This window comes from Mesorhizobium sp. NPDC059054 (assembly GCF_042739215.1).
Lineage (GTDB): Bacteria > Pseudomonadota > Alphaproteobacteria > Rhizobiales > Rhizobiaceae > Mesorhizobium.
In genome coordinates this window covers 223,307-277,723 of record NZ_JBHYHV010000004.1, presented here as the reverse complement: position 1 = coordinate 277,723, position 54,417 = coordinate 223,307, and the positions used below count along the sequence as shown (strand labels likewise).

Sequence of the window (54,417 nt, the reverse complement as noted above, 5' to 3'; positions counted from 1 at the left end):
CGACACCAACCTGTCCGGCGTCTTCAACATGTCGCATCCGCTGTGGAGCGGCATGCGCGACCGCAAGTTCGGCCGCATCATCACCATTTCCTCCATCAACGGGCAGAAGGGCCAGGCCGGCCAGGCCAACTATTCGGCTTCCAAAGCCGGCGACATCGGCTTCACGAAGGCGCTCGCCCAGGAGGGAGCGCGCGCAGGCATCACAGTCAACGTGATCTGCCCCGGCTATATCGCCACCGAGATGGTGAAGGCGATCGATGAAAAGGTGCTCAACGAGCGCATCATCCCGCAGATCCCGGTCGGCCGCCTCGGCGAGCCGGAAGAGATCGCGCGCTGTGTGGTATTCCTGGCTTCGGAGGAAGCGGGCTTCATCACCGGCTCCACCATCACGGCCAATGGCGGGCAGTATTTCGCGTGAGCGATCTTGCCTTACCGCAAAACGGGCCGCTCGCGGCCCGTTTTTATTTTTGCGAAGGCTACAGCCGCCCTCCTTCTGCCTGACGAAGAGGTCTCCTGACGGGGGGGCGGATGGCCGCCAACGCTCCGGCTGGTTGTGCCGATACGGCACGCAAAGGTTAACGGCTGATCGATACGAGACGAACAAACACTCCGCGAGGCAGTGGATCGTCGGTGGACAAGCTGTGGACAACACAAGATGTTGGGGTGAACAAACCGGGAAACTTCCGCGATCGCCGATTCGTCGCCGATTCGTTCCGGCTTTGGTCGGATCGTTAACGGAAATCGCCGCTCAAGCCATGAAAGTGGTTAATTCATGTTAAGAAAGCACAATGATTTCAGCAGGTTGAGGAGTGATCGCCGTTAGCCGGCAATCAATGGAGTGTCGATTGCCGGCAAACGTTAACGGTGGTTTCGTTCCATGGGTGGTCGAGGCAGTTAGTCGATTCAGCATGTGGTGCGACTCGGGGATGTCTTGTCCATATATAGCCGTGAACGAACCGTGAATCGCGAAGAGTCAGCGATTCGTCGCTGATTCGTTCCAGACTCGTTCCGAGCGTTAATTCGACGGTGCAAAAGGCTGATCGGGGTGATCGCGTGCGACGCTTCCATGAACATTATCCTTTCGCTCCGGCGCCTGAATGCCTATGTGTGCGCTGTCGCCGGGCAGGGCGGCGCCGATGACGGGAAAAGGTCTTCTTTCCGGGCCGATGAATATCCATCCCAAACCAACCGAACCGCTGATCCTCTCAGGCCGCGACGTCACGGCCGTGCTTGGCCCGACCAACACCGGCAAGACGCATCTCGCCATCGAAAGAATGATCGCGCATGAGAGCGGCGTCATCGGCTTGCCGCTGCGCCTTCTGGCGCGCGAGGTCTACGCCCGGTTGTGCGAAAAGGTCGGCGCCCACAAGGTCGCGCTGGTCACCGGCGAGGAGAAGATCCAACCCGCCGGCGCAAGATACTCCGTCCATACCGTCGAGGCACTGCCGCGCGAAACCGATGCCGCGTTCGTTGCCATCGACGAAGTGCAGTTGGCCGGCGATCTCGAGCGCGGCCATATCTTCACCGACCGCATCCTCAACCTGCGCGGCAGACAGGAGACGCTGCTTCTGGGGGCCGCCACCATGCAGGGCATCCTGCAGAAGCTCCTGAAGGGCGTGTCGGTGGTGACCAGGCCTCGCCTGTCGCATCTTGCCTATGCCGGTTCCAAGAAGCTCACCCGTTTGCCGCGGCGCTCTGCCATTGTCGCCTTCTCGGCAGATGAGGTCTACGGGATCGCCGAACTGATCCGCCGCCAGCAGGGCGGCGCTGCCGTCGTGCTCGGTGCGCTGTCGCCCCGCACCCGCAATGCACAGGTGGCACTCTATCAATCCGGCGATGTCGATTATCTGATTGCGACCGACGCCATCGGCATGGGTTTGAATCTCGACGTCGACCACGTCGCCTTTGCCCAGAACAGGAAGTTCGACGGCTACCAATATCGCAATTTGACCGCCGCCGAGCTCGGCCAGATCGCCGGCCGCGCCGGCCGGCACCTGCGCGACGGCACTTTCGGCGTTACCGGTCAGGTCGATCCACTCGACGACGATCTCGTCCAGAAGATCGAAAGCCATGACTTCGAGCCGGTGAAGGTTCTGCAATGGCGCACTGCCACCTTTGATTTCTCCAACCTCGACGCGTTGAAGCGTTCGATCGAGACCAACGCGCCGGTGGAAGGATTGACCCGGGCATTGCCGGCCGTCGATGCGCAGGCGCTGGAGTTCCTTTCGAAGGATGGCGAAATCCGCACGCTTGCCGCCAACCGCGAGCGGGTGGCCCTGCTTTGGGAAGCCTGTGCCTTGCCGGATTATCGCAAGATCGCACCCGCCCAGCACGCTGACCTCATCGCCTCCATCTATATGGACCTTGCCAGGCGCGGCCATGTCGACGAGACCTACATGGCCGAACAGGTGCGTCGCGCCGACACGACCGAGGGCGATATCGACACGCTTTCGCATCGCATCGCACAGATCCGCACGTGGACTTTTGTATCCAATCGTCCAGGTTGGCTTGCCGATCCGACACACTGGCAAGAAAAGACACGGGAAATCGAAGACAGATTGTCGGACGCGTTACATGAGCGGTTGACGAAACGCTTCGTTGATCGCAGGACTTCCGTCCTCATGCGGCGCCTTAGAGAAAATACCATGCCTGAAGCCGAAATCAGTCCTACCGGAACCGTCCTCGTCGAGGGCCATCATGTCGGCGAATTGCAAGGGTTCCGCTTCACGGCAGACCAGGGCGCCGGCGGAGAAGACGCCAAGGCCGTGCGCTCGGCCGCCCAGAAGGCGCTGGCCTCGGAGTTCGAAGCCCGTGCCGAGCGCTTCGCTGCGTCCGGCAACAACGACATCGCCTTGGGCTCCGATGGCGTGCTGCGTTGGATCGGCGCGCCGATCGGCACGCTGGTCGCCGGCGAAGACACGCTGAAGCCGCGGCTGGTGCTGCTTGCCGACGAACAGCTGACCGGCCCGGCGCGTGACAAAGTGGCGGCGCGCGCCGAACGTTTTGTCAATTTCCAGGTCGAGCTGCTTTTGAAGCCACTGGTCGACATGAAGAATGCCGAACAGTTGACGGGCATCGCCCGTGGCATCGCTTTCCAGCTTGTCGAGCATTTCGGCCTCATCAACAGGCGCGATATCGCAGAAGAGATGCGCAGCCTCGACCAGGAAGGTCGTGCGGCGCTGCGGCGTCTGGGTGTGCGTTTCGGCGCCTACCATGTCTTCGTGCCATCGCTGATCAAGCCGGCGCCGGCTGGCCTGGTGACGCTTTTGTGGGCGCTGAAGAACGATGGCAAGGACAAACCGGGCTTCGGCGACGTGGTTCATGCGCTGGCCTCAGGCCGCACCTCGATCGTGATCGATCCGACCTACGACAAGGCGTTCTACCGGCTGGCCGGCTATCGCAATCTTGGTCGCCGCGCGGTGCGCGTCGACATCCTGGAGCGACTGGCCGACCTCATTCGTCCGGCGACCAACTGGAAGCCTGGCCTGGGCATTCGTCCGGATGGTGCCTATGACGGTCAGGCCTTCATGGTGACGCCGCCGATGATGTCGATCCTCGGCGCCACAGCCGACGACATGGAAGAGATCCTGAAAGGCCTCGGCTACCGCGCCGAGCCGAAGCCGGCGGCGGACGTCAAGGCCAAGCTGGAGCAACTCGATCAAGTCGCCCGCGAGGTCGCGAAAGCGAAGGCCGCAGCTGATGCCGCTGCAAAGGTGACCGAGCAGACGGTCGAAGCCGCTGCCGCAGAGGCCGTTGACGAGCCTGTCACGGCCGACGCCGCGCCGGTTTCCGAGCCGAGAGCCGAAACGTCGGAAGTCGAAGCTGTCGCCGTGGAAGCCGCCGAGGCTGATAGTGTCGAAGATGCTGAGACGGCTGAGGCCGTTGAAGTGGCCGACGCTACCGACGAGACTGAAGAAGCTGCAGCAACTGCGGATGCTGCCGGCGAAGCCGAGGCGATCGAGCCGGCTGCCGTCGAAACCGAGCAGGCCGAAGCTGTCGCAAGCGAAAGTACTGAACCGAGCGGCGAGGCGGCCAAGGCAGAGGCGGAAGAGCCGAAACCGATCCTGCTGTGGCGGCAGGCACGTTTCGACCATCGCCGCGACAATCGTCACCATCGTGGCGGCCGCAATGCTCAGGCGTCTGGCGAAAACAATCGCCAACGTTCCGATCGCGAAGGCGCCGATCAAGGCAACAACCGGGAGCGCTTTTCGCGCGATCGCTTCAAGGGTCGCGCCAACGGCGAAGGCGGGCGGCAGGACCGTCCCGGCGACAAGCCGCATGGCGAGCGTCAGGACCGCCGCGACGGCCGTCCGGACTGGAAGGCAAAGCAAGACGGCCGCAGGCCGGAAGGCAAGGGTGGCAAGCCCTCCTTCCAAGGAAAGCCGCGCGAGGAACGGCCGGCACGCTTCGATCCAGACTCGCCTTTTGCCAAGCTGGCCGCACTGCGCGACCAGTTGAAGAAGTAGATGGCCCGCTTGCGTCTTTCGGCGCGCCGCATTGGCTGTTGAGCCAATGGCCGCCGAAGGTCGCCAGCGCATCGACAAGTGGCTGTTCTTCGCGCGTGCGGTGAAATCGCGGTCCCTGGCTGCGAAACTGGCGATTGCCGGGCGGGTGCGCATCAACCGCGACAAAGCAGCGCAGGCATCCGATCTGGTCAAGATCGGAGATGTTCTGACCATCACGCTCGATGGACGAATCCTCGTCTGGAAAGTGCTGGCGCCAGGTATCAGGCGTGGCCCTTCTGAAGAAGCGCGCGCGCTCTATGAGGATATGTCGCCGGTGCCGACGACCAGGCAGGAAACGCTGCCGGATGCGATCGTGCCACTGCGCGACACCGGCAGCGGCCGCCCGACCAAGAAGGAGAGGCGGCAAACGGATCGCCTGCGCGACGAGGATTGAGGGCATAAAAGCCCATTGCGGCGTAGCCGTTGGAATGCAAAACCCGCCTGGGCCAATTCCTTGGAATGAGCCGGTCTTGCAAGCGTTGGCCAAAGACGTTACCTGACCGGCAACAATAGCAATTCCAGGAAAAGTGCGTAGCGGTTTTCCGTCCGGAATTGTGTCAAAGAGTGAGAGCGTTTCCGCGTTTCCGTGAAAAACGGAAATGCTCTAGACAAAACGGGACTTTCCCGGAGCAGGCCATGACCTACCTCGTCACCGACAATTGCATCAAATGCAAGTACATGGACTGCGTCGAGGTCTGTCCGGTCGACTGTTTCTACGAAGGCGAGAACATGCTCGTCATTCATCCGGACGAGTGCATCGACTGCGGTGTATGCGAGCCGGAATGTCCTGCGGACGCGATCAAGCCGGACACCGAGCCTGGCCTCGACAAATGGCTGCAGGTCAATACCGAGTACGCCGAGAAATGGCCTAACATCACCACCAAGAAGGACGCGCCGGCCGACGCCAAGCAGTTCGATGGTGAGACGGAGAAGTTCGAAAAGTACTTCTCGGCGGAGCCGGGCGGCGGCGACTGACGGTTCAAGACAGGCCAACTGTAACAGCAGGATTGTGCTAACCGTCTTGACAGGCAGGGTAGTGCTTGTCCTTCGCGTATGCAGCAAAATCTTGATTCTTGCGAGTTTTTGTGTTACACGGAAAAAACATGCCGGTGACACAACGTCGATTTATGGCGCATACGCCCCTAATCATCGAAAGGTGAATTCCAATTTCCGGACCAGAGCATTCTGGGCCAGGCGAACGCTTTTTGCGATTGGCCGGCACGGGCTTTTTTCCGGAGGATTTCGCTTGTTGTGTGGCATTCCAAGCTGGACCTGATCCGGCAGCCCCAGTTCTGTCGGCAGAGGCCTGCCGGCGTCACAACAAGGAGTTCAGGGCGTAATGGCAACGACAACCCCGCAGAAGAAGTCCGCATCCGCAGCCCGTCACGGTTTCAAGACCGGTGAGTTCATCGTGTACCCGGCGCATGGCGTCGGCCAGATTGTCTCGATCGACGAGCAAGAGGTGGCGGGTCACAAGCTGGAGCTGTTCGTCATCGATTTCCAGAAGGACAAGATGCGCCTGAAGGTGCCGGTCGCCAAGGCAACCTCGATCGGTATGCGCAAGCTCTCAGAGACCGACTATGTCGATCGTGCGCTGAAGGTCGTGCAGGGCCGTGCTCGCGTGAAGCGCACCATGTGGTCGCGCCGCGCCCAGGAATACGATGCAAAGATCAATTCCGGCGACCTGATCTCGATCTCGGAAGTCGTGCGCGATCTCTACCGCGCTGAGAACCAGCCAGAGCAGTCTTATTCCGAGCGCCAGCTTTATGAAGCAGCGCTCGACCGCATGGCCCGCGAGATCGCTGCGGTGAACCGTATGTCGGAAACCGAAGCAGTGCGCCTGATCGAGGTCAACCTCAACAAGGGTCCCAAGCGTGGCGCCAAGGCCGACAATGAAGAAACCGAGCAGGAAGAAGCTGCCTGATTGGTCTTCTTCTCTGAGTTACAAAAACCCGGTCGCTTTGGCCGGGTTTTTTGTTGGACGAGAGCCCTTTCTAAGGAGAGAAGGCGCTTTCAGTGCTTTCGCGACAGCTGCTTTGTCGCGGTTTCCAGGCCGTTCAATGTCAGCGGGTACATGCGGCCGGCAAAGATGTCGTGGATCATGCCGATGGAATGTGTGTAGCCCCAGTGCGGCTCGCGGGTCGGGTTAAGCCAGACCGCGTTCGGCCACTGGTTGAGCACGCGCTGCAGCCAGGTGACGCCGGCCTCCTTGTTCCAGTGTTCGACCGCGCCGCCTGGGGAGACGATTTCATAGGGGCTCATCGAGGCGTCGCCGACAAAGATCACCTTGTAGTCGTGACCGTATTTATGCAGTACGTCGAAGGTCGGGATCTTCTCGGTGTAGCGGCGGCGGTTGTCCTTCCAGACGTCTTCATAGAGGCAGTTGTGGAAGTAGAAATATTCCAGCTGGCGGAATTCCGCCCGGGCCGCCGAGAACAGTTCTTCCACCACTTTGATGTGGTCGTCCATCGAGCCGCCGACATCGAAGAACATCAGAAGCTTCACGGCATTGCGCCGCTCGGGTCGGGTCTGCACATCGAGATAGCCATGCTCGGCTGTGGCGTGGATGGTGCCGGGGAGGTCCAGTTCCTCGTCCGCGCCCTCGCGCACCCAGCGGCGCAGGCGCTTCAGCGCCACCTTGATGTTGCGCGTACCAAGCTCAACGGAATCGTCGAAATTCCTGAACTCGCGCTTGTCCCAGACTTTGACGGCGCGGCGGTTACGGCTTTCCGCCTGGCCGATGCGCACACCTTCGGGATTATAGCCATAGGCCCCGAAAGGCGAGGTGCCGGCCGTGCCGATCCATTTCGAACCACCCTGGTGGCGGCCCTTCTGCTCCTCCAGCCGCTCCCTCAACGTCTCCATCAGCTTCTCGAAGCCGCCCAACGCCTCGACCAGCTTCTTTTCCTCTTCCGTCAGCGTCTTCTCGGCCAGACGGCGCAGCCATTCCTCCGGCAGCGCCGCAACATCGACGCCGCCTTCACCCGAGACCGCCTCCACACCCTTGAAATAATGGGAGAAGACCTGGTCGAAACGGTCGATGTGGCGCTCGTCCTTCACCAGAGTAGCGCGGGCGAGATAATAGAAACCCTCGACGTCGTAGCTGACGAGATCAGCTTCCAGGCTTTCGAGCAAAGTCAGGTATTCCCGAAGCGAGACGGGAACCTTGGCGGCCTTCAGTTCGAGGAAAAACGGGATGAACATCGCGCCAATGTGCGTCGGCCAGGGCGGAGTGGCAAGGGCGGGTAGATACTGCCGCCTTGCCACACTCATGGTAAAAATAAGATTCAGCCTTTTTTGGTAATTTCCCGTTAGCAATTCCCTTGGCGGGAGTTTTGGTATCGGTGCCCGTCTCCGGTTCTTGTTTTTGCGTACGGGTTCACATGCGTTTCACCACGGTGTCGGCAATTCTGCTTGCCTGCGCGGCGCTCGCCGGCTGCGCTTCCAGCTCCGGCATGGATGAAGTCCTGTCGCCGGGGCCGTCTTCCGAGACGACCAGTTCGATCGCCCGGCCGAACAGCCCGGTGCCGACCGCCGATATCAGGTCCGAACTGCGCGAAGCGCCGGCTCCACAAATGGCGATGGCGGCGCCTGTTCCGGAAGCATCCATTCCCGAGGTTGAATCTTTCGCGGGGTCCCAGCCCAACATGCCGGCCATGCCCTTGCCCGCAGCGAAGCCGGCGATATTGGCTCCAGCGGAAAAGCCGACGATCCGCAAGGCGGCGATCGTGCGCGGCGACGTCTATGCCCGTCGCTTCCGTGATGCCAAGCCGATCAATTTCGGCCGCGCCACCTCGCCGAGGCAGCTTGCCGTGCACGGCGTCGACGTCTCGCGCTGGCAGGGCGATATCGACTGGGCAAGGCTGCGCACGCAAGGTGCCAACTTCGCCTATATCAAGGCTACCGACGGCGGCGATCATCTCGATCCGATGTTCAGGAAGAACTGGCGCGAAGCTGGCCAGGCGGGCCTGCGGCGTGGCGCCTATCATTTCTTCTACTGGTGCCGCACCGCCGGTGAACAGGCCGACTGGTTCATCCGCAACGTGCCGAAGGTCGCCGGTGCGTTGCCGCCGGTCATCGATGTGGAATGGAACGGCGAATCCAGCTGCAAGCGGCGTCCTTCACGGGAGAGGGTGCTGGAGAAGATGCAGGTGTTCATGGACAGACTGGAGCGGCACTATGGCCAGCGTCCGATCATTTACACCGCTCCCGATTTCTACCGCGACAATCTGAGGGGCGAGTTCCAGAACTACCCGTTCTGGCTGCGCGCGGTGGCACAGCACCCTTCGAAGGTCTATCCCGGCCGCAAATGGGTGTTCTGGCAGTATTCCGGTTCCGGCCTGTCGCATGGCGTCGCCGGCAAGATCGACCTCAATGCCTTCCACGGCTCGGAAGACGACTGGCACGATTGGGTCGCCGACAAGTCGAGCTGACGGGCCGGCGGGACACAAGCGATCCCGCCGACTGTCCTTGATTACATCAGGTCGTATTCGATGAAACCGGTACGGCGCGCCACGCGGTCGTAGAGCTTGCGCGCGGTGGCGTTGGTTTCGTGCGTCATCCAGTAGACGTTGACAACGCCGACCGCCTTTGCAGCCTGCCTGACGGCGTCGATCAAGGCGCTGCCGACCCCCTTGCCGCGGATTTCGGGATCGGCGAACAGGTCCTGCAGATAACAGTTGTTGGCCTCGGCCCAGCAGGAGCGATGGTACATGTAGTGGGTGAGGCCGACCGGCTTGCCATCGACGAGGGCGATGAAGCCGCGCGGCTCATATTCGCCCGGCGTGAACAGCCGCTTCCAGGTGAGCTGATACGTCTCTTCCGGCAGAACGGTGTTGTAGAATTTGAGATAGGCGGTCCACAGCCGATGCCATTCGGTGTGATCTGACTGTTCAAGCGGGCGGACGGTGACGGTCATGGTTCTCCCCTTCGGTGTCCAACCGTTGTATCCGCCCTTCTGTGCTGATGCGATGGCACAGCCTGTGCCTTTCCGTTGTTCGGGCTGACAGGTCAAACCACCCGGTCAGGTTCTCGCGACTGGCTTTTCGTCTACTTGGGCGGACCGCTTTTACCCCTGGCGTCTGGCCATGAAAGCCAGGCGCTCGAACAGGTGCACGTCCTGCTCGTTCTTGAGCAGCGCGCCGTGCAGCTTTGGCAGGGCGTTCTTCGGATCGGCGCGCAGATCTTCCGGCGAGACGTCGTCGGCAACCAGCAGGCGAATCCAGTCGAGCGCCTCGGAGGTCGACGGCTTCTTCTTCAGGCCCGGCACTTCGCGGATTTCGTAGAACTGGGTCAGCGCCGCGCGCACCAGGTTCTGCTTGATGCCGGGGTAGTGCACATCGACGATGCGGTGCAACGTGTCGACATCCGGGAAGCGGATGTAATGGAAGAAGCAGCGGCGCAGGAAGGCGTCCGGCAGTTCCTTCTCGTTGTTGGAGGTGATGATGACGATCGGCCGCACGGCCGCGCGGATCGTCTCGCCGGTTTCGTAGACGAAGAATTCCATACGGTCGAGTTCCTGCAACAGGTCGTTGGGAAACTCGATGTCCGCCTTGTCGATCTCATCGATCAGAAGCACGATCTTCTTGCCTGCCGCGAAGGCATCCCACAGCTTGCCGCGCTTGATGTAGTTGTGGATGTCGTTGAAGCGGGTATCGCCCAACTGGCTGTCGCGCAGGCGCGAAACGGCATCATATTCGTAAAGGCCTTGCTGCGCCTTGGTTGTGGACTTCACGTTCCATTCGATGAGATCGAGGCCAAGGCCGGCGGCCACCTGGCGGGCCAGTTCGGTCTTGCCGGTTCCTGGTTCGCCTTTGACCAGCAGCGGTCGCTCCAGCGCGATCGCGGCGTTAACCGCCACCATCAGGTCCCTGTCGGCGACATAGGCCGATGTTCCTTCAAAACGCATCGAAAACTCCAGTTCCGTCGCCGCGACCCTAACGCATCGACCCGAAAATCGGAATCGATTTTCGGAAAGTACGATGCGCAGAATCAAAGTGTTAGATCGTCCTTTGCGCGTCCGAATGGACGCGCGGCGCTCTCATGCGGGAGGCGGCAGGGGCAAGTCGCTGGAATGGTTTGGCTAAAAGACGGGTAATGCAGCGATGCCCACTGGCAAGCCGGCCGGTGCCACTCTATATTTGCCGGCGACGGTCTGCGTCTCGCGGCAGGAGAGACATTTCCCCGGGGCCTTATTGATCTCGAAGGGAGCTGTCCCTGACCGGACCCGTGGGTTCGGACATATGGCGCCCACCTACTTTGTAGGTTCCCGGGATCAACTTCTCCACCGGTTGCGTGGATCGTCACTTTTCTCCTTCTCTCACCTGTTGAGGCCACGTTGTCCGAAGGTCGCCGTTGCGACAGCGCGATGTGCCGTGCCATGGCATAGCCACGCCGATTGACGGGAGTGCGCGCCACCATGCACAAGGAACGCAAGAAACAACTGCGCAAGGAAGCGCTGGCACGCCGCGACGCGCTCGATCCATTCTGGCGCATCGAGGCTTCGCTGGAGATGGCAGAGACCGCGCGTGACAATGTTTCATTCGAGCCGCGGGCGATTGTTTCCGGTTTCTGGCCAATGCGCTCGGAAGTCGATGTGCGACCAATGATGTTTGCGCTGCGCGAACACGGTGCGCGTCTGTGCCTGCCCGCAATCCTAGACAAGACCACGATCGTCTTTCGCGAGCTGGTGCGTGGCGCGCCGCTGGTCGAGATGGGTTACGGCACGCATGGCCCCGCCGAGGAAGCCGAAGTTCTGGACCCGGACATCATGCTGATCCCGCTTGCCGCTTTCGATCCTCGCGGCCACCGGATCGGCTATGGCGCCGGCTACTACGACCGAGCCATCGCCAGGCTGCAGGACGCCGGCAGGCAACCGCGCCTGATCGGGATCGCGTTCGATTGCCAGGAGGTGCCCGAAGTGCCCGACGAGCCGCACGACGTGGTCATCCCCGAAATCCTGACAGAGAGCGGGTTGCGGCGGTTTACCCAGCAGCTATAGATGACTGCATGAGGCTGCTTTTTCTGGGCGACATGGTGGGTAAGACGGGCCGCACGGCAGTGTGGGAACAATTGCCCGGCTTGATCTCCGATTTCAGGCTGGATTTCGTCATCGTCAACGGCGAGAACGCAGCCGGCGGATTCGGCATCACCGAGGAGATTTTCCGCGACACCATTTCGGCCGGAGCGGATGTGGTGACCACCGGCAATCATGTCTGGGACCAGCGCGACGCCCTCAATTTCGCACCACGTGAGGAACGGTTTCTCAGGCCGGCCAATTTTCCAAAGGGCACGCCGGGACGTGGCTCCGGCGTCTACATCGCACGCAACGGCGCACGCGTTCTGGTTGCAAACATCATGGGCCGGGTGTTCATGCATCCCGAGCTCGACGACCCGTTCCAGGCGGGCGAGCGCGAGCTTGCCGCATGTCCGCTCGGCGAGCAGGCGGATGCCGTGGTGATCGATTTCCACGCCGAAGCGACCAGCGAGAAGATGTGCTTCGCGCATTTCGTCGACGGTCGCGCCTCGCTGGTGGTCGGAACGCACACACATCAGCCGACAGCCGACCACCAGATTCTCAATGGCGGAACTGCCTATCTCACCGATGCCGGCATGTGCGGCGACTATGATTCGTCGCTCGGCATGGACAAGGAAGAGCCGCTCAACCGTTTCCTCTCGAAAGTGCCGAAAGGCCGCTTCGAAGCCGCCAACGGACCTGCTACGATCTGCGGCGTCGGTGTCGACATTTCCGACCGCACGGGTCTGGCGGAACGCATTGCGCCGTTTCGCCGCGGACCAAGACTGGAAGAAACTGTCCCATCCTTCTGGTTGTGACATTGAAGACGGGAACCGTCGTACCTAACTGCCGCCGAAACCTAGTTTGCCTGCTTCAGATCGTTCAAGGGGAAGACGACCTCCATGCAGATCATCGAGTTTCTCGCGCCGCACTTCGCCTTCGTCAACGATCCAACCGCCTGGGCAGCACTGCTGACCCTGATCGCGCTTGAGATCGTTCTTGGCATCGACAATCTTATCTTCATTTCCATCCTGACCAACAAGCTGCCGGAAGCCCAGCGGGCGCGAGCACGGCGGCTTGGCATCGGCGCGGCGCTGATCATGCGGTTGCTGCTGCTGGCCACGATCTCGATCATTGTCGGGCTGACAGCGCCTGTCTTCACAGCTTTCGGGCATGGTTTCTCGTGGCGAGATCTGATCCTGATCGCCGGTGGCCTGTTCCTGGTGTGGAAAGCGACCAAGGAAATCCATCACACCGTCGATCCCGAGGATCATAAGGATTCGATGATCGGCGAGACGCTGCAGATCAGCCTCGGCGGCGCCATCTTCCAGATCCTGCTGCTCGACCTTGTGTTCTCGATCGACTCCATCATCACCGCCGTCGGCATGACCGACGAGATCGCCATCATGTATATCGCGGTGATCGTCACCGTCGCGGTTATGCTGCTGGCGGCCGCTCCGCTCGCCAATTTCATTGCCAAGAACCCGACCATTGTGATGCTGGCTCTGGGCTTCCTGCTGATGATCGGCATGACGCTGATTGCCGACGGCATGGGCTATCACGTGCCGAAGGGCTACATCTATGCGGCGATGGGCTTCTCGGCACTGGTCGAGGCACTCAACATGCTAGCGCGGCGTAAGAAGGTGAAGAAAAGCGACGGACATTGAGCGCTGCCTTGCCCGTCTCCCACGGAGGTGGGCAGGTCTTCAGGCCGTGCCGAACATGACCTTGCGGCCGTCGGGATCCTCGACGGTGACGACGACATCGTCTGTCGCGGAGGGTTCGATGCCGAGCTCCTTCAAGCGCGTGAGAAAGGCTTGCCGGTCATCGATCTTGAAATAGAGATGCGTCAGGTTCGAACCGGATAAAGGCGGGTGCGTGTGGGCGCCAAAGGCCTCAGCCTCGTGGATCGCCAGCTGAACACCGTCACGATCAAGACGCCAGTAGACATAGCTGCCGTGCGCACCGACCTGTTCGAGCGGCAGGCCGGCGACGCGGCGGTAGAAGTCGGCGGTCTCGGCGGGGCGCGCTGACGTCAGGAAAATTCCCCGAAAAGTCGTCTGCATGATCGCGCCTTGCACTATGCGGAAGGCACGCCGGTTGGATGCCGGTCGCCGATCAGTCCGAGAACAATGCCCTGTTCCAGCCAGGCCTTGGCGCCCGAGAGAGCCAGCGCAAATCCATCCGTCGAGTCCACCGCCGTCTTGACCTGCAGGTCCGCATCGCCCTGGAAGCCGAAATTGCGGATGGCTACGAAGGTGGCGGTGTCATCAAGCATCGGCGTGAAGGTCCATTCCACCGTGGTGGCAGGTTCGCCCCAGCCGACGACGATCTTCCTGCCCTTCACCAGCTCCCTGACCTCAACCGGGGATTTGAAATCGTACATGCGCCATTCCCATTCGACTTGCCGTCCGGCATCGAGCCGCGCGCTGCCATGGGTGAACCAGAATTTCGAGGTGACGGCTGGGTCGATGAAGGCTTCATAGACTTCGGCCGCTGGTTTGCGGATCAGCATACCGACTTCGGCAACAGGTGCTTTGTGCAGTTCCATCGTGTTCCTCCGTCTGTTCGAACTTCCTGGAAGCGTCATCACCACGCGTCGGGTTCGCGCACCATATGAACGACGTTGGCGGGGTTCATGATCCAGCCGCCGCGGAAGCCGTCGCCGAGCGGTTCGATCGGATCGCAGCGGACCACGCCGGCATCGGCCAGCTGTTTCAATGTGCCCGAGGAATCGGGCGTGAACAGCTCCAGCCATATCTCGGCCTGGCTCATCGTGGCATCCTCGTCGATCCAGAGCTGGTTCGGGCCGAGCTTGAAACCGACCGCCGGCGCTTTTTCGGTGATCGGCGTGAGGCCAACCGTATTACGGTAGAAAGCGATGGTCGGCTCGTATTGATGGCTCGGCACTTTCATGGCGATGTTGATACCGCCTTCGATTTTCGTGGTCATCGTCGGGTCCTTGGAACAGGGTTCAGGTCGGTCGGGATTGCGGTCACGGCAGATTGATCTGCCAGGAAACGCCAAAGCGATCGTTCAGCCAGGCAAAGCGCCGGCTGAAGCCGTAATTGTCGAGTGGCATCAGCACGCCGCCGCCCTCGCCAAGCGCCTCGACGATTTGCGACTGTTCGTCCTCGCTGGTGCAGGTGACGAACAGTGAGACCGAGGGCGTAAAGGTGAAGGCGTGCTTGACGTAGCTGTCGCTGGCCAACACCTCGAGACCGGCGATTTCGGCGCGCGCCAGCTTGATCGAACCTTCAGGGCCAGGCTGGCCGGCGCCGTAGCGGTCCACCTCGACGATGCGGCTTCCAGGAATGGTCTTGCAGTAAAAGGTCAGTGCTTCCTCGGCCCTGCCTTCGAACATCAGAAACGGCGCTGCTGTCGCCATGGCATGTCCTCCTGTGGATCAGATGTTGTCCGGATTGGCCGGCACGCCCTTCATTTCGGAACGGTAGTAGCCGTCACGCAGGTTGATGCCGTATTCGACATAGGCCTTCATGCAGGCGAGCATCTGCGACCAGCCTTCGCAGTTGATGTAGGAGCGCTTTCGGCCTGCCTCGTCCTCGCGCCAGCCCTCCTCGGCAATGGTGACGAAGGTGCCGCCGTCGTCGAGCTGTTCGAAATTCATCTCGATGCGGGTCTTGTAAGCCGGCTTGTCGTCCGGGCCACTGCCATCCCAGCGGAGCACGATCCGCTGTTGCGGTAGGATCTCGTCGACATCGACCGGGATTTCGCCCCACCAGGTCACGGTGGTGCCGACGACCAGCGGCGCGGAGGCACCGCGCACGGTGGTGAAATAGCCACTGAGCTTGGTCGGGTTGACTACGGCGTCGAAGACCTCGGCGACAGGCTTGCCGATGCGGCCCGAAACCCTGATTGCGATGGACATGTCCACAGCCTCCTGCTTGAAATTTCCCCTATCATGTTATAAAAACATAACATGTCAAGTGAAGCGAAAGACGATCATGTTTTCAAGGCGTTGGCGCACCCGCGCCGGCGCCTTTTGCTCGACGAACTCAAGGATGGGCCGAAAACGACGGGCACCTTGTGCGAGATCTTTGCCGACATGGACCGTTGCACGGTGATGATGCATCTGAAGGTGCTGGAGGATGCGGGGCTGGTCGTTGCCCGCCGCGAAGGCCGTGAGCGCTGGAACCATCTCGATGCGCTGCCGATCAAGCGCATCCATGACCGCTGGATCAGCGAATACGCGACCCACGCAGTCTCCATCCTCGACCGGCTGAAAGCAGATCTGGGGTGATGATGGTCTTCTAATCCGCCATCGCCACCAGAGCGTCGCGATCGTAACCAAGGCGGATCGGAGCGCCAACCGGGATATCGTCTGCGCCAAAGTCGTTGGTTTCGGTCACCGACAACGGCTTTTCCAGGCCCGGTATCTCGACGATGAGATGGGTGATCTCGCCGAAATAGTGCCGCTCGACTACCGTGCCGGCCACCTCATATTTGGCGGTGGCGTTGTCCCACAACACGCGCAATCGCTCCGGCCGGATGCCGAGCGTGGCGCCGGCGCCGTTGCGGATGAAAGCCCTCGGCTTTTCGGTGGTGACGCGGCCGAAACCCAGCGTGTCGACGGTGATGGAGGAGCCGTTTTCCTCGACGACCTCTGCTTTCACGAAATTCATGCCGCCAAGGAAGTCGGCGACCTGGCGGTTCACGGGCCGCTGATACATTTCCTTCGGCGAAGCGACCTGGGCGATGCGGCCGCCGAACATCACGGCGATGCGATCCGACATGGCGAGCGCCTCGTACTGGTCGTGCGTGACCAGGATGAAGGTGATGCCGACGGCCTGCTGCAGGCGGCGCAATTCCACCTGCATCTGTTCACGCAGTTTCTTGTCCAGTGCCGACAGCGGTTCGTCCAGCAGCAGCACCTTCGGCCGCATCACCAGCGCGCGCGCCAACGCCACGCGCTGGCGTTGGCCGCCGGACAGCTCATGCGCACCGCGTTTGCCAAGTCCGTTCAGCGAGACCATAGCGAGTACTTCGTCGACACGGCGCTTCTCCTCGGCTGGGTCGAGCTTCAGCCGCTTCAATCCATAGGCGACGTTCTGCTCGACATTGAGGTGCGGGAAGATGGCGTAGCTTTGGAACACCATGTTGGTGGGGCGCCGGTTGGCGGGCACGCCGACCATCTCCTGCCCGTCGACGGCGATCGTGCCGCTGGTCGGATTGTCGAAGCCTGCGATCATCCTGAGCAGCGTGGTCTTGCCGCAGCCGGAAGGGCCGAGCAGGGAGAAGAATTCGCCCTCGCGAATGGTGAGGCTGCAATCGTAGAGTGCCTTGAACGCGCCGTAGCTACGGGTGACATCTCGGATCTCTATCATTGGCCGGTCGGGAACACGGCGGTCTGGCGTTGGCAGATCAAGCATGCAGCGGTCCCTCGGATTGAGTGCGCCGTGCGGCGCGGCGCCGCAGAATTTCCGCGATGGACAAAAGCACGAAGGAGCCGATCAGCAGCAACGTGCCGAGCGCCAATACACCCGGCAGCTTGGCAGCGAACCGCAACTGGCCCCAGATGTAGATCGGCAACGTCGCCTCGGTTCCGGTGAGGAAAAAGGCGATGATGAAATCGTCGAGCGAGATGGTGAAGGAAACCAGCAGGCTGGAAATGATGGCCGGCGTGACCATCGGCAGGGTCACGCGCCTGAAGGTGCCGAATGCGGTCTCGCCGAGGTCGGCTGAGGCCTCCTCCAGACTGCGGTCGAACCCTTCGAAACCGGAAGTCAGCACCGACATCGAATAGGGGATGCAGATCAGCACGTGACCGAGCACGACAGTAAACAGCGACAGGCTCAAGCCCAATTGCAGCATCACCAGAAGCATGGAGATGGCGACAATGACTTCCGGCAGCACCAGCGGCGCCATGATCAGGCCGTGGATCGGTCGCCGGCCGGGAAAACGATACCGCGTGATCGCGCGGGCCGCGAGGATGCCCAAGGTTGTGGAGAGCACGGCGGCGGAGACGCCGACGATCAGGCTGTTCCAGGCGGCGTCGATCAGCGCCGGCGTTTTCGGCAGGTCGCGGTACCATTGCAGCGTGGTGCCAGCGAGTGGAAATTTCGGCGAAGCCGAGGTGTTGATCGAGAAGATCGGGAGGAACACCACAGGCAGGTAGAGGAAGCCGATATAAAGGAAAGCGTAGGCTGTGAGCCAGGAATTGCCGCTGGGCAGGAGACGCCTGAGAGTCGTCATCGCGCCAGCCTCGCGGCGGCACGGATAAAGAAAACGGCGCCACCCGCCATCAGGCTGACCACGACCATGGTTGTCACGGAAAGTGCTGCGCCCAATGGCCAGTTTGATGCCTTGCCGAACTGTGCCTGGATGGCGTTGGCGATCATGACGCCGTCCTTGCCGCCGACCAGCTTGGGCGTGACATAGTCGCCGACCGTCGGGATCATGACGATGAGCAGCGCCGAGATGACGCCGGGCGCCGAAAGCGGCAGCGTGACACGCAGGAATGAACGCAACGGCCCGTCGCCCAGATCCTTGGCCGCCTCGATCAGCGTGCGGTCAACCTTTTCGAGCGACACGAAGATCGGCAGGATGGCGAAGGCTGCCCAGGCGTGGGTCAGCGTTATGATGACGGCGCTGGTGTTGTAGAGCAGGGCGGTGGAGGGCTCGCTGATCAGGCCAAGTCCCATCAGGCCGGAATTGAGCACGCCGTTGTAGCCGAGAATGACCTTCCACGACATCACGCGCAGCAAATAGCTTGTCCAGAACGGGATGGTGATGAGGAACAGCCACAGGCCCTTGTGGCTGCCGCCGTGGAAGGAAATGAAATAGGCGATCGGGTAAGCCAGCACCACGGTGAACAGCGACACCAGAAGCGACACGAAAAGCGAGCGCCACAACAGGTCGAGATAGATTGGCTCGGTCAGCGCGGTGCGGTAGTTCTGAAGCGTGAAGGTGTGGTCGATGGTGAGGTAGTTCTGCGTCCAGAAGGAATGGGCGAACACCACCAGGATCGGCAGCAACAGCAGGATGAGGGCGTAAAGGAGGGTCGGGCTGATCAGGGCAAGGCCCTGGAAGGATTCGGATTGCAGAAGCGGTGGTCTTCGCCTGATGCCGTCCGCGGTCAGCGGCGGCGACCCTTCTGCTGCTGCCGTCATTGGAGCACTCCGGGCAGTGCTCCGGGTGTGTTGCAGTCGGTCGCCGGCCTGGATCGTCCCGCCATGCTGCCTTCCCATCAAGCGCCGGTGGTTCCCGTATTCTGTTGTCGAGTTTCAGCCGCCTTGTGCTCGTGCATCGATGCGAAGTGCCGGCGGCTGTCCTCTTGCCGGCTTCCTTCATCATGAGCGTATCCGCTGGTTGAAATCAAGCGATATTTCTGCAATGTTGATTGAATGGCCATTCAAAACAAGATGACGAAACCCGCGTTTTCCAACGGTTTGAGCGGCTTATCGGATTCGGTGTTAGTGCAAGGGCTGGAAGCGAGGCGATGATGGCTGCGATACGCGAAGCAAGAGGCAACCGGCAGGATGCAAAGGCGCAGGAGAATGCCGTCGCGACTGCGCGTAGCCATCTCGTGCAGCCCTGGCCGGTGGCAGGCTCGGTCGGCGCCGAGGCACGCGCGCTGATCGGCGCCGGCGACGGTATCTACATCGTCGATGGTGACGGCAAGCGGCTGATCGATGGGCCGGCCGGCATGTGGTGCACCAATGTCGGCCATCGCCGCGAGGAGCTTGCGCGCGTGATGTACGAGCAGGCGATGCAGCTCTCCTACAATACGCCCTGGTACACCATGAACGCGCCTTCGGCGGAACTGGCGCGGCGCATCGCTGCGGCAGCGCCCGGCGACTTGAGCCATGTCTTCTTCACCACCGGTGGCTCGTCCGCGGTGGAGACGGCGCTGCGCTTCATGCAGTTCTACAACAATGTGCGCGGCCGCCCTGAGAAGAAGCTGATCCTGTCGCGCGGCGGCGCGTATCACGGCTCGACCTATCTGGCGGCCTCGCTGAATGGCCGCCCGCGCGACCGCGACTGGATGGACGGTGCCGACGATCTGGTGGTGAAGCTTTCTTCGCCCGATCCGTTCCGCCGGCCGAAGGGCATGGATGTCGGCGCCTTTGCCGACCTGTTGGTCGAGGAATTCCGCGACAGGATAACGACGGTCGGTGCGGACAGAATCGGTGCCTTCGTCGGCGAACCCATACAAGCCTCGGGCGGCGTCATCGTACCGCCTGACGGGTATCTGAAGCGTATCCGTGAAATCTGTCGCGAGAACGATATCCTCTATATTTCCGACGAGGTGGTGACGGCCTTCGGCCGGCTTGGCCATGTCTTTGCCTCCGGTGACGTGTTCGGGCTCGACCCGGACATGATCACCTTTGCCAAGGGTGTCACCTCCGGCTATTTCCCGCTTGGCGGCGTCGTGATTTCCGAACAGCTTCTGCAGGAATTGCGCCGCTCCAACCATCCCGATGCGATGTTCGCGCATGGGCTGACCTATACCAGCCATCCGACCGGCTGTGCGGTGGCATTGAAGAACCTCGATATCCTGGAAGATGAAGTATTGGCGCACGCACGTGCCGTTGCGCCCTATTTCCAGGCGCAGCTGAAGACGCTGGAAGACTTGCCGCTGGTCGGCGAGGTGCGTGGCCTCGGGCTGATGGCTTGCGTGGAATGTGTGGCAGACCGTGAAAGCAGGAACCCACTGCAGCTGGACAAGGCGGTCGGCGCGCGTATCGATGCGCATTGCCATGATCTCGGACTGCTGGTGCGGCCGCTGATCAATATGTGTGTGATGTCGCCGCCGTTGATCATCACGCGCGAGCAGATCGACGCGATGGTGGCGATCCTGCGTGAAGGCATTTCGCGCACGATGGAGGACCTGCGCCGGGAGGGACTGTGGCAGGGCTGACGTTGGAGCGTTTCCGCGTTTGTCGGCAGAGACGCTCTAACTTTTTTGCTTTACGCAATTCCGGACGCAAAACCGCTGCGCACTTTTGCTGGGATTGCTCTAGCCGTCGCCGCCACCACCGCTGTCGCCACCACCATGACTGCCACCGGAATGGTGGTCGCCGCCGAAATGCGCTCCGCCATCACCGGGCACCAGGGAGCCGCCGACGAGCGGCACCATGAACCGGCGACTTGAATTGCGGTATCTGATGCCGAGGAAGATCGCGACGACAATTGCGAAGGGGATCAGCAGGTAAAACCATGCGTTCATGGCGCCGTCGTCTCCTTGCGAGGTGCCCGACTATGGCATGGCAGGCAGCGTTTGTGGATCCCTTCGCCGGCGGGTATTTGGACCCGGTTATTCCTAGGCGGCCGGCTCTTCGACGCTGACGGTCTTGCTCTGCCAGAGCAGGATCAGGCCGGCCAGGACGATGAGGCCCGCGCCGGCGATGGTGGCTGGGCCAGGAACCTCGTTGAAGGCGACATAGCCGATGATGGCGGCACCCACGAGTTCCAGATAGACGAGCGGCGCAAGCACCGACGTTTCGGCAAGCCGGAAGGCAATGATCAGCATGAAATGGCCGATCAGCGAAAAGATGCCGACCCCGGCGAAAAAGACGAAGTCGCTCCAGGCCGGTGCCGACCATGTGAACGCTGCCTGCGGCAGCAGGATCAGCGCGCCGAAGGCGCATTGGAAAGCGAGCGTCTTGAGCGGATCGCTTTCCAATGCGGCCTTGCGGGTGACAATCATGTAGAAGGCGAAGGACAGGCCTGAAGCAAGCGCCAGGAGAATGCCAGGGTCGATCGCGCTGCCCGGCTGCAGGATCACGATGGCGCCGGCGAAACCGAGCACCAGGCTGATGCCCTTCACCGGCGTCATGCGTTCCTTGAGGATGATGACCGACAGCACCATTCCGATGATCGGTGCGATGAAATAGGCACTGATGGCGGTCGCCAGCGGAATGAAGGTGATGGCGACAAAATACAGCGACATCGCTGTCACCAGAAGGATTGTGCGCAGCATGTGCGCGCCGAGCCGTTCAGAAGGAAACAAGTGCCGGCCATGGCGCGCGAAGGCATAGGGCAGCACGATGATCGACGCCACCGCGTAACGCGCCCAGCCGATGAAAAGCGGCGAATAGTCGGCACTCAGATATTTTGCCAATCCGTCGACGATCTGGATGGCAAAGGCCACCGCGGCCATCAGGAGGATGCCTCTGGTCTGCGGAGATAGGCCTGCCGGTGCGGTCATGTTCGCTTCTAGCGCGAAGCCTCATGCCGTTACGGCCAAACACATTGAGCCAGAAATTCTGGATAGCCCCCTTCTGGGGAGAGGAGAAGGGGGCCTATCAAAAACCTACCACCGCACCTGACCGAGCAGCTTCTCGCCAAGCGGGGTCAGGGTTGCAGTCGCGGCATTGTGCTTTTCCCATTCGCGCGGGTCGCCCGGGAAGGCGTCGCGCTGTGGATGGTCGAGTTCACGCCACAGCCGGATGCGTTCCTGGCGTTCCGCCTGATTGTCCCACTCGGCAGGGTGCATGGAAATGTACTGGGCCATGCGCACGCGGTTATCGGAATGGTTCGGGCGCACGCCATGCGCAAGCAGCGAGTTGAAGATCATCAGGTCGCCGGCCTCCATCTCGATGTTGACCGTTGCCTGGCCGGTCATGTCGGGATGCATCGGGTCGCGATCGGCGGGCTGGGTCTTCTCCCAGTCCTCGAAATCGGAGAAGAGCTTCGGCACGCATTGGAAGCCGCCGACGTCGCCGTCCTGCTTCTGCAGGCTGAGCACGCCCTGCACGCCGATCGGCAGCGGGCGGATCGAGGTGTCGACATCCCAATGAATGAAGCCGTTGGGATTGCCCTTGACCTTCTTCGGCGGGTTCAGGTTGGCGCGGTCGATCGTCACCCACAGGTCCTCGCGGTCCCAGATGTCGACGAAGGCATCGTAGATGCGCCGCTCCATGCGATTGTCCCAGAGATACTGGTGATTGTAGATCTCCAGCATGCCGGTGTTGTTGAGTTCCTTCATCTTGTGCTCGCGCCGCTGCGGCGCATACCAGGTGGAAGGATCGGTCGGGTTCTTCTCGTCGAAACGCCACAGAAGATCCACCAGCCGCTTGACGTTCTCGGCCGGCACGGCCTGACGCACAATGACGTAGCCGTTGGTGATCCAGTGCTGCCAGTCATCCCGCGAAAGCACGCGTAGCGGCAACGTCTTCTCGATGTCCTTCAACTGCGTCGTCATCGAGGTGGTCGGGTGGTGGTCTTTCACGGCGGCTGCTTGCATGGCGTTCTCTCCCTGGCTGGCGCCCGATGAAGGGCTTGAGCGGAAGAATAAGGAAGCTGGCCGGGCGGTGTTGTACTGCACCAGCAATTTCCGATACTATTCTGGCGTTTTGGAAACAGTCAGCGCCGTATGAAGCCCTATCTCGAACGCGTTCCAGCCAGCCCGGACGCTTCCTGGAGTATGTTGAACCGCCGGCTCGACGACGGCATTCCGTTCCAGTGGCATCATCATCCCGAGTTCGAACTGACCCTGACGTTGAACTCGCGCGGTCATCGTTTCATCGGCGATCATGTCGGAACCTTCGACGGCATCGATCTGGTCCTGGTCGGCTCCAACCTGCCGCATACATGGTCGTCTTCGGAGAAGCTGGATCCGGCCTTGCCGCATGTCGCACTGGTGGTGTGGTTCCGCCAGGAATGGATCGAAGCAATCACCAGTGCATCGGTGGAACTTGGCGCAGTCGCCGCACTTGTCGCCAGGGCTGGCACCGGCCTGCGCTTCTCGACCACATCGGCGATCGCGCTTGCCGACGATTTCAAGCGGCTGTTCGAATTGCCCGCGCCGCAGCGGCTGCTCGCCATGCTCGCCATCCTCAGCAGCCTGGCGGACGATGCCGAAGCAGAGCCGCTTTCCAGCGAGGCCCTGGTGCCGATGGAACGGGACGCCGGCGCCGAGCGTATCGACCGGGTACTGACCCACATCCATCAATCCTACGCGCAGGAAATCCGGCTGGAGGAACTTGCCGGCATTGCCGCGCTCAGCGTTTCGGGAACGCACAGACTGTTTCGCCGGTACATGCGTGCAACGATTTCCGACTACATCATCCGCCTGCGCATCGGCGATGCCTGCGCGCGCCTGTCAGGGACAAGCCAGCCGATCCAGCACATCGCGGGCGGCGTCGGCTACGGTTCACTGGCGAACTTCAACAGGCACTTCCGCCGCCTGCGTGGCATGTCGCCTCGTGACTACCGCGCGCGATTCAGGTTGCGCCCGTAAGTCGAGGTCTGGATTTTATGACTTTACCTCCGGAAGATCGGAGGGTGTCAGGCTCCTATCATACGCGGCTGAGCAGCGCGGCGTTGAGCGCTTCCATGTCTTTCTCGGCTGGCTGAGTTTCCAGCGACAGCACCGGCAGTCGCTGGCGCAGATGGTCGTGGTGTGTGCGCACGCCATATTCGAGGTCGGACAGGTAGAAGCCGGCGAAAGCCTCCGACAGCATGGATTCGTTCGACCAGACCGAAAGCTGCACGTCCTCGGCCATGGTGTCGCGGTCGATGCGGAAGGCGAGATAACGGGCCGCGGCCTGTTCCCGGCTCTCATCGGCGTAGCGGTAGATGGCGCCACGCAGCAGCGTTTCACCGGTCGACAGCGGGAACTCCTGGTAGAACTGCACCGATTCCGGCGTTACCGAGATCACCGAGTTGGGGAACAGGCTGTAATAGATCCAGGCCTTCTTCTGCGCATCGGGCAGGTGCTGAGGTTCCGGGGCGATACGCACATAGTTCTTGACGCTCCAGCGACGGCCGGCATGCGGATTGTAAGTGGCGAAGGAGCGCGAAAGGCCATTGACGAAGGGCTCGTCGTAATAGGTCGAACCATAAAGATCCTGCAGGGCCGGATGCGCCATGGCGACGTGGTAGCCTTCATTGTCGACGTCGCGCACCGATTTCCAGTTGACCGGGCTTTTCTGAGTCCAGATGCCCCAGGAAGGCACCATCTCTGCGGCGCGGTAGGGCGCGAACTCTGCCTCGATGGGTTTCAGCAATTCGGTGACGGCCGGTTGCGGTCCACCGTCGCGGAAACGGATGAAGATGAAGCCCATCCAGATCTCCAGGTCGAGCGGCTTCAGGCCGAACTCGGTCTTGTCCAGATCGGGGAATGAGCGGGGGCGGGCGGCCCCGCGTAGCGTGCCGTCGAGGTTGTAGACCCAGCCATGGAAAGGGCAGACCAACGCGTTGGCGCAATGGCCCTGGTTGTCGGCCACAACGCGGCTGCCGCGATGGCGACACAGATTGTGGAACCCGCGCACGATGCCGTCCTTGCCGCGCACGATGAGTGCGCGCTCGCCGACCACGTCCATGGTCAGATAGTCGCCGGGATTGGGCACGTCGGAGATGTGGCCGGCGATCTGCCAATGGGTGCGGAACAGGTGTTCCTTCTCCAGTTCCAGCAGCGCGTCGGAATGGTAGGCCCAACCTGGCAAGCCGCTGCGGTCCCAATCGTTGGGGATCGCCACATCGCGAAAATGTGGGTTCATAATACGTGCTTTCTTATTGAATAAGCATTCAATATAAGCATATTTATTATTGAAATGCAATGGCTTGTGGATTTCAGGCCTTCGCATGTGCGAAGGTCGCGCGGCGTTTGGACGGGAATTTCTCCGTTTTTCCCGGCACTTAATGCCGGTCTGACGCAGGCCGATTTGCGGGCAAGAATGTGAGCGAACGATCCGTCCATGTCATCAGTTCAGATGGCATGGCCCACAACGGCCGATTCAGCAAAAACGTCATGACAGCAGTATGTCCCGAAGGCCTTGCCGGGCCCTCGAAGCGCGTTCTTGCAAGCAGCAATGATGGCGCTGGCTTATCCGGCCTTGGCGGGCGTTTTTGGTTTGGCTGCCTTCTTGGCGGCCGACTTGGACTCGGCGACCTTCGCTGCCGGTTTCGCGGTCTTGGCCGTAGTGCTACCCTTCGCCGTGGCAACTGCCCTGGCGGCAGGTTTCGCTGCCGCCTTTGGCTTGGATGCCTTGCCGGGAGCTACGGTCTTGGCAGGTTTGGCGCCGGCTGTGCGTGCCGGCTGCTTGCCCTTGCTCTCCTCAGCTTCGATCTCGCCCGCGGCCTGATGCCAGTGGCGTTCATGGGAGCCGTGCGGCCTGCCTTCGCGCTCCCAGATTTCGTGTGCACGCTGCCGGATGCGTTCCTGCCTGTCGTCTGCCATGGACATCTCTCCTGATGTTCGACGCATACCCGCGCGACGCAGTGAACCATGCGCAGCCGCAGGTTGAACATTTGCATATTTCCGCAAGGCGGCGACGGTGGCAAGTGCATGGATCGGACGTGTTTCCTTGGATCGAAAGCGCCGATGTCTTCAATCCTGCAGTGCCGGCCAGTTCAAAACGAAAACCCCGGCTGGAGCCGGGGTTCTGTGCAGTCCGAGCAAGAATGCTCTAGCTGTTTTTCTTCGTGATCAGCGTCAAGGTGCCATCCTGGCCCATGCTCGTGGCAACGACCTGCGCGGAGGTCGAGCCCTTGGCCTTGAGGGCTGCCTTGGCCTCGGGAACGGCGTCGATATTGCTGCGCAATTGCTTGAGGCTGTCATCCGTGCCTTGCGCAACCACCTGCTCGACCTGTTTCTGCGTTGCCTGTGGCAATTCGCTGACATCCACCACGTTGATGCGCTGGATCTTCGGGGCGGCGCTCGGTGCCGCTGCCGGGGGATTGGATGGTGTCTGTGGCGTCGACGATGATTGAGCATTCGCCGCCACGACGCCGATGAAAGAAATGCTTGCCGCAAGCAACAAAGCCTTGTGCATGGGTTTCCCTTTCCGGTTAGCCCCCGCTAGCCGGCCAACAGAATACGACAATGAGTCCAGAGGCCGCCGCTTACCGGGTCATTTCGTGACCAATTGGTGTTCGCAATGTGGGCGGTCTCCAGGATAGCGATGAGAACATGAATATAATTCACGAGATAAATATATCTGCGCCATCAAAAAGCGCCTGGGCCGTTTTATTCCGGTTTACCAATCGGCTTCACCAAACGGCAGGCGACTGTCGCTAAAACGCCTACCAAGACAGGTCCACTTCCAGACGTTCCCTCGATGACAAACATTGGTTCTCAGCAGACGCAGGCGACGACCCCCGGTGCCGCGACGGCGGCATTTGGCCCTCGGAATCGTACTGGCCGGACATGGCCTTTCGGCGCGATACAGCTGCGTGTCGCGAACCGGGATCAAAGCCTCTACCCAAAGCTTTCGCTGAGCATCGGCGTGGCCATTCTGTGTGCCGCCGTGCTGGCCGCCATGATCTTGTCGCGTGCCTGGAACGATTTCGCCGAGGCCAGACAGAACCATCACGATATCCAGAATTTCCGCCAGATTCTCGATACCGCGAACTTCATTTCGGCTGAACGCGGTCCGGCCAATGATGTGATGTCGGATCCCAGCGGCACTGCTTTGAAACGGCTCGCTGATTTTCGCGCCCGCAGCGACACCGCGCTGGCCAGCCTCGCCGCAAAGCCGGAGGTGCCGATCCTGCTCCACGACCATTCAATTCCGCCCGGACTCCTAGATGCCGTCGCCGAAAGCCTGGCCGCAGCCAGGGCCAAAGTCGATCGTGCGGCAACTGTCCAGGGCGGCCCGGCCAAGCTTCGCGCGATGCAGGACGCCATCGAAGCGATGTTCGCCGCCTCGGACCGTTTTCGCGCTGTGGTGACATGGCATGCGAATGAGCTGACCGGCCATGACAGTGGATTGTCGGAGCCCGTGCTCGTTGGCCAGATGCTGGCGGATCTGCGCGAATATGGCGGCCGCATAGCTTCTGAAGTGATCGCGCCACTTGCGACGCGCCAGCGCATCCCGCTGGAAAACATCATCGATGCACGCCGGGATCAGGGGCGTATCAACCAGATCTGGCACATGCTGCGCGGCCAGACGGCTCCCAACGCCATGCCCGACCTCGCCGGGAACCAGGCGGTCATCGATACACTCTTCTTCGGGATCGGCATGGACATGGTCGATGCGATCATCAAGCAGGGCAAGGATTCCAGCGATTATCCCATCACCGCGGTCGAATTGACCAAAGCCTTTGTGCCGACCATGAAGTCGGTCGAGGATTATCGGACAGCCTTTCTTGATAAAACCGTATCCAGGGTCGCCGCCGAGCGCGATGCCGCGCTGCGACTTCTCGCCACCGTCTCGCTGGCGACCGCGATCGTGCTTGGCGTACTGGTTGGAGTGCTTTTATCGGTACGGCGCGACGTTTTTCGCCCGTTGCTGCAGGCACGCGAGGAGGTTATCGGTCTGGCGAAGGATCGCCCGCTTGCCGCCAGACCAGATCCCGGCGGTGCGGGCGAAATGGCGCGTTTGTTCGATGCGATCGACGTGCTTCAGGACCGCATGCGTGAGCGCGCATCGCTGACCAGCGAGCTGCGACTGCAGGCGGAAACGGATGGTCTGACCGGCGTTCTGAACCGGCGCACGCTGGACTACATCGCCCAGAATGGCGACGACGGATTGCCGGCAGAGGATGCGCTCGGTCTGGTCATGATCGACATAGACCACTTCAAGGGCATCAACGATACGCATGGCCATCTCGCGGGTGACCGCGTGCTGGTCGAGACGGCCAGGCTTCTGAAGCGGGAAGTACCGATCGATTGTGTCGTAGCCCGTTTCGGCGGTGAAGAATTCGCCCTGCTGTTTTCCTGTTCGGACATCGACCAGGCCGGGCACCTCGCTGAAACCATTCGCGGCAAATTGCAGGACCATCGGTTCACCCTCTCCGACGGTCGTCAGATTGCCATCACTGCCAGCTTCGGCGTCGCCTGTGGCAAGCGGGGGCCGCGCGACTGGCGCCATCTGGTGGAGCGCGCGGACAAGGCGCTCTACCGGGCGAAGTCGGCCGGCCGCAACCGTGTCTCAATTGCGCCCGCCACCATGGCCGGTCGAGCCAGCGGCAGGGATGGCGAACGCATGCGAGCCTAGAGCGTTTCCGTTTTTCACGGAAACGCGGAAACGCTCTAACTTTTGTTTTTTCGCAATTCCGGACGGAAAACCGTTACACACTTTTCCTGGGATCGCTTGAGAGCCGCACGTCGAGCAAGCTCAGTGCATCGCTTTCTGGGCGTCATGTGTAGCACGGCGTCGGCTTGCCAACCGATTCTCCCAAAGACTTGCGGCCAGCATGACGATGGTGGTCAGCCACCCCATGGTCAGAAGATCCACGCCGAATGCGACGGGAAACAGCGCCGCGAGCGCTGCGATAGCGGCTATGTGGGAAACCGGCACGGTGCCATACACCACCTTCTTGTAGATGGCGCTGCCCAGAAGATAGATCGCCGGCCCGCCGCACAGTGTCAGCGCATAGGCCGTCTTCAATCCGTCATGCGGGTGGGCGAGCACCAGGTCGTTGCCGACGGCCGTGGCGATGATCCCGCCGATCAGGACGGCATGGATATAGTGGAAATAGGCGCCGAGCCGGCCAGGATCGTCGGAATGGGTGATGGTTTCGGTGGCGTCCTTGCTCGACGTACCGAAATACAGCCACCACATCGCCAGCGTGCCGAGGAAGGTGGCGAGCAGGGCCGAAAGCACGGCGGGTTCCCATACCTCCGCACGCCCCAGCGTTGCGCCCGTTGCAAGCAAGGTTTCGCCGAGCGCCACGATGACGAACAGCTGGCAGCGTTCCGCCAGGTGCCCGCCCTCAATGGTCCAGTCGCTTGTCCTCGAACGGCCCAATCCGGGCAGGGCAAAGCCGAACATCGGCGACAGATACTCACAGGCGATCGCTATTGCCCATAGCCCCGCGCGGGTCCAGTGTTCGGCAAAGGCGCCAGCGATCCAGAACACCGCCGCGATCGAAAGCCAGCCGAGCATGCGCCGGTAGTTGGCGGAAAGCGGATGGTTCGCGCCCAGTTCCCAGACGACATAGGCCGTGCGGCCAACCTGTATCGCGACATAGGCGAGCGCAAAGACCAGGCCGCGATCACCGAAGGCCCCCGGTATGGCCGAGGCCATGACCAGCGCCGCCAGCATCACCGCGAACAGCGCACCGCGGATGCGCGGTGTCTCGGGGTTGAACCAGTTGGTGAACCAGCACGTATATTGCCAGCCGAGCCAGACCGCGAACCACAGGATCAGGGTTTCGATGACCCCGGTCGGCGTCAGGTTCGTCAACAGCTCATGGCTGAGCTGAGTGACGGCGAACACATAGACGAGATCGAAGAATAGCTCCTCGAAGGTGACGCGCGCATGGTGGCCGTCACGGCGCCGCAGCAGAGCATGGTTCCCGGTCATCTCACTCCCCTCGAAAAAGACAACGCCAAATTGAACACCGACCCGCCCTGACCGCAATCGTTGCAAGCGGGGTTCTTCACAGGCTTTGCGAAGAACTCCGCTTGTGATGGAACAAGGGCTTATTTGGTGGTGTAGCCGCCGTTGACGAGGATGGTTTGGCCTGTCATCCACCAGCCTTCCGAGACCAGCATGCGGATCCATGGCACGATATCCTGGATGTCGGTCAGGCCGGTTTTGGAGAAATTCGAAAGGGCCGCAGCCGTCTTGTGATAGGCGACCGCATCCGCGCCCTCTGCCGGGTAGAAGAAAGGCGTGTCCATCGGCCCGGGTCCGATCGCTGTCACCGAGATGCCGCGCTCGCCGAACTCCTTGGAAGCCGCGCGGGTGAAATGCTCGACCGGTGCCTTGGTGCCGGCATAGCTGGAATAGAAGGGCGTGAAGGCGCCGAGCAACGAGGTCACCAGCGTGCAGATCTTGCCGTTGTCGCTGACGTGCCGGCCCGCCTCCTTGAGGAAGAAGAAGGCCGTCTTGGCGTTCACCGCACTCATCGCGTCATATTCGGCTTCCGAGATCTCGACCATCGGCTTCTTCAGCACCTTGCCGACGGTGTTGATGGCGATGTCGGGCCTGCCGACCGCTGCAACCACGTCCGCAAACAGTTTTTCAATAGCGCCCGCCGTGGTGAGATCCGCCTGGAAAGCCACTGCCTTGGCACCTGTAGCCTTCACAGCGGCAAGGGTGGCATCGGCGTCGGCTTTGGTTGCTGCGCTGTTGTAGTGGATGGCAACGGCTTTCGCGCCATGCGCGGCGAGGTCGCGGGCGATCAGTCCGCCCAGGTTCTTTGCGCCTCCGGCGATGAGAACGGTTTTGCCCTTGATGCTGTGATCGGTCATTGAGTGGCCTCCTTTGCCTCGTGCGGCGCCGCTTGGCGTCGCCTTGGCAAAATCTATCGTCTGGAATTTCATGATAAAGTGGACGAAACTGACAGCACTTGTCAGAACTGGATACCAATTGAAGGAAGCAGGCGGTGGACCGCATAGACCTGTTCCGTATCTTCACACGAGTCGTGGAATGCTCAAGCTTCACGCGTGCGGCGGCCACTCTGGGCATGCCGCGTTCGTCCGTCTCAGCGGCAGTCATCGAGCTGGAGGACCGTCTCGGTGCGCGCCTGCTGCACCGTACGACACGGCAGGTGTCGCCGACCCAGGACGGCACCGCTTTCTACGAGCGTTGTCTCAGCCTGATAGCCGATGTCGAGGAGACGGAGGGCCTGTTCAGGCACGCGGCATCGAAACCCTCCGGCCGGCTGAAGATCGATGTGCCGGGGCGCATCGGGCGGCTCATCGTCATTCCCTCCCTGCCGGCTTTCCTCGAGCAGTATCCTGAGATCACTGTCGAGCTCGGCGTCACCGATCGCGCCGTCAACCTGATCGAGGACAGCGTCGATTGCGTCCTGCGGGTTGGCGAGCTCGCCGATTCCGGCCTGATCGCCCGTTCGATCGGGCAGTTGCCGCTCATCAATGTCGCCAGCCCCACCTATCTCGAACGCCACGGCAGGCCGGTAACGCCGGATGACCTAGGCGATCATTGGGCGGTCAACTATGCCTCTCCCTCGACCGGCCGGGTCGAAGAATGGGAGTGGTTGGAGAAGGGCGTCCTGATGGCGCGGCCGATGCGCAGCCGGGTCACGGCCAACAGCGCCGAGGCCTACATCGCCTGCTGCCTCGCCGGGCTGGGGCTGATTCAGATCCCCGCCTACGATGTCCGTCCGCAGCTCGAGGCGGGCGAGCTGGTGGAGGTGATGCCCGGCTACAGGGCCGAACCGATGGCCATGACCATCCTCTATCCCACCCGGCAGCACCTTTCCCGCCGCCTCCACGTCTTCGCCGATTGGCTGGAGGGACTGTTGCGGGATGCGGTCGGGTGAGCGATCGCGCCGCCTGAGCCATGATGGCGCATTCGCGTAAGGTGCCTGACGACGGGTTCGAACTCTTATTCGGCTCTCTGAAGGGCGAGCCCATCGAGCTTGAGCTCCTGCGCTGCTTCCCAGGCATCGGATGCCTTATGGCTGGAGACAAGCAGGATGCGGTGCTGAAGGCGGGCGATCAAGCGCTCGACAATGCGACGAGCCTGCTCCCTGTCCAGATGTTCGCCGGGTTCGTCGAGCAGGATCATGGGAAGCGGGCTCAGCAGGGCGCGTGCAAGATTGAGCCGATGCGCCTCCCCCAATGAAAGCGTATCCTGGGTGATCCATCCATCAAGCCCGCCAGCGAGCCGAACGCGCTCGCCAAGTTCGACGACATCGAGTGCCGCCCAGCATTCGGCGTCGGTTGCATCTGGTGCGAACAAATTCTCACGAACCGAATCCGAAAGCACGGCCGCGTCGTGCAATCCAAGATAAGTAAGCTTCCTGCGCGAGGAAGCCATAAGCTCTATGCCATCGCCAATCAGCTTTCCACCGCCGTCGGCCTCCAGCCATCCGCCGACCTGCTTCAGCAAGGATGTCTTGCCGCAGCCGCTTGGTCCGGAAAGCACCGTTGGTCGTCCGGCTTCCAGGATCAAATCCACCGTGCCGCCGAGCGGCCTTCCGTGCGGTGCGCAACGTCGCAGTGCGATGATTTGCAATCTGCTCAAGCGGAAAGGTTGAGAGCGCGCCGGCGCATCGTCAGGCGACGTGCCCGCGGTCCACGCTTTCAGCGCTTTCGATGCGGCGCCCTCTTTGACATGGGCATGAAGAATGCGCGAGGCGCCTTGCGCGGCCTCGCCCAGGGCCAGCCAAGCGAAGGCGACAAATGCGGCGGCAAGCAACGCTTCTCCGCGCTGACCATTCAGCCATGCGGACCCCAGGACTGCCAAGCCGGCGATAGGGCCGAGCAAGCCAACAAGCGTATCCGCAACGGCCATCCTGCGCCGCGACAGGAGCAGCCGCGCGTCAGTCCTTGCAAGCGCGGCGAACGATGTGGTCAACGTCTCCGGCCAGGCGTGCTCCGCCTGCAGAGGAACGACCGCGCCAAGTGCTGTGCCAAGCCGTCGGCCTGCTGCACGCTTGTCAAGGCGGGCGGAATGCCAATTCTTAGCCAGGACTGGTAGAAGCCAGCGTGCGCAGACGATCACGCCGAGCAGAATTGGCAAAGCGACGAGCAAGGCCATGGGGGCGACAACAATCGTGGCCGCGACGGTAAAGGCAAGGCCGACGGCCGTTGCCTGCAGTGGCAATTGCACCCTGAGCTTGGCGAAATCCAGATTTTCGACATCGTCGATAAAGTCTGCAAGCCTGTCCTGGTCGCCGAGTTGCCAACTCGCGCTGCGCACCCTCGGCGCTGCAGCCATCGCAGAGAACAACATCGCGCGGCGAGACACCTGATCGAGCAGCGCCGCCTTGTGGCCAACAAGACGCTCGCCGTATTTGGCTGCCGTGCGCGCCATGGCGAACAACCGGATCAACGCTGCCGGGATGTGGAAATTGAAGGTGTAGGCAGCACCGCCAGCGCCAGCCAGCGCAACCGCGCCGAGGAACCAGACCGAAACGCCGGTCAGCAAGATGCCCGAAAATAGCGCTACCAGCGCAAGCAGCAGGGCCAGGCGCCACCAGAAGATCGAGCCCTGCGGAGCTTCACTTTTGTTCTCTTCAGGCGAAATGAAGAGGCTCATACCGCGATTTCCCGTTGGCTTAACCTTTGTCGATCGAGGTCGATAACCAGCACAGCCAGAGCTTTCATTTCCGGGTCATGGGTCGCCACGACCACCAGCCTTTCGCGAGCACAATCGGCCAGGGTGTTCCTGACGCGAGCGGCGTTGGCAACATCGAGCTTGGCAGTCGGTTCGTCGGCAAAAATCGGGCGATCGGATATGAGTGCGCGCGCAACGCCGATCCTGAGGCGCTGCCCGCCCGAGAGGTTTTCGCCACCCGCCCTTATCCGCGCGTCCAGCCCACCCGGCAGCAAAGTGTCATCCAGCAGCCCGACACGGTTCGCGGCAGACAACAATTGTGTTGGGGTGTGCTCGCCCCGGTTCCAGGAAAGCACATCCGCGAGCGTGCCGGCTTGAACGGGCGTGTCGGTCGAGATCCAGTCGACGCCTTTCACAAATGCCGGATCCGGCTGCGTGCGCCTTGCGCCCGCCGGCGTCTCGATGCCGGCAAGCCGGCGCAACAGTGTCGATTTCCCGGCTCCGCTTTCGCCGACAATCGCCACGATCCCTTTCGGAGGCAGGCGCAAGTCACCTTCGAATCGGTCGAAGGCGAGGGGCATCGTCTGATCGAGGGTGGCCGGCCCGGCCAGGAAGCCATCCATCGCCAGGGCGGCCGCATTGCCTTCCGCCTTGGCGTGATACTGCTCCGCATAGCGGCGGAAAGGCGCGAAGAACTCAGGTGCCAGCATGAGGATGAAAAGGCTCTGCCACAGCTGCATGCCTGAGAAGCCGGGAATGTCGACCAGCTTGAGATGCCCCAGGCCGAGGAAGACCGCCAGAATGGCGATCGAAAGCGATGAGAAGAAATCGATGACACCGGCATTGAGGAAAGCCACCTTCAGCATGTTCATGGTGCTGTCCGCATAAGCCGCCATCCTGACCGCCAGCTTCCTGCGTTCGTGATCCACGCCATGCGCGGACAGAATGGTCGGCAATGTGCGGATGCGGTCGTCGAATTGCGTCGCGAGTTGCCCGAAGGCGCGTTCCTGATGTTGTGCCCGGGCATGGATTGTGCCGCCGACCAGAATGAAGAAGGCGATCATGACGGGCGTGGCAAAAAGCAGCGCCAGCGCCGCCTGCCAGGACACCGCGACGATTGCGCACACAACCAGAGCCGGAACGATGCCCAGCATGAGAGCAGCGGCGCGATGACCTACGACAAGTGCCGACAGCGCTTCCGGGTAGCGCTGGAGACCTGCAATCAGAGCGCCTGCGGGCAGGGTCTGAACTGCCCGGGCTGGCATCGCAGCCAGCTTTTCCCGGACGCTTTCACGCAGGCCCTGGGCCACGGAAAATTCTGCCACAGCTTGCTGCCGATCGGCAAAAAGACCGACCAGCGCAGTGAGAAGCAACGTGGCAAGGCCAACAACAACCACCGGGATCGAGACAACTCCGGCTTCAATCATGACGCCGGCAAAGATTGCCAGCGCACCGGCAAAAACCAGGCGCAACGCTGTGCGCAGGATCTGCAGCAAAAGCATGCCACGCAGTCCTCCAGCCGCCAGCGAACGTGCCAGCGTGAGCATACCGGATGCCATCTGGTGGTCAGAAAATATCCGTTTCGGGGCTGGGCTCATCTGCCTTGCTGCGGTCTCTACCTGTTGTTCATCCGGGCTTGCGGCGAAGAGGCACGGGGTAAGCTATTGTATTCATCATATTATGCTCGTCTTATAGTGAGCGTCGTGACGCCTATAGGGGACGCCTGATGACCGATCCGCTACTCGTCGAATTGTCGCGCCTGCAATTTGCGCTGACTGCGATGTATCACTTCCTGTTCGTGCCGCTGACCCTCGGTCTCTCCATCATGATCGCAATGATGGAGACGGTCTATGTCATGACCGAGCGAACCATCTGGCGCGACATGACCAAGTTCTGGGGCGTGCTGTTCGGTATCAACTTCGCGCTCGGTGTCGCGACAGGCATCACGATGGAATTCCAGTTCGGAATGAACTGGGCCTTCTATTCGCACTATGTCGGCGATGTCTTCGGCGCACCGCTCGCCATCGAGGGCCTGATGGCTTTCTTCCTGGAAGCCACATTCGTCGGACTGTTTTTCTTCGGCTGGGAGAAGCTTTCCGCCCGGGCGCATCTTGCCGTCACCTGGCTCGTCGCGCTCGGCACCAACTTCTCGGCGCTGTGGATCCTGATCGCCAATGGCTGGATGCAGAACCCGGTTGGAGCAGCCTTCAACACCGACACGATGCGCATGGAAGTCACCGACTTCATAGCAGTTCTGTTCAACCCGGTCGCACAGGCGAAATTCGTCCACACAGTGTCCGCCGGCTACGTCTGCGGTGCGACCTTCGTGCTTGGTATCTCGGCCTTCTACATGCTGCGCGGACGCCATGTCGAACTGGCCAAGCGTTCCTTCGTGATCGCCGCGGCTTTCGGCACGGCGTCGGCTCTGTCCGTGATCGTGCTCGGCGACGAGAGCGGCTACGAGATCACCGACAACCAGAAAATGAAACTGGCCGCCATGGAGGCCATGTGGGAAACCGAGCCGGCGCCCGCTTCCTTCACGGCGATCGGCATTCCCGACATGCAGGACAAGACCACGCATTTCGCGATCCGGATTCCCTGGGTGATGGGACTGATCGGCACGCGTTCGATCGACAAACAGATTCCCGGCATATTCGAGCTGGTGGAGCGCGCCGAAAAGCGCATCCGCGACGGCATTCCCGCCTATGATGCGCTGGAACAGCTGAAGGCCGACCGCGACAATGCCGTCGCTCGCGCAAGCTTCGACGCAACCCGTGCCGATCTCGGCTACGCGCTGCTTCTGAAGCGTTATATCGCCGACCCACGCCAGGCGACAGAGGAGCAGATCAAGCAGGCAGCGTGGGATACGGTTCCCACCGTTCCGGCGATCTTCTTCACGTTCCGCATCATGGTGGCGTGCGGTTTCCTGCTGCTCGCGGTGTTCCTGACGTCTCTCTGGTACACGATGCGCGAGGCTCCGGCGCCGCGTTGGCTGTTCCGCATGGCCCTGTTCGCCATGCCTCTTCCCTGGATCGCGGTCGAGGTCGGCTGGTTTGTGGCCGAGTTCGGCCGCCAGCCCTGGGTCATCGAAGGCGTGTTGCCGACTTTCCTTGCAACCTCACAACTCGGCATCAGCGATCTCATCATCACCATACTCGGCTTCACGCTGGTCTACGGCACGCTCGCCGTCATCGAAGTCCGGCTCATGCTGGCCGCCATCGCCAAAGGGCCGGCAACTGAACATGCCGAGACCTCGCGCAGCGCCACACTTGTTCCCGCGGAATAGGCACCTGGATCAAGGAACACGGATATGATCGAGTTTCTTTTCGACTACACCACGCTTCGCCTGATCTGGTGGATTCTGCTGGGCGTTCTGCTGATCGCCTTTGCCGTGACGGACGGTTTCGACATGGGGGTGGGCGTCCTGCTTCCTTTCGTGGCCAAGACCGACATCGAACGCCGTGTCGCCATCAACACCGTCGGTCCGGTCTGGGAAGGCAACCAGGTGTGGTTCATCCTCGGTGGCGGCGCGATCTTCGCTGCCTGGCCCGCGCTCTACGCGATGAGCTTCTCGGGCTTCTACCTGGCGATGTTTCTTGTGCTGTTCGCGCTGATCCTGCGGCCGGTCGGATTCAAATACCGCTCCAAGCGCGACAGCCAGCGCTGGCGCAACAACTGGGATTGGGCATTGTTCATCGGCGGCGCGGTGCCGGCCCTGATCTTCGGCGTCGCGATCGGCAATGTCCTGCAGGGCGTGCCTTTCCATTTCACGGATGATCTGCGCCCGATCTATGAGGGGAACCTGTTTGGCCTGCTCAACCCGTTGGCGATTTTCTGCGGGTTGGTGTCGGTGGCCATGCTGATCATGCATGGCGCGGCGTGGCTCGCCTTCAAGGCCGACGGGGTGGTTGGCGAGCGTGCCGCAGCGATCGGCCCGAAGGCGGCACTGCTGGCCGCGGTCCTGTTCGCGCTGGGCGGCGTCTTCATTTTCCTCGGCTGGTTCGGCGGCTACGAGGTGACGAGCCCGATCGTCTGGGACGGGCCGTCGAATCCGCTGCGCAAGACGGTCGCCGAGAATGCCGGGGCGTGGCTGCGTAATTTCCAGAACATGCCGCTTCTGTGGCTGGTGCCGTTGCTCGGCGTTCTGCTGCCATTGGTCGCCGCAGCAGGCTTCCGCGCACGCAAGGCCGGGCTGACCTTCTTCGCATCGCAGCTTTCGATCGTCTGCATCATCGCCACGGTCGGGCTGGCGATGTTCCCGATCATCCTGCCGTCGAGCACCAATCCCGGCCATTCGCTGGCCGTGTTCGACGCCTCGTCCAGCCGGGCGACGCTGCGCAACATGCTGTTCGCCACCGCGATCTTCCTGCCGCTCATCCTGCTCTACACCGCGTGGGTCTACCGGGTGCTGTGGGGCAAGGTGAGCGAGAAGGATATCCACGACGCGGATCACGCTTACTAGCACATCGGCCCGAAAATCGGTTTCGATTTTCGGAGAGCACGATGTGTAGATTCAAAATGTTAGAGCGTCCTTTGCGCGTCCAAATGGACGCGCGGCGCTCTAAAAGGAGAATGGCCATGTGGTACTTTGCCTGGATACTCGGCCTCGGCCTCGCCGCCACCGTCGGCATTCTTAACGCTCTGTGGTACGAACTGCGCGTCCTGCGCGACCAGCCGCAGGACCTGACCCCAAAACAGCCGACGCCCTAGCGGCGGCGGCTGCGACTAGGGGCTATCCGCGTTGGCGACAGAAAATTTTCCGACATCGCTCGTGTCAGCCCGGTAGCTCCAGATTGATCAGCAGCACCACATACAGAAGCCAGATAGCCGACATCAAACAGCCAATCGCGACACAGGCGTACCGAGCGCGGCCCTTCGTCAGGCGCGCTGCCGCAAAGTTGAACAATGCGCCCAGCGGCAGCAAAAACAGGATGGGCATTGCAATTCTCTGCCAATCGAAGTGGGCCCAATCAAAGCCGGGCTGCGGTCAATTGCTCGACGGCGCAGGGGTGTCCGACGCTTTCCCGTCTTGCTGGAACGGATCGACGGGGAAGAGGTCGTCCTGCGATATCTCCCGCGTTTCTCCTCGCCGCACGTCTCTTACGACATAGGTGTTGCTTTCCTCGGAACACCGAGCCTCCTCGATGAGCATTGCGGTTCCGTCCAACGTCCAGACTGTTTTCTTGACCGGCCAGCATTCCTCATCCGCAAATGCAGGTACAGAGGCGGCAATCAGGGAAACTGCCGCGAGAAACATTTTCGTCATTCCAACCTTTCGAAATCCAACTTCAAGCCGGCATGGATCAAAATCCCGCTGCCGATGCTGCGACAAACTCCACCACAAGCGGTGGCATCTGAGGCAAGAACTCAGCCATAGTTGCGATCCCCTTGTTTGAGCATCATGCCCGCCCGATTCGGACTACAGCCTCCAAATCGGGCACTTCAATGAACGCTGCCCAACGAACGCTGCGTGCAAGGTCAGCAAGATCACAATGGAAGGCCGACAGGGACGGGAGGTACGCTTGCGCCCGTCACCATCTCGAGCGTCTCAAAATTAAGGTGTATTTCAAAGGCTTGAGTGGTGATCCCGACAGGAATCGAACCTGTGACCTACAGATTAGGAATCTGCCGCTCTATCCTACTGAGCTACGGGACCACGCGGGCGAACACATAGCCGTTTCACGCCGGTTCGCCAAGTGCCGAGCGGCCAAATTGGAAGGTTCGCGCCGGCGGGCGATGCAGGATCGCAATGGGGCTGCCACAGTCGATCGACGGGATGCGTGATGTTCTCAGTCGCTCCGTACGCGCGACACCTCTCCCCATCTTGCGAGGGGAGAGGACAGGCGCAGAGAGTCGACAATCAGGCGGCCAGCGCTTTTTCGGCCAGCTTCACCCAGTAGCTCACGCCGTGCGGGATGACCTCATCGTTGAAGTCGTAAGCAGGGTGGTGCAAGCCGGCGGTGTCGCCGTTGCCGATGAAGATGAAGGCACCGGGGCGCGCTTCCAGCATGTAGGAGAAGTCCTCACCGCCCATCACCGGCTGGATCGCGCGCTGCACCTGCGCGTCGCCGGCCACTTCGGCAGCAACGTCGCTGGAAAAGACGGTCTCGTCGGGATGGTTGAAAGTGACGGGATAATTGGCGTCGTAGTCGACCTCGATCGTCGTGTCGTGGGCCGCGGCAATGCCGGCGCAGAGCTGGCGCATGCGCTCCTCGGCCTTCTTGCCCACATCCTTTTTCAGCGAGCGCACCGTGCCGGCGATCTCGGCGATTTCCGGGATGACGTTGTAGGCGTCGCCGGCATGGAATTTGGTGACCGAGACGACGACCGATTCGATAGGATCGGTGTTGCGCGAGGCAATCGTCTGCAGCGCGCCGACCAATTGGCTGGCGATGACGATTGGGTCGATCGTGCCGTGCGGCATCGCCGCATGGCCGCCCCGGCCCTTGACGCGAATGGTGAACTCGGCGGTCGCCGCCATGATCGGGCCCGGACGGATGGCGAACTGGCCGACGGGCAGGCCCGGCATATTATGCATGCCGAACACCTTGGCGATGCCGAAACGGTCCATCATGCCGTCCTTGACCATTTCGTTGCCGCCGCCGCCGCCTTCCTCGGCAGGCTGGAAGATGACCGCGACGGAACCCGCGAAATTGCGGGTCTCCGCGAGATATTTGGCCGCACCCAGCAGCATTGCGGTGTGGCCATCGTGGCCGCAGGCGTGCATTTTGCCCGGCGTCTGCGAGGCGTAAGGCTTGCCGGTGATCTCGGTGATGGGCAGCGCGTCCATGTCGGCGCGCAGGCCGACGGTGGAGCCATCGCCCTTGCCGCCGCGGATGATGCCGACCACACCGGTCTTGCCGATGCCGGTCACCACCTCATCGCAGCCGAATTCCTTCAGCTTTTCGGTGACGAAGGCCGCGGTCTCGAAGACGTCGAAATTCAGTTCCGGCTTCTGGTGGATGTGACGACGCCAGCCGGCGACCTCTTCTTGCAGTTCGGCGGCGCGGTTCAGAATGGGCATAGGTCTCAAACTCGCTGTTGGTCCGGTTGTTAACCCGGCGTGGACAGAATTGTGATCGCCGGATGCTTTGCCTTGGTGATGTCACATAGGCTAGATAGCAGCGCAGCGTTGCGGCCGGGAGTCGGCTGGATGACGAAACCTGGCGATCCGTTGGCAAATCTTACGGAGACCAGGGCAATGACGGCAAGAGCGATTTCGGAACGGATGATGAGGCCAAGGCATTTGTTCAAGATTCTGGCGGCGGGCGCGGCGTTTGCCGCCGCCGTGGCAACGCAGCAGGCCCAGGCCAATCCGACCGTCCTGTTCGACCTCGACAGCGGCCGCGTGCTCGAGCATCAGGATGCCTTCAAGCGCTGGTATCCGGCCTCGCTGACCAAGCTGATGACCGCCTATGTCGCCTTCAAGGCGATCGCCGATGGCGAGGTGGCGCTCAGTTCGCCGATCCGCATGACCAAACTGGCCAGCAGCCAGCCGCCATCGAAGATGGGCTTCAAGCCGGGTTCCGTGCTGAGGCTCGACACCGCGGTCAAGGTCATGATCACCAAGTCGGCCAACGATGTCGCCATGGCGATCGGCGAGAACATTGGCGGTTCGCAGGAAGACTTCGCCGTGCGCATGAATGCCACGGCCGCCCGGCTCGGCATGAGCGGCACGCATTTCGTCAATCCCAATGGCCTGTTCTCGCCTGATCAGTACACGACCGCGCGCGACATTGCGCTGCTGGTGACGGCGCTGCGCCGCGATTTTCCGCAGTATCAGCCGTGGTTTTCGATCGAGGGCCTGTCGATCGGCAAGAAAAAGATCCCCAATTACAATCTGCTGGTCGGCCGCTATCCCGGTGCTACCGGCATGAAGACCGGTTTCGTCTGCCCGTCGGGTTACAACATGGTCGGCACGGCGACACGCAGCGGCCGCACGCTGGCCGCCGTGGTGCTGGGCGAAAAATCGGCGCTCGCGCGCGCCGATGCGGCCGCGAAGCTGCTCGACCAGGGGTTCGGCACGTCGATGACGGCGGCCGTCAATCTCGCTGCGCTGCAGCCCTATGGCGATACGCTGGCGGTCAACGACATGCAGGAAGAAGTCTGCAAGAAGCAGCCGAAAGAGGCACAATCCGAGGCGGCTCCGGCTGCGGACGCCAATGCGCCGAAATCGCCCTGGCGCGAAAAGCTAGTCAATCCCAAGCTGTTGGCGGTCAGCCTTGGCGGTGCGACGGGGCCGGTTCCAAGGGCGATGATCGGCCGCGTCGAGGTCGCCGACACGGCTCCCGCAGGTGGCAAGGCGGCCAAGGTGCCGGTTCCCGCCTGGCGGCCGGATAGACCGGTGCCGGTGATTGCAGCACCGGTTGCGGCCGGCATGCAGGGCGATCAGCCGGTCAAGGTCGCCAACTGACGGCGAGGCAGGTGGTATGATCGGTGCGAACTTTCCCATTCCCGTCACGGTGGTGACCGGGTTTCTCGGCGCCGGCAAGACCACGCTGCTCAATCGCCTCCTGAAAGATCCCGCGCTCACCGACACTGCCGTCATCATCAATGAATATGGCGAGGTGGCGATCGACCATCTGCTGGTCGAGCAGGCCTCGGACGGCATCATCCAGCTTTCCGACGGCTGCCTGTGCTGCACGGTGCGTGGCGAACTGGTCGACACGCTGGCCGACCTCGTCGACCGCCTGCAGACCGGGCGTATCGAGAAACTGGCACGCGTGGTCATTGAGACGACGGGGCTGGCCGATCCGGCACCGGTGCTGCAGTCGATCATGGCGCATCCGGCGCTGGTGCAGGCCTTCCGCCTCGACGGCGTCGTCGCGCTGGTGGATGCGGTCAACGGTACAGCGACGCTGGACGCGCATCTCGAAGCGCTGAAGCAGGTGGCGATGGCCGATCGGCTGGTTCTCGCCAAATCCGATCTCGCCGACGCCGGGCAGATCACGGCACTGACGGCGCGGCTGAAGGCAATCAATCCGGGTGCGCGGCTTCTCGATGTCGGGGAAGCCAATGCGGCGGCTTTGCTCGATTGCGGCCTCTACAATCCGGCCACCAAAGGCGCCGATGTCGAGCGCTGGCTCGGCGAGGCGGAGCAGGACGAACATCACCATCACGATCATGACGAACACCACGATCATGATCACCACCACCACGGGCATCGTCATGATTCGCGCGTGAAGACGTTCTCACTCGTGCATGACGGCCCGGTGGCGTTCGCAGCAATCGATATGTTTTTCGATCTGCTGCGCTCCACGCATGGCGAACATCTGCTGCGCATGAAGGGCGTGATCGAGCTGAAGGAAGATCCGGCGCGGCCATTGGTCGTGCATGGCGTGCAGAAGCTGCTGCATCCGCCGGCGCGGCTGCCGGCATGGCCGGACGGCCAGCGCGGCACGCGGCTGGTGCTGATCACGCTCGATATGCCGGAAGATTATGTGCGACGGCTGTTTTCGGCACTGACCGATCGTCCGGCCATCGACACGCCGGACCGCGATGCCCTGACGAACAATCCGCTGGCGATTGCCGGGCGTTAGAGCATTTCCGTTTTTCACGGAAATGCGGAAACGCTAACTCTTTGTTTTCACGCAATTCCGGACGGAGAAACACGACACACTTTTCCTGGAATTGCCCTAGCCGCCGCGTTCCACCAGGAAACGGTGGCCACCCGATATGGCGGTCGTCTCGACCAGTCGGTGGCCGCTGTCGGTGCAGAAGGCTGGGATGTCGATGACGGCCAGCGGGTCGGTGGTTTCCAGCCACAGCAGGCCGCCAGGCTGCATGTCGGCCAGTCGCTTGCGTGCCTTCAGGACCGGCAAGGGGCAGTTCAGCCCTTTCAGGTCATAGACGGCGGGCGTCTCGGTAGGGGAGGCGGTTTCCTGCGGCATATGCCGGCTCAGCCGCCGAACATGCCAAGCAGCTTCTTCTTCACCTTCGACAGACGGCTTTCGTCTTCGACCGGCACCTCCGGCGCAGGCTGAACCTGGGCCGTCAAGGTCTCCACCGGTTCCGAAGCCTTTTCCTTGGCCGCTTCCTTGGCGGCCAGAGCTTCGGCCTTGGCGCGCTCCTTCTCGGCCTTGGCGGCGGCGACGGCTGCCAGCTTTTCCTCCTCGGCCTTCTTCTTGGCGGCCTTTTCGGCATCGAGTGCCGCCATCTTGCGTCCGGCCGGCGAATCGATGCGGCCCATACGGGTCGAGTTTTCCGTCACGGTTCCGTCGTGGTTCATTGACGGCGGCTCGATGGTGACGCGTTCGCCACGAGCGCGGCGCTTGGTCCAGTCGGAAACCACGTTGGCTTCCTTGATGCCGGCGATCGAAGCCTTTGGCGCGGGCGTGGAGCTGCTCATCGCGCTGGCGAAGGCCGAGTCATAATTTTTCTGATAGTTGGCATAGGCCACTTTCAGCGGGTCCGGCGTGGTGCTGATCGGGCAGGCACCGGTCGGATTGAACTTCTGACCATCGGGCGCGACCTGGTTGAAGACGTAGCGCTTCTCGCAAACGTCGACCTTAGGCGGCACCTTGGTGATTTCGAAATTGTCGTAACCCACCTTCAGCATCTTCCAGAACTCGTAGTTCGGGTCGTTGCGGTAACGCGCCATGTTGGCGGCGGTCATGCGGAAGGGGAAAGCCTGGATCTGGAATTCGGTCTGGCCGCCTTTGAAGGCGTCACGGGCGAAGGCGTAGATCTCTTCGATCTGCGGATCGTTCATCGAATAGCAGCCCGACGACGAACAGGCGCCGTGCACCATCAGGTTCGAGCCGGTGCGGCCGTTGGCGCGATCATAGCTGTTCGGATAGCCGATGTTGAAGGAGAGATGATAGCCGGATTTCGGGTTCATCTGGCCGGGGCGCACGGTGTAGAAGCCTTCCGGTGCCTGGCGGTCGCCCTCGGTGTATTTGGGGCCGAGTTTGCCGGAATAGCGGCAGATCGGATAGGTGGCGATGATGTCGTAGCGGCCGTTGGTCTTCTGCTTCCAGACCTCGACGACATTCTCTTCCTTGAAGATACGTCCGACGATCGGGGCGTCGCGGTTCATGCCCTTGGAGCGCATCGAAGCCAGGATCTTTTCCGGCAACTGTTTGGTGGCGCCCTGCGGGACGAAATCGGTCATCGACTTTTCGTTGCAGCCGGCCACGGCAAGAACGCTGATCAGGAAACTGGTGCGTGCGAGTTTCGCGAACATGGATGCGCTGTCGTCTTCCAATTGTGCACCACGGACCTCAGGCCCAGGGCTACGCCGAACATCGATGGACCCTAAGCCCGTTAACCTTGAAATTTCCTTACTGCAAGCAGTGCCAGCAGTCTTCCCGACAAAGTGACTGAACCGAAAGCCACGGCAATTTTGTGGCGAAAAACGGGTTCTACGCCACATTTTGGGCTGCAAGGCCGCGCTGTTAAACGGCCGCTCGGGTCGTGATATCGGCCGCTCTGGGCGAGACAGCTACAGCGAGCGGCCCATGGCGAGGTATTTCTCGCGGCGCTGTTCGCGGAAATCGGCGTTGGAGCCGGCGAATTCCTGCATCGTCTTGGCGACCAGATCGCCGGTAGCGCCGATCACCTTCTCGGGTTCGCGATGGGCACCGCCGAGCGGTTCGGGAATGATGGCGTCGATGATCTTGAGCTCGAGCAGATCCTGCGCGGTGATCTTCATGTTCGTCGCCGCGTCCTTGGAGCGCGTGGTGTCGCGCCACAGAATGGAAGCAGCACCTTCGGGCGAAATCACCGAATAGATGGCGTGTTCGAGCATGTAGACGCGGTTCGCGGTGGCAATCGCAATAGCTCCCCCAGAACCGCCTTCGCCGATGACGATCGAGATCGACGGCACTTTCAGCGCCAGGCCCGCGGAAGTGGAGCGGGCGATCGCTTCGGCCTGGCCACGCTCTTCTGCATCGACACCCGGGAAAGCGCCTGCGGTGTCGACCAGCGTGACCAGCGGCACCTTGAAACGGTCGGCCAGTTCCATCAGGCGCACCGCCTTGCGGTAGCCCTCGGGCCGAACCGAGCCGAAATTATGCTTCAGACGGCTGGCGGTATCGGAGCCTTTTTCCTGACCGATGACGGCGACCGATTCTCCGCGAAAGCGGGCGAAACCGCCGACAATGGCCTGGTCTTCGCCGAAGCCGCGGTCGCCGGCCAGCGGCGTGAAGTCGGTGAACAGGCCTTTGATGTAGTCGAGGCAGTGCGGCCGGTCGGGGTGGCGCGCCACCTGCACCTTCTGCCACGGGGTCAACGCCTTGTAGGCCTCGCGCAACGCATCGCGCGCGCGCTTTTCCAGCCGCGTGATCTCGTCGGCGACATCGACAGCCTCGCCGCTTTCGGCGAGCTTCTTCAATTCGAGGATCTTGCCCTCGAGATCCTGAACCGGTTTTTCGAAGTCGAGATAATTGTACATTCGTGAGGGGACCGCTGCGCCGGAAAACAGAAGGACAGGAAGCCGTAACGGCAGTTCCGAGCTATGAAACGTTGCCCTCACATAGCGATACCGGGCCTAGTCGGCAAGCGGATGGTGATCGTTGACCAGCCGAACCAGCCTTTCCTCCAGCACATGGGTGTAAATCTGGGTGGTCGAGATATCGGCATGTCCCAGCAATTGCTGTACGGCGCGCAGGTCGGCCCCGTTCTGCAGGAGATGGCTGGCAAAAGCATGTCGCAGAACGTGCGGCGATATCTTCGACGCAGCGATGCCGGCGCGAGCGGCCAGGCCCTTGAGGTCGCGTGCGAAGACCTGGCGCGGCAGGTGGCCACTGTCGGACGAAGACGGAAACAGGAAGGCGCTTTCCGCATAAGCGGGCACCTTGGCGCGTGCCGCGAGCCAGGCCGTCATGGCGGTACGGGCCTTGGCCGAAAGCGGCACCATCCGCTCCTTGTTGCCCTTGCCGCGCACCATGAAGAAGCGGTCGTCGCGCTGCGCCACCGTCACCGGCAGGCCAACCAGTTCCGAAACACGCAAGCCTGTGGCGTAGAGCACTTCCACCAGCGCATGCAGCCTGAGCGCAGAGAGACTGTCGCTGCCCGGCGGCGGTTCCGCCACCTCGGCGGCAGCACGGTCGAGCAGGCGGCCGGCTTCGGCTTCGCCCATCGTCTTCGGCAGTGGGCGTCCCTTCTTCGGGCTGTCCAGCGTACCGGTGGGGTCGTCCTGGCGCAGGCCCTCTGCATAGAGAAACTTGAAGAACTGGCGCAGCGCCGAAAGCTTGCGTGCCTGCGAGGTTGGTGCAAAACCCTGCGCTGCGACGCCGTCAAGATAGGTGCGGATGTCGCCCGAGGCGGCATTGGCCAGCCCGCCCTTGATCGCGGAGGCAGCATCTTCGAGATCGCGGCGATAGCTGGCCAGCGTGTTTTCGGCGGCGCCCCGCTCGGCGCTCATCATCTCGAGGAAAGCTTCGATGCGGACGGCACTGCTCATGGCGCAGGCTCTTTCGCTGACTAGTTTTTCTTCGGGTTCAGTTTTTCGGCCGGGATGCGCACCGAAAGCTCGGCCTGCTTGGGCGAAACGAACATCACCAGTGCGAACATCGCGCCATAGGTCAGGCCGGCCAGGATCGCCAGGGTCACGACGAGGCGGAACAGGGTCGGCATGGGTTCGAGTGGCGCCTTGATTCTATGGTGTTGCAGGAGACGTCCCGTTATGGGACGGCGATTCCGCCATTTCAAGGGCGGGCGAAGGCGTGTTGCGCCGCAGGCAGCTTGACGCAAAGGGGCTTTTCATGTCGATACGCCGGCAATGAACCCGCAAGCCGCCATTTCGCAGGACGAAAGCCGTGTCGCGCTGACCGAGCGGCTTGGCGGCCGCTCCATCGTGTTTGTCGGGCTGATGGGCGCCGGCAAGACGGCGATCGGCCGCAAGACGGCCGGGATGCTCGGGCTCAACTTCATCGACAGCGATCAGGAGATCGAGGATGTGTCGCGCATGACCATCCCGGAGCTGTTCGAACGCTATGGCGAGACGGAATTCCGCGCACTGGAGCAGCGGGTCATTCTGCGCCTGCTGGAACAAGGGCCGCAGGTGCTTTCCACCGGTGGCGGCGCCTTCATGAACGCACAGACGCGCGAGGCGATCGCCGGGCATGGCATTTCGGTGTGGCTGAAGGCTGATCTCGACCTTCTGATGGAGCGGGTCTCCAAGAAGCAGAACCGACCGCTCCTGAAGACCCCTAACCCGCGCGCCACACTGCGGAAACTGATGGATGACCGCTATCCAACCTATGCATTGGCCGACATCACCGTGCCGACCCGCGACGAACGCAAGGAAGTGATCGCCGAGGAAGTGATTGCGGCGCTCTGTGGTCATTTCAGCATCCAGACGGCGGCGGGCGAGGGGCAGGCATCATGAGCAAGACCATTACTGTCGAGGTCGGCTTGGGCGATCGCGCCTATGACATCCTGATCGGACCAGGCCTCATCGCCCGCGCCGGCGAAGCAGTTTCGACCCGCCTGCCGGGGACCCGGGTGGCAATCGTCACCGACGAGAATGTCGCGGCAAACCATCTCGAGACGCTGAAGAACGGGCTGGAAAGCGGGGGTGTGGCCGTTACCGCCACCATAGCGTTGCCAGCCGGGGAAAAGACCAAGAGCTTTGATCACCTGCAGGAGGTCGTCGATGCGGTTCTCGGCGCCAAGCTGGAACGGCGCGACGCGGTCGTGGCGTTCGGCGGCGGCGTCATCGGCGATCTGGCTGGCTTCGCTGCCGGCATCGTGCGGCGCGGCATGGATTTCGTACAGGTCCCGACCTCGCTGCTTGCCCAGGTCGATTCCTCCGTCGGCGGCAAGACCGGCATCAACAGTACCCGTGGCAAGAACCTGATCGGCGTGTTTCACCAACCGAAGATGGTGCTGGCTGACAGCAGCGTGCTCGACACGCTGCCGATCCGCGAGTTCCGCGCCGGCTATGCGGAACTTGCCAAATACGGCTTGATCAACCGGCCCGCCTTCTTCGCCTGGCTGGAAAAGAACTGGCAGGAGGTCTTTGCCGGTGGCGATGCCCGCATCGAGGCGATCGCGGAGGCATGCCGCGCCAAGGCCGATGTGGTGGCGCGTGACGAATTCGAAACAGGCGACCGCGCCCTGCTCAATCTCGGCCACACCTTCGGCCATGCGCTGGAGGCGGCGACTGCCTATGACGGCGCGAGGCTGGTGCACGGTGAGGGCGTGTCGATTGGCATGGTGCTGGCGCACCGTTTCTCCGCACGACTGAACCTGGCAAGCCCCGATGACGCGACCCGTGTCGAGGCGCATCTGAAGGCCGTCGGCTTGCCGACACGCGTCGCGGACATCCCAGGAGAATTGCCCGACGCGGACAAGCTCTTCGATTACATCACACAGGACAAGAAGGTATCGCGCGGTGCGCTCACCTTCATCCTGACGCGCGGCATCGGCCAGTCCTTCATCGCCAAGGATGTGCCCGCCTCGGAAGTGGTGGCATTCCTGCGAGACAGCCTCGAATGACCGGGACGGCGGGATGGATCGTTGCCGGCGCGCTGCTTGTTCTGGCGCTGCTTGCCGTCCTGTTCCGCAAGCCGCTGCTTGCTTCCTTCGGTCTGCAACTGATCAGCCTGAAGCGGCGCCGCCTGACCCAGCAAGAGGCGCGTGCGGTGATCTCGCGGCTGCGGAGCGAGGCGAAAGCCATGAAGGAAGACCGCAATCGCGTCGAGGCGCTGCTGGCGCTGCGCGAGCTCGAGGTCTCCGACGTCATGGTTCACCGCACCAATATGCGCTCCGTCAATGCCGACAACGCGCCCGAAGCGATCGTACGCGAAGTTCTGCAGAGTCCGCATACAAGGCTGCCGCTGTGGAAGAGTTCGCTCGACAACATTGTCGGCATCCTGCACGCAAAGGACCTGCTGCGCGCGCTTAACGAAGTGGATAATGATTTTTCGCGGATCGACATCTTGAAGATCGCGGCGAAACCCTGGTTTGTGCCGGATACGACCAGCCTGGAAGAGCAGCTCAACGCCTTCCTGCGCCGCAGGGCCCATATCGCCATCGTCGTCGACGAGTACGGCGAGGTGGAGGGTCTGCTGACGCTGGAAGACATCATCGAGGAAATCGTCGGCGAGATCTCCGACGAACACGACATCGATGTCCAGGGCGTGAAGCAGGAGGCCGACGGCTCGGTGGTGGTGGAAGGCATGGTGTCGATCCGCGACCTCAACCGGGCTTTGGGGTGGGCGCTGCCGGACGAAGAGGCCACGACGATCGCCGGCCTCGTTATCCACGAGACGCAGTCGATCCCCGAGGAGAAGCAGGCCTTCACTTTCCACGGCAAACGCTTCGTGGTGATGAAGCGTGACAAGAACCGCATCGCGCGGATCAGGATCAGGCCGGCGTCCGTAGAGATTCAGCAGCAAGAGGCTCAGAAGCTGCGGTAAGCCTTGGCCACAACAGCCGTGCGACCAGGAATGCGGCGAAGGCGCCGAGGCTCTGCGCAACTATCCAGCCGGCGACGTCGGCAAGCCTGATGCCTGCCGCCGTTGCCGTGAAGGCGCGGGCAAGCGTCATGGCGGGATTGGCGAAGGATGAGGACGCGGTGAACCAGTAGGCGGCTGCGATGTAGAGACCGACCGCTCCGGCAATCGCGGCGGGCCTGCGCGCGACGCAGCCCAGCACGACCAGCAACAGGCCGAATGTCGCCACCGCTTCCGAGAGCCACATGCCGAAACTGTCGCGCGCTGTCGCAGAGAGCTGCAGCACCGGCAGCTCGAACATCGCATGCGCTGCCCAGATGCCGATGATCGCGCCGGTGACCTGAGCGACACTGTAGGGGAAGCATTCACGCCAGGCGAAGTCGCCGGAAGCGGCAAGCCCCAGGCTGACGATGGGATTGATATGCGCGCCCGACACCGGTCCGAAGGCGGAAATCAGCACGAACAGCATGCCGCCGGTAGAGGTCGAGGTGACAAGTAGGGCAAGGGCCGGATTGTTTGGCGCCAGCGTCGTGCCCATGATGGTCGAGCCGACAACAGTGGCGAGCAGCAGCGCTGTCGCCAGCGCTTCGGCGGCCAGCCGTCTCCAAAGCGGTTCGCTCATTTCCCCCAGTGCCCTAGCGCCAGCTTCATCGATCCAGCCAGCGATCCATGAAGCAATTCTGATCACCTAGCTGTTCGGCGACTAGCCTGTCTTTCGGAGGAATTGTTTCAAGATTCAGCTCAAGCCGGGATTGGGCGCCCGGCTCATGTCTTGGCGACCTTTGCCGAAGCGCCCTCCGTTTTGCCGATCTCGCCAAGATGGCTGGAAACGGCAAGATGGTCCAACGTGTCCAAGGGCAGCGCCAGGAACAGCGAGATGCGGTTACGCATGTATTTGAATGCGGTAACGAAAGCCGCTTCCTTGTCGATGTCTGTCCCGGTGACCAGGGAGGGGTCGTCGATGCCCCAATGTGCTGTTGCGGGATGGCCTGGCCAGACCGGGCATTGCTCGCCGGCGGCATCGTCGCAAACGGTGAAAATGAAATCCATCGACGCGGCTTTGGCATCGGAGAATTCGTCCCAGCTTTTCGAGCGAAAGCCGTCGGTCGGATAGTTGTAGCTTTCGAGCACCTTCAGCGCGAAAGGATTGACCTCGCCCTTCGGATAGCTGCCGGCGGAATGCGCCCTGAAACGCGGTGCGCCATCCTTGCGCAAAATGGACTCGGCGAGGATCGAACGGGATGAATTGGCGGTACACAGGAAAAGGACGTTGTAGGTGTGTTGCGTCATGGCAGGGCTCCTTTGGAAACATGGCATGGCGAGAATTGGAAAAGCAGAGGCGCGCAAAGTTCGGGCCTGCCGTCGCAGCAATCCCTGACCAGCGACGTCACAAGCGCCTGGAAGGCGGGGAGACTGGCACGGTAGAGGATGGAACGGCCTCGACGTTCGCTCGCGACAAGCCCGGCACGCATCAGCACCGCCAGGTGCGCCGACATGGTGTTTTGAGGAACGACGCTTCGTCTGGCCAATTCCCCGGCCGGGATGGCTTGGGGCTCGACCGCGACCAATGCACGGAACACGCCGAGACGTGTCGGCTGCGCGAGTGCCGAAAGTGCCTCGATGATCGTTAGAGCGTTTTCGTTTTTCACGGAGACGCGGAAGTGCTCTAACTCTTTGTTTTTTCGCAATTCCGGAAGGAAAACCGTCGCACACTTTTCCTGGAATTGCTCTGGCGTATCCATATATCCAGATTAGTGGATATTTATAACAGCCAGGTGACGCCGGGGGGGGGCGGCCGGTTTCGTTCGTTGTCGGTGGCCGCGTTTATGTGCGGTGGGCCGGCTACCAGCGCGTCTTTTCGCCGGGGGCGGCGGGTTCGATGGCCAGCGCGTGCAGCCCGGCTTTCAGCTCATCGGCAAGCAACGCATTGACGGCGCGATGGCGCTCAATGCGGTTCAGGCCGGAAAAGGCGGGCGAAACAATGCGGATGCGGAAATGCGTCTCGCCGGTACCGTCGAAGGTGGCCTCGTGGCCGCCGTCGACATGATGATGACCGGCATGAAGATGGCTTTCGTTGAGAACGGCCAATCTCTCGGGCGCAAAAGCGTCGGTGAGCTTTTTTTCCATCGCCGTCTGCATGGACATTGCCGTCCTCCTTCACCACATAGGCGTGATCGCCAATTTTTTTCGTCGCCGGCCGGCTGCCGTTCGCCCTGTTTAAGCCGCGATTCAGCGGTTAGGGCGATCATCGCCGAAATGTCAATTCTTGTATCGCCGGGCGAACAGCCCATAAATGGGGTCAGATGAAGCCCTATCCAAAATATTTCGAAAAACTCCGCATTCGCCCGGAAAAGGACGCGGAGCTGAAGTCGCGCGCGCCGGTCTGCCAGTGGGATGGCTGCAAGGAGCCGGGCACGCACCGTGCGCCGGTGGGACGCATGGCCGAGGGGCAGTACTTCAAGTTCTGCTTCGACCACGTGCGCGAATACAACAAGGGCTTCAACTATTTTTCGGGCGTTCCCGATTCCGAGATCGCGCGGTTTCAGAAGGAAGCGGCGACCGGCCACCGCCCGACCTGGACCATGGGCACGAATGGGGGCAGCAACGGCGGTGCCCATACCGCGCCCGATTTCGCGAAGCAGCGCTCGGGCCGCGCCGGCTACTACAACCGCATGCGCGACCCCTACAACCTGTTCAACGATCCGCGCGATCATGGCGCCCCGCGTGAACGCAAGGCGAGGCCGCTTGAGGCCAAGGCGCTGGAAACGCTTGGTCTTGACGCAAAGGCGACTGGCCAAGAGATCAAGGCGCGGTATAAGGAACTCGTGAAACGCCACCATCCGGATGCGAATGGCGGCGACAGAGGTTCGGAAGACCGGTTCCGCGATGTGCTGCAAGCCTATCGCGTGCTCAAGCAGGCTGGCCTGTGTTGAGCTCAAGCTGAGCTGAGGTCGTGCCTTTTTCCAACTTTCCTCGGGTTGGAAAAGGTTTTATGACCGCCCCGAACAATTTGGGTTGCCGGCGAAGCGCAACGCTTCGCCCGTGGAGACGTTGAGACGCATGAACAAGGTCGATCGCGATATCGCCAACCTGCCCGACACGACGGTGTCGGTGAAGGAAAAATTCGGCTTCGAATCCAAGATGGTCGTGCCAGCCTATTCGGTAGCCACCGAACATGTACCGGATATCGATCCGGACTATCTGTTCGACCAGCACACCACCATGGCGATTCTCGCCGGCTTTGCCTACAACCGCCGCGTCATGGTGTCGGGCTATCACGGCACCGGCAAGTCGACGCATATCGAGCAGGTGGCCGCCCGCCTCAACTGGCCTTGCGTGCGCGTCAACCTCGACAGCCATGTCAGCCGTATCGATCTCGTCGGCAAGGACGCCATCGTCGTCAAGGAAGGCATGCAGGTCACCGAATTCCGTGACGGCATCCTGCCCTGGGCCTACCAGCACAATGTCGCGCTGTGCTTCGATGAATATGATGCCGGCCGCCCGGACGTGATGTTCGTCATCCAGCGCGTGCTGGAAAGCTCCGGCCGTCTGACGCTGCTCGACCAGAGCCGCGTCATCCGCCCGCATCCGGCCTTCCGGCTGTTTGCCACTGCCAACACGGTCGGCCTCGGCGATACCACCGGCCTCTACCATGGCACGCAGCAGATCAACCAGGCGCAGATGGACCGCTGGTCGATCGTGACCACGCTGAACTACCTGCCGCACGACAACGAAGTCGCCATCGTGCTGGCCAAGGCCAAGCATTACAAGAACGACAAGGGCAAGGACATCGTCAACAAGATGGTGCGCGTTGCCGACATGACGCGCTCGGCCTTCATCAATGGCGACCTGTCGACTGTCATGAGCCCGCGTACGGTGATCACCTGGGCCGAAAATGCCGAGATCTTCGGCAATGTCGGCATGGCGTTCCGGCTGACCTTCCTGAACAAGTGCGACGAGCTGGAACGTTCGGTGGTGGCCGAATTCTATCAGCGCGCCTTCGGTGAGGATCTGCCCGAAAGCGCCGCCAACGTGGTGCTCGGCTAAACAGGAAATTCCATGGCCGGCCCCGGCGACAACACGCGCAACAAGCCGAAGAACGGCTCGGACACGGACGCTTTCAAGCGTGCCGTGACCGTGTGCATGCGCGCCATCTCCGGCGACAAGGAGATGGAAGTCGGCTTTGCCAAGGAGCGACCGGCGCTGGCCGGCAGTCGCGCCCGCCTGCCGGAATTGCCGAAGAAGGCTTCATCCGTCGACATCGCGGTGACCCGCGGCCTCGGCGATTCCATGGCGCTGAAGCGTGCCTGTCACGATACCCGCATCCACACCAAACTGGCGCCGGAAGGCAAGCAGGCGCGCGCGATCTTCGATGCCGTCGAGCAGGCCCGTGTCGAGGCGATCGGCTCGCGCATGATGGCCGGCGTCGCCGACAACATCGGCACGATGCTGGAAGACAAATACGCCAAGGCCAATCTGGCCGATGTGCGCGATCGTGCCGATGCGCCGCTCGAGGAAGCGCTGGCATTGATGGTCCGCGAAAAGCTGACCGGCCGCGCCGTGCCGAAGAGCGGCGAACGCATGGTCGATCTCTGGCGTCCCTGGGT

At 61.8% G+C, this 54,417-nt stretch carries 58 protein-coding genes, 1 tRNA gene and 1 other RNA gene (2 of these 60 only partly in view); 26 read left to right on the top strand and 34 right to left on the bottom strand.

All coding sequences use genetic code 11. The annotated features are described in order from the left end of the window. The 5 genes from phbB to ACFWXH_RS18560 form a co-directional block, all read left to right on the top strand. Positions 1-418 carry the 3' portion of an acetoacetyl-CoA reductase gene (gene phbB, locus ACFWXH_RS18580; RefSeq protein ID WP_054313826.1) on the top strand. It extends 308 nt beyond the left edge of the window, so 418 of the gene's 726 nt are visible here — the last part of the coding sequence; its start codon lies beyond the left edge, outside the window; it ends in the stop codon at positions 416-418. 748 nt (positions 419-1,166) lie between these two features. After that, a complete protein-coding gene (locus ACFWXH_RS18575) occupies positions 1,167-4,466 on the top strand; it encodes a helicase-related protein (RefSeq protein ID WP_379123295.1) in 3,300 nt (1,099 codons plus the stop codon). 46 nt (positions 4,467-4,512) lie between these two features. Further along, positions 4,513-4,899, top strand: a complete 387-nt coding sequence (locus ACFWXH_RS18570) for an RNA-binding S4 domain-containing protein (protein WP_379122651.1) — start codon at positions 4,513-4,515, stop codon at positions 4,897-4,899. A 242-nt stretch (positions 4,900-5,141) separates the two neighbouring features. Then, positions 5,142-5,480, top strand: a complete 339-nt coding sequence (gene fdxA, locus ACFWXH_RS18565; RefSeq protein ID WP_054313824.1) for a ferredoxin FdxA — start codon at positions 5,142-5,144, stop codon at positions 5,478-5,480. Positions 5,481-5,844: 364 nt separating this feature from the next. Continuing rightward, positions 5,845-6,429, top strand: coding sequence for a CarD family transcriptional regulator (locus tag ACFWXH_RS18560; RefSeq protein ID WP_054313823.1), 585 nt, complete (start codon positions 5,845-5,847; stop codon positions 6,427-6,429). Positions 6,430-6,518: 89 nt separating this feature from the next. Here the strand turns inward: ACFWXH_RS18560 and ACFWXH_RS18555 are convergent, their stop codons facing one another. Then, positions 6,519-7,709: a VWA domain-containing protein gene (locus ACFWXH_RS18555; protein WP_379123294.1), complete on the bottom strand. Its 1,191-nt coding sequence runs from the start codon at positions 7,707-7,709 to the stop codon at positions 6,519-6,521. Between the two features lie 179 nt (positions 7,710-7,888). Here ACFWXH_RS18555 and ACFWXH_RS18550 point away from each other — a divergent pair, with 179 nt between their 5' ends. After that, complete coding sequence (locus tag ACFWXH_RS18550) at positions 7,889-8,938, top strand: GH25 family lysozyme (protein WP_054313821.1); 1,050 nt, start codon at positions 7,889-7,891, stop codon at positions 8,936-8,938. Between the two features lie 41 nt (positions 8,939-8,979). On the opposite strand, the gene ACFWXH_RS18545 is transcribed toward ACFWXH_RS18550, so the two are convergent. Both ACFWXH_RS18545 and ACFWXH_RS18540 read right to left on the bottom strand, forming a co-directional pair. After that, entirely contained in the window at positions 8,980-9,423 is a 444-nt protein-coding gene (locus tag ACFWXH_RS18545; RefSeq protein ID WP_379122648.1) for a GNAT family N-acetyltransferase, read from the bottom strand. A gap of 150 nt (positions 9,424-9,573) precedes the next feature. Then, positions 9,574-10,413, bottom strand: coding sequence for a MoxR family ATPase (locus ACFWXH_RS18540; protein ID WP_054313818.1), 840 nt, complete (start codon positions 10,411-10,413; stop codon positions 9,574-9,576). Positions 10,414-10,653: 240 nt separating this feature from the next. Here ACFWXH_RS18540 and ssrS point away from each other — a divergent pair. From ssrS to ACFWXH_RS18520, 4 genes are all read left to right on the top strand, one after another. After that, a non-coding RNA gene (ssrS, locus tag ACFWXH_RS18535) (6S RNA) lies at positions 10,654-10,810 on the top strand. Positions 10,811-10,923: 113 nt separating this feature from the next. Continuing rightward, on the top strand, positions 10,924-11,505 hold the full coding sequence (locus tag ACFWXH_RS18530; RefSeq protein ID WP_379122645.1) for a 5-formyltetrahydrofolate cyclo-ligase: 582 nt from the start codon (positions 10,924-10,926) through the stop codon (positions 11,503-11,505). Positions 11,506-11,513: 8 nt separating this feature from the next. Further along, positions 11,514-12,338, top strand: coding sequence for a YmdB family metallophosphoesterase (locus ACFWXH_RS18525; protein WP_379122643.1), 825 nt, complete (start codon positions 11,514-11,516; stop codon positions 12,336-12,338). Positions 12,339-12,422: 84 nt separating this feature from the next. Beyond that, positions 12,423-13,187: a TerC family protein gene (locus tag ACFWXH_RS18520; protein WP_379122641.1), complete on the top strand. Its 765-nt coding sequence runs from the start codon at positions 12,423-12,425 to the stop codon at positions 13,185-13,187. 39 nt (positions 13,188-13,226) lie between these two features. Here ACFWXH_RS18520 and ACFWXH_RS18515 read toward each other — a convergent pair whose 3' ends face one another. From ACFWXH_RS18515 to ACFWXH_RS18495, 5 genes are read right to left on the bottom strand one after another with little or no spacing between them, the layout of a single operon-like run. Next, a complete protein-coding gene (locus tag ACFWXH_RS18515) occupies positions 13,227-13,586 on the bottom strand; it encodes a VOC family protein (RefSeq protein ID WP_379122639.1) in 360 nt (119 codons plus the stop codon). Positions 13,587-13,600: 14 nt separating this feature from the next. Then, positions 13,601-14,071 (bottom strand): SRPBCC family protein, encoded by a 471-nt coding sequence (locus ACFWXH_RS18510; RefSeq protein ID WP_379122637.1) that lies wholly within the window; start codon positions 14,069-14,071, stop codon positions 13,601-13,603. 38 nt (positions 14,072-14,109) lie between these two features. Next, positions 14,110-14,472, bottom strand: coding sequence for a hypothetical protein (locus tag ACFWXH_RS18505; RefSeq protein ID WP_379122635.1), 363 nt, complete (start codon positions 14,470-14,472; stop codon positions 14,110-14,112). 43 nt (positions 14,473-14,515) lie between these two features. Further along, positions 14,516-14,908 carry a VOC family protein gene (locus ACFWXH_RS18500; protein ID WP_379122633.1) on the bottom strand — a complete coding sequence of 131 codons (393 nt, stop codon included), beginning with the start codon at positions 14,906-14,908 and terminating at the stop codon, positions 14,516-14,518. Positions 14,909-14,926: 18 nt separating this feature from the next. Then, positions 14,927-15,409 carry an SRPBCC domain-containing protein gene (locus tag ACFWXH_RS18495; protein WP_379122631.1) on the bottom strand — a complete coding sequence of 161 codons (483 nt, stop codon included), beginning with the start codon at positions 15,407-15,409 and terminating at the stop codon, positions 14,927-14,929. A gap of 51 nt (positions 15,410-15,460) precedes the next feature. Between ACFWXH_RS18495 and ACFWXH_RS18490 the strand changes: the two genes are divergently transcribed. Further along, entirely contained in the window at positions 15,461-15,781 is a 321-nt protein-coding gene (locus tag ACFWXH_RS18490) for an ArsR/SmtB family transcription factor (protein ID WP_379122629.1), read from the top strand. 10 nt (positions 15,782-15,791) lie between these two features. Here the strand turns inward: ACFWXH_RS18490 and ACFWXH_RS18485 are convergent, their stop codons facing one another. The 3 genes from ACFWXH_RS18485 to ACFWXH_RS18475 are packed head-to-tail and all read right to left on the bottom strand — an operon-like array spanning position 15,792 to position 18,650. After that, positions 15,792-16,865: an ABC transporter ATP-binding protein gene (locus tag ACFWXH_RS18485; protein ID WP_379123293.1), complete on the bottom strand. Its 1,074-nt coding sequence runs from the start codon at positions 16,863-16,865 to the stop codon at positions 15,792-15,794. A 37-nt stretch (positions 16,866-16,902) separates the two neighbouring features. Then, a complete protein-coding gene (locus ACFWXH_RS18480) occupies positions 16,903-17,733 on the bottom strand; it encodes an ABC transporter permease (protein WP_054313808.1) in 831 nt (276 codons plus the stop codon). Next, on the bottom strand, positions 17,730-18,650 hold the full coding sequence (locus ACFWXH_RS18475) for an ABC transporter permease (protein WP_379122627.1): 921 nt from the start codon (positions 18,648-18,650) through the stop codon (positions 17,730-17,732). Before ACFWXH_RS18475 ends, ACFWXH_RS18480 begins: the two co-directional genes overlap by 4 nt. Before the next feature lie 332 nt (positions 18,651-18,982). Here ACFWXH_RS18475 and ACFWXH_RS18470 point away from each other — a divergent pair, with 332 nt between their 5' ends. After that, positions 18,983-20,401, top strand: coding sequence for an aminotransferase (locus ACFWXH_RS18470; RefSeq protein WP_379123292.1), 1,419 nt, complete (start codon positions 18,983-18,985; stop codon positions 20,399-20,401). Between the two features lie 99 nt (positions 20,402-20,500). On the opposite strand, the gene ACFWXH_RS18465 is transcribed toward ACFWXH_RS18470, so the two are convergent. From ACFWXH_RS18465 to ACFWXH_RS18455, 3 genes are all read right to left on the bottom strand, one after another. After that, positions 20,501-20,710 (bottom strand): hypothetical protein, encoded by a 210-nt coding sequence (locus tag ACFWXH_RS18465; RefSeq protein ID WP_379122625.1) that lies wholly within the window; start codon positions 20,708-20,710, stop codon positions 20,501-20,503. Between the two features lie 93 nt (positions 20,711-20,803). Beyond that, positions 20,804-21,691, bottom strand: a complete 888-nt coding sequence (locus tag ACFWXH_RS18460; protein ID WP_379122623.1) for a DMT family transporter — start codon at positions 21,689-21,691, stop codon at positions 20,804-20,806. Positions 21,692-21,796: 105 nt separating this feature from the next. Then, on the bottom strand, positions 21,797-22,729 hold the full coding sequence (locus tag ACFWXH_RS18455) for a phytanoyl-CoA dioxygenase family protein (RefSeq protein ID WP_379122621.1): 933 nt from the start codon (positions 22,727-22,729) through the stop codon (positions 21,797-21,799). Positions 22,730-22,858: 129 nt separating this feature from the next. On the opposite strand from ACFWXH_RS18455, the gene ACFWXH_RS18450 reads away from it, so the two are divergent. Further along, on the top strand, positions 22,859-23,725 hold the full coding sequence (locus ACFWXH_RS18450; protein WP_379122619.1) for a helix-turn-helix domain-containing protein: 867 nt from the start codon (positions 22,859-22,861) through the stop codon (positions 23,723-23,725). A 58-nt stretch (positions 23,726-23,783) separates the two neighbouring features. On the opposite strand, the gene ACFWXH_RS18445 is transcribed toward ACFWXH_RS18450, so the two are convergent. From ACFWXH_RS18445 to ACFWXH_RS18435, 3 genes are all read right to left on the bottom strand, one after another. After that, positions 23,784-24,986, bottom strand: coding sequence for an SRPBCC family protein (locus tag ACFWXH_RS18445; RefSeq protein ID WP_379122617.1), 1,203 nt, complete (start codon positions 24,984-24,986; stop codon positions 23,784-23,786). A 326-nt stretch (positions 24,987-25,312) separates the two neighbouring features. Next, positions 25,313-25,666: a DUF2934 domain-containing protein gene (locus tag ACFWXH_RS18440; protein WP_379122615.1), complete on the bottom strand. Its 354-nt coding sequence runs from the start codon at positions 25,664-25,666 to the stop codon at positions 25,313-25,315. 229 nt (positions 25,667-25,895) lie between these two features. Next, on the bottom strand, positions 25,896-26,261 hold the full coding sequence (locus tag ACFWXH_RS18435; protein WP_054313801.1) for a hypothetical protein: 366 nt from the start codon (positions 26,259-26,261) through the stop codon (positions 25,896-25,898). 453 nt (positions 26,262-26,714) lie between these two features. Here ACFWXH_RS18435 and ACFWXH_RS18430 point away from each other — a divergent pair, with 453 nt between their 5' ends. After that, positions 26,715-28,427: a GGDEF domain-containing protein gene (locus ACFWXH_RS18430; RefSeq protein WP_379122613.1), complete on the top strand. Its 1,713-nt coding sequence runs from the start codon at positions 26,715-26,717 to the stop codon at positions 28,425-28,427. Positions 28,428-28,547: 120 nt separating this feature from the next. On the opposite strand, the gene ACFWXH_RS18425 is transcribed toward ACFWXH_RS18430, so the two are convergent. Both ACFWXH_RS18425 and ACFWXH_RS18420 read right to left on the bottom strand, forming a co-directional pair. Beyond that, a complete protein-coding gene (locus ACFWXH_RS18425) occupies positions 28,548-29,738 on the bottom strand; it encodes a low temperature requirement protein A (protein WP_379122611.1) in 1,191 nt (396 codons plus the stop codon). A gap of 119 nt (positions 29,739-29,857) precedes the next feature. Further along, a complete protein-coding gene (locus ACFWXH_RS18420; RefSeq protein ID WP_054313798.1) occupies positions 29,858-30,631 on the bottom strand; it encodes an SDR family oxidoreductase in 774 nt (257 codons plus the stop codon). A 134-nt stretch (positions 30,632-30,765) separates the two neighbouring features. Here ACFWXH_RS18420 and ACFWXH_RS18415 point away from each other — a divergent pair, with 134 nt between their 5' ends. Further along, positions 30,766-31,665, top strand: coding sequence for a LysR family transcriptional regulator (locus ACFWXH_RS18415; RefSeq protein ID WP_379122609.1), 900 nt, complete (start codon positions 30,766-30,768; stop codon positions 31,663-31,665). Between the two features lie 65 nt (positions 31,666-31,730). Here the strand turns inward: ACFWXH_RS18415 and ACFWXH_RS18410 are convergent, their stop codons facing one another. Together ACFWXH_RS18410 and ACFWXH_RS18405 are read right to left on the bottom strand one after the other, a co-directional pair. Then, positions 31,731-33,389 carry an ATP-binding cassette domain-containing protein gene (locus tag ACFWXH_RS18410; RefSeq protein WP_379122607.1) on the bottom strand — a complete coding sequence of 553 codons (1,659 nt, stop codon included), beginning with the start codon at positions 33,387-33,389 and terminating at the stop codon, positions 31,731-31,733. After that, positions 33,386-34,966 carry an ATP-binding cassette domain-containing protein gene (locus ACFWXH_RS18405; RefSeq protein WP_379122605.1) on the bottom strand — a complete coding sequence of 527 codons (1,581 nt, stop codon included), beginning with the start codon at positions 34,964-34,966 and terminating at the stop codon, positions 33,386-33,388. The genes ACFWXH_RS18410 and ACFWXH_RS18405 overlap by 4 nt, the downstream gene beginning before the upstream one ends. Positions 34,967-35,133: 167 nt before the next feature. On the opposite strand from ACFWXH_RS18405, the gene ACFWXH_RS18400 reads away from it, so the two are divergent. The 3 genes from ACFWXH_RS18400 to cydX all read left to right on the top strand — a co-directional run bounded on the left by ACFWXH_RS18400 (position 35,134) and on the right by cydX (position 38,117). After that, on the top strand, positions 35,134-36,693 hold the full coding sequence (locus ACFWXH_RS18400; RefSeq protein WP_379122603.1) for a cytochrome ubiquinol oxidase subunit I: 1,560 nt from the start codon (positions 35,134-35,136) through the stop codon (positions 36,691-36,693). Positions 36,694-36,717: 24 nt separating this feature from the next. Further along, positions 36,718-37,869 carry a cytochrome d ubiquinol oxidase subunit II gene (gene cydB, locus ACFWXH_RS18395; RefSeq protein WP_379122601.1) on the top strand — a complete coding sequence of 384 codons (1,152 nt, stop codon included), beginning with the start codon at positions 36,718-36,720 and terminating at the stop codon, positions 37,867-37,869. 116 nt (positions 37,870-37,985) lie between these two features. Continuing rightward, positions 37,986-38,117 (top strand): cytochrome bd-I oxidase subunit CydX, encoded by a 132-nt coding sequence (gene cydX / locus ACFWXH_RS18390; protein WP_082407671.1) that lies wholly within the window; start codon positions 37,986-37,988, stop codon positions 38,115-38,117. Positions 38,118-38,181: 64 nt separating this feature from the next. Here cydX and ACFWXH_RS18385 read toward each other — a convergent pair whose 3' ends face one another. The 4 genes from ACFWXH_RS18385 to ACFWXH_RS18370 form a co-directional block, all read right to left on the bottom strand. Then, positions 38,182-38,346, bottom strand: a complete 165-nt coding sequence (locus ACFWXH_RS18385; protein WP_379122599.1) for a hypothetical protein — start codon at positions 38,344-38,346, stop codon at positions 38,182-38,184. Positions 38,347-38,394: 48 nt separating this feature from the next. Beyond that, the gene (locus tag ACFWXH_RS18380) at positions 38,395-38,664 is read right to left on the bottom strand and encodes a hypothetical protein (protein ID WP_379122597.1); all 270 of its coding nucleotides are present in this window, start codon (positions 38,662-38,664) and stop codon (positions 38,395-38,397) included. Positions 38,665-38,986: 322 nt separating this feature from the next. Beyond that, a tRNA-Arg gene (locus tag ACFWXH_RS18375) sits at positions 38,987-39,063 on the bottom strand. Positions 39,064-39,267: 204 nt separating this feature from the next. After that, a complete protein-coding gene (locus ACFWXH_RS18370) occupies positions 39,268-40,431 on the bottom strand; it encodes a M20 aminoacylase family protein (RefSeq protein ID WP_379122595.1) in 1,164 nt (387 codons plus the stop codon). A 207-nt stretch (positions 40,432-40,638) separates the two neighbouring features. Between ACFWXH_RS18370 and ACFWXH_RS18365 the strand changes: the two genes are divergently transcribed. Both ACFWXH_RS18365 and ACFWXH_RS18360 read left to right on the top strand, forming a co-directional pair. Continuing rightward, a complete protein-coding gene (locus ACFWXH_RS18365; protein WP_379123291.1) occupies positions 40,639-41,820 on the top strand; it encodes a D-alanyl-D-alanine carboxypeptidase family protein in 1,182 nt (393 codons plus the stop codon). Between the two features lie 16 nt (positions 41,821-41,836). Continuing rightward, positions 41,837-42,946: a CobW family GTP-binding protein gene (locus tag ACFWXH_RS18360; RefSeq protein ID WP_379122593.1), complete on the top strand. Its 1,110-nt coding sequence runs from the start codon at positions 41,837-41,839 to the stop codon at positions 42,944-42,946. A gap of 96 nt (positions 42,947-43,042) precedes the next feature. Here ACFWXH_RS18360 and ACFWXH_RS18355 read toward each other — a convergent pair whose 3' ends face one another. The 5 genes from ACFWXH_RS18355 to ACFWXH_RS18335 all read right to left on the bottom strand — a co-directional run bounded on the left by ACFWXH_RS18355 (position 43,043) and on the right by ACFWXH_RS18335 (position 46,985). Next, positions 43,043-43,297 (bottom strand): sulfurtransferase TusA family protein, encoded by a 255-nt coding sequence (locus ACFWXH_RS18355; protein ID WP_379122591.1) that lies wholly within the window; start codon positions 43,295-43,297, stop codon positions 43,043-43,045. Between the two features lie 8 nt (positions 43,298-43,305). Then, positions 43,306-44,592 (bottom strand): L,D-transpeptidase family protein, encoded by a 1,287-nt coding sequence (locus ACFWXH_RS18350; protein WP_379122589.1) that lies wholly within the window; start codon positions 44,590-44,592, stop codon positions 43,306-43,308. Between the two features lie 258 nt (positions 44,593-44,850). Beyond that, entirely contained in the window at positions 44,851-45,801 is a 951-nt protein-coding gene (locus ACFWXH_RS18345; RefSeq protein WP_054313788.1) for an acetyl-CoA carboxylase carboxyltransferase subunit alpha, read from the bottom strand. Between the two features lie 96 nt (positions 45,802-45,897). Beyond that, the gene (locus tag ACFWXH_RS18340; protein ID WP_379122587.1) at positions 45,898-46,812 is read right to left on the bottom strand and encodes a site-specific tyrosine recombinase XerD; all 915 of its coding nucleotides are present in this window, start codon (positions 46,810-46,812) and stop codon (positions 45,898-45,900) included. A 20-nt stretch (positions 46,813-46,832) separates the two neighbouring features. After that, positions 46,833-46,985 carry a hypothetical protein gene (locus ACFWXH_RS18335; protein ID WP_054313786.1) on the bottom strand — a complete coding sequence of 51 codons (153 nt, stop codon included), beginning with the start codon at positions 46,983-46,985 and terminating at the stop codon, positions 46,833-46,835. A gap of 145 nt (positions 46,986-47,130) precedes the next feature. Here ACFWXH_RS18335 and ACFWXH_RS18330 point away from each other — a divergent pair, with 145 nt between their 5' ends. The 3 genes from ACFWXH_RS18330 to ACFWXH_RS18320 are packed head-to-tail and all read left to right on the top strand — an operon-like array spanning position 47,131 to position 49,774. Then, positions 47,131-47,739, top strand: coding sequence for a shikimate kinase (locus tag ACFWXH_RS18330; protein WP_379122585.1), 609 nt, complete (start codon positions 47,131-47,133; stop codon positions 47,737-47,739). After that, positions 47,736-48,851 carry a 3-dehydroquinate synthase gene (aroB, locus tag ACFWXH_RS18325; RefSeq protein WP_379122583.1) on the top strand — a complete coding sequence of 372 codons (1,116 nt, stop codon included), beginning with the start codon at positions 47,736-47,738 and terminating at the stop codon, positions 48,849-48,851. Before ACFWXH_RS18330 ends, aroB begins: the two co-directional genes overlap by 4 nt. Then, positions 48,848-49,774, top strand: coding sequence for a transporter associated domain-containing protein (locus ACFWXH_RS18320; RefSeq protein ID WP_054313783.1), 927 nt, complete (start codon positions 48,848-48,850; stop codon positions 49,772-49,774). Before aroB ends, ACFWXH_RS18320 begins: the two co-directional genes overlap by 4 nt. Here ACFWXH_RS18320 and ACFWXH_RS18315 read toward each other — a convergent pair. The 4 genes from ACFWXH_RS18315 to ACFWXH_RS18300 form a co-directional block, all read right to left on the bottom strand. Beyond that, on the bottom strand, positions 49,722-50,432 hold the full coding sequence (locus tag ACFWXH_RS18315; protein ID WP_379122581.1) for an aquaporin: 711 nt from the start codon (positions 50,430-50,432) through the stop codon (positions 49,722-49,724). The two genes, ACFWXH_RS18320 and ACFWXH_RS18315, sit on opposite strands and share 53 nt — an antisense overlap. Before the next feature lie 143 nt (positions 50,433-50,575). Next, the gene (locus tag ACFWXH_RS18310; RefSeq protein WP_379122579.1) at positions 50,576-51,100 is read right to left on the bottom strand and encodes an arsenate reductase ArsC; all 525 of its coding nucleotides are present in this window, start codon (positions 51,098-51,100) and stop codon (positions 50,576-50,578) included. Beyond that, positions 51,097-51,459 (bottom strand): ArsR/SmtB family transcription factor, encoded by a 363-nt coding sequence (locus ACFWXH_RS18305; RefSeq protein WP_379123290.1) that lies wholly within the window; start codon positions 51,457-51,459, stop codon positions 51,097-51,099. The genes ACFWXH_RS18310 and ACFWXH_RS18305 overlap by 4 nt, the downstream gene beginning before the upstream one ends. A 193-nt stretch (positions 51,460-51,652) precedes the next feature. Then, a complete protein-coding gene (locus tag ACFWXH_RS18300) occupies positions 51,653-51,955 on the bottom strand; it encodes a BolA family protein (RefSeq protein ID WP_379122577.1) in 303 nt (100 codons plus the stop codon). A gap of 158 nt (positions 51,956-52,113) precedes the next feature. Here ACFWXH_RS18300 and ACFWXH_RS18295 point away from each other — a divergent pair, with 158 nt between their 5' ends. The 3 genes from ACFWXH_RS18295 to cobT all read left to right on the top strand — a co-directional run. Continuing rightward, on the top strand, positions 52,114-52,743 hold the full coding sequence (locus tag ACFWXH_RS18295; RefSeq protein ID WP_379122575.1) for a J domain-containing protein: 630 nt from the start codon (positions 52,114-52,116) through the stop codon (positions 52,741-52,743). 127 nt (positions 52,744-52,870) lie between these two features. Next, positions 52,871-53,857 (top strand): cobaltochelatase subunit CobS, encoded by a 987-nt coding sequence (cobS, locus tag ACFWXH_RS18290; protein WP_054313778.1) that lies wholly within the window; start codon positions 52,871-52,873, stop codon positions 53,855-53,857. 12 nt (positions 53,858-53,869) lie between these two features. After that, on the top strand, positions 53,870-54,417 hold the 5' end (the start) of the coding sequence (cobT, locus tag ACFWXH_RS18285) for a cobaltochelatase subunit CobT (protein ID WP_054313777.1). The gene runs 1,351 nt beyond the window's last position; the window shows 548 of its 1,899 coding nt (coding positions 1-548); it begins with the start codon at positions 53,870-53,872; its stop codon lies beyond the right edge, outside the window.

Bases quoted from the DNA above. Each gene is read 5' to 3' on its own strand.
- ACFWXH_RS18575 (WP_379123295.1), top strand. From the start codon at position 1,167: ATGAATATCCATCCCAAACCAACCGAACCGCTGATCCTCTCAGGCCGC.
- ACFWXH_RS18570 (WP_379122651.1), top strand. From the start codon at position 4,513: ATGGCCGCCGAAGGTCGCCAGCGCATCGACAAGTGGCTGTTCTTCGCG.
- fdxA (WP_054313824.1), top strand. From the start codon at position 5,142: ATGACCTACCTCGTCACCGACAATTGCATCAAATGCAAGTACATGGAC.
- ACFWXH_RS18560 (WP_054313823.1), top strand. From the start codon at position 5,845: ATGGCAACGACAACCCCGCAGAAGAAGTCCGCATCCGCAGCCCGTCAC.
- ACFWXH_RS18555 (WP_379123294.1), bottom strand. From the start codon at position 7,709: ATGTTCATCCCGTTTTTCCTCGAACTGAAGGCCGCCAAGGTTCCCGTC.
- ACFWXH_RS18550 (WP_054313821.1), top strand. From the start codon at position 7,889: ATGCGTTTCACCACGGTGTCGGCAATTCTGCTTGCCTGCGCGGCGCTC.
- ACFWXH_RS18545 (WP_379122648.1), bottom strand. From the start codon at position 9,423: ATGACCGTCACCGTCCGCCCGCTTGAACAGTCAGATCACACCGAATGG.
- ACFWXH_RS18540 (WP_054313818.1), bottom strand. From the start codon at position 10,413: ATGCGTTTTGAAGGAACATCGGCCTATGTCGCCGACAGGGACCTGATG.
- ACFWXH_RS18530 (WP_379122645.1), top strand. From the start codon at position 10,924: ATGCACAAGGAACGCAAGAAACAACTGCGCAAGGAAGCGCTGGCACGC.
- ACFWXH_RS18525 (WP_379122643.1), top strand. From the start codon at position 11,514: ATGAGGCTGCTTTTTCTGGGCGACATGGTGGGTAAGACGGGCCGCACG.
- ACFWXH_RS18520 (WP_379122641.1), top strand. From the start codon at position 12,423: ATGCAGATCATCGAGTTTCTCGCGCCGCACTTCGCCTTCGTCAACGAT.
- ACFWXH_RS18515 (WP_379122639.1), bottom strand. From the start codon at position 13,586: ATGCAGACGACTTTTCGGGGAATTTTCCTGACGTCAGCGCGCCCCGCC.
- ACFWXH_RS18510 (WP_379122637.1), bottom strand. From the start codon at position 14,071: ATGGAACTGCACAAAGCACCTGTTGCCGAAGTCGGTATGCTGATCCGC.
- ACFWXH_RS18505 (WP_379122635.1), bottom strand. From the start codon at position 14,472: ATGACCACGAAAATCGAAGGCGGTATCAACATCGCCATGAAAGTGCCG.
- ACFWXH_RS18500 (WP_379122633.1), bottom strand. From the start codon at position 14,908: ATGGCGACAGCAGCGCCGTTTCTGATGTTCGAAGGCAGGGCCGAGGAA.
- ACFWXH_RS18495 (WP_379122631.1), bottom strand. From the start codon at position 15,409: ATGTCCATCGCAATCAGGGTTTCGGGCCGCATCGGCAAGCCTGTCGCC.
- ACFWXH_RS18490 (WP_379122629.1), top strand. From the start codon at position 15,461: ATGTCAAGTGAAGCGAAAGACGATCATGTTTTCAAGGCGTTGGCGCAC.
- ACFWXH_RS18485 (WP_379123293.1), bottom strand. From the start codon at position 16,865: ATGATAGAGATCCGAGATGTCACCCGTAGCTACGGCGCGTTCAAGGCA.
- ACFWXH_RS18480 (WP_054313808.1), bottom strand. From the start codon at position 17,733: ATGACGACTCTCAGGCGTCTCCTGCCCAGCGGCAATTCCTGGCTCACA.
- ACFWXH_RS18475 (WP_379122627.1), bottom strand. From the start codon at position 18,650: ATGACGGCAGCAGCAGAAGGGTCGCCGCCGCTGACCGCGGACGGCATC.
- ACFWXH_RS18470 (WP_379123292.1), top strand. From the start codon at position 18,983: ATGGCTGCGATACGCGAAGCAAGAGGCAACCGGCAGGATGCAAAGGCG.
- ACFWXH_RS18465 (WP_379122625.1), bottom strand. From the start codon at position 20,710: ATGAACGCATGGTTTTACCTGCTGATCCCCTTCGCAATTGTCGTCGCG.
- ACFWXH_RS18460 (WP_379122623.1), bottom strand. From the start codon at position 21,691: ATGACCGCACCGGCAGGCCTATCTCCGCAGACCAGAGGCATCCTCCTG.
- ACFWXH_RS18455 (WP_379122621.1), bottom strand. From the start codon at position 22,729: ATGCAAGCAGCCGCCGTGAAAGACCACCACCCGACCACCTCGATGACG.
- ACFWXH_RS18450 (WP_379122619.1), top strand. From the start codon at position 22,859: ATGAAGCCCTATCTCGAACGCGTTCCAGCCAGCCCGGACGCTTCCTGG.
- ACFWXH_RS18445 (WP_379122617.1), bottom strand. From the start codon at position 24,986: ATGAACCCACATTTTCGCGATGTGGCGATCCCCAACGATTGGGACCGC.
- ACFWXH_RS18440 (WP_379122615.1), bottom strand. From the start codon at position 25,666: ATGGCAGACGACAGGCAGGAACGCATCCGGCAGCGTGCACACGAAATC.
- ACFWXH_RS18435 (WP_054313801.1), bottom strand. From the start codon at position 26,261: ATGCACAAGGCTTTGTTGCTTGCGGCAAGCATTTCTTTCATCGGCGTC.
- ACFWXH_RS18425 (WP_379122611.1), bottom strand. From the start codon at position 29,738: ATGACCGGGAACCATGCTCTGCTGCGGCGCCGTGACGGCCACCATGCG.
- ACFWXH_RS18420 (WP_054313798.1), bottom strand. From the start codon at position 30,631: ATGACCGATCACAGCATCAAGGGCAAAACCGTTCTCATCGCCGGAGGC.
- ACFWXH_RS18410 (WP_379122607.1), bottom strand. From the start codon at position 33,389: ATGAGCCTCTTCATTTCGCCTGAAGAGAACAAAAGTGAAGCTCCGCAG.
- ACFWXH_RS18405 (WP_379122605.1), bottom strand. From the start codon at position 34,966: ATGGCATCCGGTATGCTCACGCTGGCACGTTCGCTGGCGGCTGGAGGA.
- ACFWXH_RS18400 (WP_379122603.1), top strand. From the start codon at position 35,134: ATGACCGATCCGCTACTCGTCGAATTGTCGCGCCTGCAATTTGCGCTG.
- cydB (WP_379122601.1), top strand. From the start codon at position 36,718: ATGATCGAGTTTCTTTTCGACTACACCACGCTTCGCCTGATCTGGTGG.
- cydX (WP_082407671.1), top strand. From the start codon at position 37,986: ATGTGGTACTTTGCCTGGATACTCGGCCTCGGCCTCGCCGCCACCGTC.
- ACFWXH_RS18385 (WP_379122599.1), bottom strand. From the start codon at position 38,346: ATGCCCATCCTGTTTTTGCTGCCGCTGGGCGCATTGTTCAACTTTGCG.
- ACFWXH_RS18380 (WP_379122597.1), bottom strand. From the start codon at position 38,664: ATGTTTCTCGCGGCAGTTTCCCTGATTGCCGCCTCTGTACCTGCATTT.
- ACFWXH_RS18370 (WP_379122595.1), bottom strand. From the start codon at position 40,431: ATGCCCATTCTGAACCGCGCCGCCGAACTGCAAGAAGAGGTCGCCGGC.
- ACFWXH_RS18365 (WP_379123291.1), top strand. From the start codon at position 40,639: ATGAGGCCAAGGCATTTGTTCAAGATTCTGGCGGCGGGCGCGGCGTTT.
- ACFWXH_RS18360 (WP_379122593.1), top strand. From the start codon at position 41,837: ATGATCGGTGCGAACTTTCCCATTCCCGTCACGGTGGTGACCGGGTTT.
- ACFWXH_RS18355 (WP_379122591.1), bottom strand. From the start codon at position 43,297: ATGCCGCAGGAAACCGCCTCCCCTACCGAGACGCCCGCCGTCTATGAC.
- ACFWXH_RS18350 (WP_379122589.1), bottom strand. From the start codon at position 44,592: ATGTTCGCGAAACTCGCACGCACCAGTTTCCTGATCAGCGTTCTTGCC.
- ACFWXH_RS18345 (WP_054313788.1), bottom strand. From the start codon at position 45,801: ATGTACAATTATCTCGACTTCGAAAAACCGGTTCAGGATCTCGAGGGC.
- ACFWXH_RS18340 (WP_379122587.1), bottom strand. From the start codon at position 46,812: ATGAGCAGTGCCGTCCGCATCGAAGCTTTCCTCGAGATGATGAGCGCC.
- ACFWXH_RS18335 (WP_054313786.1), bottom strand. From the start codon at position 46,985: ATGCCGACCCTGTTCCGCCTCGTCGTGACCCTGGCGATCCTGGCCGGC.
- ACFWXH_RS18330 (WP_379122585.1), top strand. From the start codon at position 47,131: ATGAACCCGCAAGCCGCCATTTCGCAGGACGAAAGCCGTGTCGCGCTG.
- aroB (WP_379122583.1), top strand. From the start codon at position 47,736: ATGAGCAAGACCATTACTGTCGAGGTCGGCTTGGGCGATCGCGCCTAT.
- ACFWXH_RS18320 (WP_054313783.1), top strand. From the start codon at position 48,848: ATGACCGGGACGGCGGGATGGATCGTTGCCGGCGCGCTGCTTGTTCTG.
- ACFWXH_RS18315 (WP_379122581.1), bottom strand. From the start codon at position 50,432: ATGAGCGAACCGCTTTGGAGACGGCTGGCCGCCGAAGCGCTGGCGACA.
- ACFWXH_RS18310 (WP_379122579.1), bottom strand. From the start codon at position 51,100: ATGACGCAACACACCTACAACGTCCTTTTCCTGTGTACCGCCAATTCA.
- ACFWXH_RS18300 (WP_379122577.1), bottom strand. From the start codon at position 51,955: ATGTCCATGCAGACGGCGATGGAAAAAAAGCTCACCGACGCTTTTGCG.
- ACFWXH_RS18295 (WP_379122575.1), top strand. From the start codon at position 52,114: ATGAAGCCCTATCCAAAATATTTCGAAAAACTCCGCATTCGCCCGGAA.
- cobS (WP_054313778.1), top strand. From the start codon at position 52,871: ATGAACAAGGTCGATCGCGATATCGCCAACCTGCCCGACACGACGGTG.